This window comes from Roseomonas sp. E05 (genome assembly GCF_030063475.1).
In the GTDB taxonomy this organism is placed as follows: Bacteria; Pseudomonadota; Alphaproteobacteria; order Acetobacterales; family Acetobacteraceae; genus Pseudoroseomonas.
The window spans coordinates 1-52,353 of the sequence record NZ_JASIRT010000025.1 but is presented as its reverse complement, the minus strand read 5'-3'; the positions used below and the strand labels follow the sequence as shown (position 1 = coordinate 52,353).

The following is a 52,353-nucleotide window of genomic DNA, read 5'->3' as shown; positions in this document are numbered from 1 at the left end:
CGACCCGCAGCACGACCTGGACGAAGTCAATGATGCCGCGACCGCCATCGTGCTGGCCTGCGGCTTCCAGGACATCACCGGGCAGCGGGTGCGCAAGGTGCTGTCCACCATGCGGCAGATCGAGGCGCGGGTGACCGCGCTGGTCGATCTGATGGGCATCAAGCCGGAAGAGACACGGGCGCGGCAGGCGGCGACCGCCCCGGGCGGCGAGGCCAGCCTGCTGAACGGTCCGAGTTCCGCTGCCGAAGGCGGGCTGGGGCAGAGCGCGGTGGACGACCTGTTCGGCTGACGCACGCAGCGCGAGACATATTCGTTCCTGTGGCGGCGGCGTGCACCCGCAGGCGCAGGAGAGCGGGAGAAACCCATGACCAAACCAGTGGGCGGCGAGGCTGTCCTGCTGCAGCCAAGCGTGCTGCTCGGCACCGAGGTTCGGCGCGGCGCCGATTCCGGCGTCATGCCGGCCGAGGGCTTCGCCCTGATGCTGGCCGGCCTGCTTGCCGGCCCTCAGACAGCTGCACCGGCGCCTGCGCCGATGGCAGCGCCCGCCCCTTCGCCCACGCCCGCCAGGCAGGCAAGCGCCCTGCCCTGGGACGTGCTGGCCGCAGCCGCCGAGGAGACCAGCCGGTTGGCTGCGGCCTTCCAGATGCCGCAGGCGGCCCCGACGGCGGCCGTGGCGGACGGTTCAGAAGCGGCTGTGCCGGCCACTCCTGGCCTGGCGCTGCCCGAGGCCGCCCCGGCACTGCCGCAAGGCGCATCTGAGGCGGCTTCGCCGGCGCTTGCGGCGCCCGCCATGGCGCAGCCGCCGGTGCCTCCACCCATGCCCGTGGCCACAGCTTCCCCGCCTGCCATCCTGCCGGCGGACGCTATCCTGCCGGAAGCATCCCCAACGGGCGGCCGCCGCGAGATCCTCCCGGAAATGGCGCCCACAATGCCGGCTACCGCCCCGGCGGCCTCGCCGGCGCCTCTTCCGGGCGGGCTGGCGGAGGTCACGCCGGAGACAGGTATCGTGACACCCGCTGTGGAGCACATTCCGCCCCCCGCCCCGCCTGCCGGTCTGCCGATCCAGGCCAGGCAGCAGGCGGCGGCGCCCCTGCCGATCGCCGCGCCTCTTGCCTCGGCCCCGCTGGCGGGGGAACCTGCCGCAGCCGCACTCCAGCCAGGGACGGCGGCATCGGCTTTCCCGGCACTCCCGCAGGCGGCACAGGCCGCCGCCGCGGCCCCGCAGCCACAACTCCGCCCCGGCGTCCCGGCCGCCACCCGCCCGATCCCGGAGGAGGCGCTGCCTGGCGCGGATACCGCGGCCTCCGCGTCGCCCAGGGCCGTGCCCACCTTGCTGCCCACTGCCGTCACCGCCCCCGCGCCCCCCGGGGAGGTGGCCTTGAATCCCCCCACCCCTCCCGGCGAGGTGGCGCCCATGCGCGAGAAGGCCACGGCGGAGCCGAACAGCACCGCCGCGCTGCCAGGGCCGGCGCCGGCCCTGGCAGAGGCGCTGCCGGAGCCGCAGCCGACACTGCTGCCGCTGGGCCATGGCCAGGCATCGAGCACCGCCCCGGCCGCGCCCACCGTCCTGCCGGCGCAGACGCCGCTGCCGCAAAACCGCCTCGCTGCCGAGGCCGCACCGCAGCTCGTGCTGCGCATGGCGCAGGCCGCCAAGAAGGAGGGGGTGGAGACGATCTCGGTCGATCTGCGTCCGCCGGAGCTTGGCCGCGTCGAGCTGCAGCTGACCTTCCGCGATGGCACGGTGCAGGTGGTGATGCGGGCGGAGCAGGCCGACACCTTCGAGGCGCTGCGGCATGAGCGGCACAACCTCATGCAGCAGATGGAGCAGGCCGGATTGCAGCTCGGCGGCAGTGGGCTGGACTTGCAGCACGGTCCCCTGCCGCAGCCGAAACCGCAGCCGGAGCAGGCTTTCGCCAGCGCCCGGCCCGCGGACCCAGAGCAGGAGGACGGGGCGCAGGCCGGCGCTACCGCCACCCTGCGCCGCGCCGCCTCCGACAGCCTGATCGACATCATCACCTGAGACGCCCCGCCCGACCGGAGAATCCCGATGGCCACCACTTCCAGCATCAGCGGCATCAGCACGGCCAGCGCCCTGGCCAGCACGAACACCGCCGCCACGACGCAGCTGTCCGGTAACAGCAGCGAGGACTACGACCGCTTCCTCAAGCTGCTGACCGCCCAGATGAAGTACCAGGACCCGATGCAGCCCACGGATCCCACGCAGTTCGTGGCGCAGCTCGCGCAGTTCTCGCAGGTCGAGCAGCAGACCAAGAGCAACACTTACCTGAAGTCGATCCTGGACGCGGTGAGCGGCAGCACCAGCCTGTCGGAAAACGCTGCGCTGCTCGGCCGCACGGTGCAGACGCAGCTCTCGCAGGTCACCCTCTCCAGCGCCGGCGCGACGGTGCCGCTCACCGCACAGGTGAATGTCGGCACGCTCACCGGCACACGGCTTGAGGTGCTGGACGCCTCGGGCACTGTGGTGCGCAAGGTCAGCCTCAACAGCGGCACCACCGAGCTGACCTTCGACGGCAAGGACAGCAACGGCATGGCCCTGGCCGCCGGCACCTACAAGGTGCGGGTGGTGGGCGACGATGCCAGCGGCGCCCGGCAGAGCGCCGGCACGGTGAGCAATTCCGGCAAGATCACCGAGGTCCGGCGCGGCAGCGATGGCGCCGTTTCGCTGGTGCTGGAAAACGGCGCCGAAGTGAGTGCGACCGACGTCACGCGTCTCGGCACCGGCTGATCCGGCCGGCGGGTGCCAGTCCCGCCCCCGGCTTCCTGCCCCGCCGGCTCAGCTGTAGAGCAGGCGGGTTATGACGACGTCCTTGAGGCCTTCCTCCTGCAGCTGTGCCAGGCTGTCGAAGAGGTTGTCGCGCAGCACGCCCGGATCCGTGCGGCCGGGGCGCAGCTCCTGCCGCACCGACATCGCCATCAGCCGCTGCAGCACCGCCTGCTTCAGGCGCGGCGAAAGGTCGCGGAACTGCTGCGTCTGCGCCGACTTGGTCTCCAGCGTCACCGATACCACCACATAGGACATGCGGCGGCTGCTGGAGGGCAGGTTGACCGTGAAGTCGCCCAGGGTGACGTATTCGAACTCCTTCTTGGGCGCCTCCTCCGCCCGGGCGGGCAGGGCGGAGGACAGCACCGCCGGCACCATCATCACGGCGGCAGCGGCACCCAGCATGGCGCGGCGAAAAGAGGGAAACGTCATCGGGCGAGCCTCGAAGTTTCAGGGGGCCTTATTTCGCAACTGCGGTGGTGCGCGTCAAGCAAATCGTATAATTTTTGCGACGCACGCGCTGTCAGGCCCGCGCCCCTGTCCGCTGCCGCTTCTGCGCCCAGACGATGCCGATGATCTTGGCCACCGCCTCGAAATGCGCCGGCGGAATGACCTCGCCCACCTCCACCGAGGCGTGCAGGGCGCGGGCGAGGGGGCGGTCCTCCATCACCACCACGCCAGCCCCCCAGGCGATTTCGCGGATGCGCAGCGCCATCTTGTCCACCCCCTTGGCCACGCAGACCGGTGCCTCGTCCTGGCCGCGCTCGTAACGCAGGGCGACGGCGAAATGGGTTGGGTTGGTGATCACCACGGTGGCTGTCGGGATGTCCGCCATCATCCGCCGCTGCGACATCTGCCGGCGTTTCTTGCGCAGCGCCGCTTTCATATGCGGGTCGCCGTCCGTGCTGCGCATCTCCTCCCGCATCTCCTGCAGGGTCATGCGCTGGCGCCGGTTGTACTCGAAGCGCTGGAAGCTGATGTCGATCACCGCCACCACCGCCGCGACCAGCGTGACCGCGAAGAGGACCTTGATCAGCAGCGCATGCGCCAGGGCCGGGAAGACCACGGGGTCCAGCGCCACCAGCTGGCCACTGCTCTCGTAGAGCGGCTTGCCCACCACCCAGCAGGCCAGCGCCACGGCCAGCGCCTTCAGCAGGCCCTTGCCGAACTCGAACAGCGCCTTGAGGCCGAACACGCGCTTCAGCCCCGCCAGCGGTGAAAGATGCGAGAGCTTGGGCTCCAGCCGCTCGTTCGCCACCACCACGGTGTTCTGCAGCAGATGCGGCAGCAGGCTGCCGGCCAGCAGCAGCCCGAAGACCGGCAGCAGCGCCAGGGCCAGCGCCTCGATGAACGCGATCCCCGCCTGGCGGTAGCCCTCCTGCGTCAGCTCCAGGAAGGCGTCGGGCTGTTCCACCAGCGGCAGCAGGACTTCGCTGAAGCGCCGGGCGACCAGCCCGCCGGCCAAGCCGAGCGCCAGCAGCAGCGCGGCATAGACGCCGAAGCTCGAGCCCTCGCGCGAGATCGGCAGGTCGCCCCGCGCGCGCGCCTGCTGCAGCTTGCGCGGCGAGGCGTCGAGGGTTTTTTCCTGGCCGCTCTCCTCCGTCACGGCGCGGCCTCAGCGCGGCAGCACGAAGACGGCGCCGTAGGCGCCCAGCACCTCGTTCACCAGCCCCGGCGCCGTGGCGCCGAGCAGGGAAAGCCCGGCCATCAGCAAAGCGGGCGCGCCGATCATGAAGACCGGCAGGGCCGGCATCGCCCGGTTGATCCCGGCCAGCACCACGTTGAACAGCATGGCCAGGAACAGGAAGGGCATGGCGAGCTGCATGGCCAGGCGGAAGGCGGTGGTCGTGCCCTCGGCGGTCACCCGGGCCGCCGCGGCGGTGGGCAGCGGGCCGCCGAGCGGGATCAGCGTATAGCTGTCCACCAGGGCGCGCAGGCCGGGATGGTGGCCGTCCACGGCAAAGAGCGCCGCCAGGCAGGCGGCGTAGATGGCGGTGCCGATCACCGCCGAATTGTCCATGCCGATGCCGAAGATGAAGGCGTTGCTGATGCCCATGCTCTGGCCGATCAGCTGGCCCGCCGTCTGCACCGCGGAGAGCAGCAGCCGCGCCAGGGTGCCGAGCAGCGCCCCGGCCGCCACCTCGGTGCCGACCGCGACAGCCACCACCCAGACCGGCGGTGCCGGCAGCGCCGGCCCCGCCAGCGGGGCGATGCAGAAGGCCACCAGCAGCCCGGCCAGGATGCGGATGCGGGCTGGCACCTGGGTCTCGCCCACGCCCGGCAGCAGCAGCAGCGCCGCGGAGACCCGGCAGAACACCAGGAACAGCCGGTAGAGTTCGGCGGAAAACCAGCCCTGCAGGTCGAGCGCCGCGTGCACCGCCGCCTCAGATCTGGCCGACGGTGCGCAACTTGGCGCGCTGGTGCACCTCGGCGTGGCTGATCACCGCGATGGTCGGGTTGATGCGCTCCACCAGGTGGCGCACGAAGGGGCGCGCCACGGCCGAGGTCAGCACTGCCGGCCAGTCGCCCTTGGCAGCGGCCTCGGCAATGCGGGCGCGGGTCACGCTGACCAGCTCCTGCACCTTGGAGGGCGCCATGGCGAAGGAGCGCTGGTCGCCCTCCTCGACGATTGCGCCGCCCACCTCCTGTTCCCATTCCGGCGAGAGCAGCAGGGCGGTGATGTAGCCATCCTCCTGCGTCAAACCCCGGCAGATCTGCAGGGAGAGGCGCTGCCGCACATGCTCGGCCAGCAGGGAGACGTTGCGGGTGAAGCTTGCCGCCTCGTGCAGCGCCTCCAGGATCAGCGGCAGGTTGCGGATCGAGATGCGCTCGGCCAGCAGCGCCGCCAGCACCTTCTGCACCGTTGCCAGCGGCAGCACCGACGGGATCAGGTCGCCGATCAGGCGCTGGTGCTCCTTCTCCAGCCCGTCCAGCAGCTTCTGCGTGGCCGCATAGGTCTGCAGCTGGGCCATGTAGCCCTTCAGCACCTCGGAGAGGTGGGTGGTCAGCACCGTCTCGGTGTCCACCACCGTGAGGCCCTGCGCCATCGCCATCTCGCGCAGCGCCGGCTCGATCCAGCGCGCCTTGATGTGGAAGGAGGGCTCCTGCGTGTCGATGCCGGGCACGGTGATCTCCTGCCCGCCGGGCGCGAAGGCCAGCAGGCGGCCGAGCATCAGCGTCTCGCGCGCCACCTCCACGCCCTGCACCTGGACCGAGTACTCGCCCGAGGCCAGGTCCATGTTGTCCTTGATGCGCACCGCCGGCAGCACGAAGCCGAACTCCAGCCCGAAGGCGCGGCGCAGCTTCTTGATCTTCTCCGACAGGCCGCCCTGTCGCCCGGCGGTGAGCGAGACCAGGCCCATGCCGAGCTCCAGGCGGACGTCATCCACCCGGATCAGCTCGGCCATGGTCTCCTCGCGTGGAGCCGCCTCGGCTGGTGCGGCGGCGGCTTCCGTGGCGGCGCGCTGCGCGCTGCGGCTGGCCAGCCAACCGCCGCCGGCGGCAGCGGCACCCAACGCCATGAAGGGCAGAAAGGGCAGGCCCGGCAGTACCGCGAACAGGCCCGCCAGCCCGGCGGCCAGGTAGAGCGGCTTCGGCTGCGCGCCGAGCTGGCCGATCAGCGCCTTGTCGGTCGAGCCGCGGACATTGCCCTTGGAGACCAGCATACCGGCGCCGATCGAGACGATCAGGCCAGGGATCTGCGAGACGATACCGTCACCGACGGCCAGGGTGACGTAGTTGCCGGCGGCATTGGCCAGCGACATGTCGTGCCGCAGCGTGCCGACGACGATGCCGCCCAGCACGTTGACGATGGTGACGATGATCGAGGCGACGGCATCACCGCGGACGAATTTCGAGGCGCCGTCCATGGCGCCGAAGAAGCCGTTCTCGTCCTCCAGTTCGCGCCGGCGTCGCTTCGCCTCGGCATCGTCGATCGAACCGGCGGCGAGGTCGGCGTCGATCGCCATCTGCTTGCCCGGCATGGCATCCAGGCTGAAGCGCGCGGCGACCTCGGCGATGCGCCCGGCGCCCTTGGTGACGACGATGAAGTTGACGATGATCAGGATGGCGAAGACGATCACGCCGATGACGAAATCGCCGCCGACGACGAAGGAGGCGAAGCCGTGGATGACGCTGCCTGCGGCGTCGAGGCCGCGGTGCCCGTCGGCCAGGATCAGCCGCGTGGTGGCGAGGTTCAGCGCCAGCCGCAGCATGGTGGCGACCAGCAGCACCGTCGGGAAGGCGGAGAAGTCGAGCGGCCGCTCGATCCAGATGGCGACCATCAGGATCAGCACGGAAAGGGTGATCGAGGTGGCCAGGCCCAGATCGACCAGCCAGCGTGGCATCGGCAGCACCAGCACCGACAGCAGCACCACCAGCGCGGCGGCGAAGAGCAGGTCCTGGTGGCCCAGGGTGGTGCGCAGCTTGCGGAGGAAATCCATCGGCTACAGCCCGACGATCAGCTGCGCGATCTCCTCCATGTAGGAGCGCAGCGCGGCAAAGCCAAAGGGCAGGGAGAACATGGTGACAATCAGCGTCACCACGATCTTCGGCACGTAGGACAGGGTCACTTCCTGGATCTGCGTCAGCGTCTGCACCACCGAGACGGTGACGCCCGTCAGCAGCGCCGCCAGCAGCGGCGGCCCGGCCACCATCATGGTGGTGGTGAAGCCACTCCGCAGCACCTCAATCACGTCGCCTTCATTCATCGCGGATTCTCCGGCGCGGCGTGCGGCTCAGACGGCCATGCGCAGCACGTCCATGTAGGCACCGACGACCTTGTCGCGCAGTTGCGTCATGGTCTGCACGGTCAGCTCGGCATTGGCGGCGGCCTGCACCACCTCCTGCACGTCCGCCATGCCGGCGACGCCGCGCGCGGCGGTCACCTCGGCGTTGCGCAGCGTGGCCAGCGAGGCGCGGGCGGCATCGCCCACCATGGTGCCGAAGTCACCGACGGAGGAGGCACCGCTCGTGCCATAGGCACGGACCGCAGCGGAGAGCGGGGGAATGGCGGCGATGGGCTCGGACATGCGGTCAGGACCTCAGGATGTCGAGTGTCTTGCTGTAGAGCGTGCGGGCCTGCTGCATCACCGTGATGGAGGCCTCGTAGCTGCGGGCGGCGGTCCGCATGTCGGCCTGCTCGATCAGCGGATCGACATTCGGGAGCTTGACGTAGCCGCGCTCGTCCGACGCCGGATGGGCGGGGTCGAAGACCGTGCGGAAGTCGCGCGGGTCGCTGCGGATGTTGTCGAGCCGGACCAGTTCGGCGCCGGTGCCGCGATCGACCATCTGGCCGAAGGTGACGAGCTTGCGGCGGTAAGGATCGCCGCCCGGGACGGCGGCGGTGGACTGCGCGTTGGCGATGTTCTCCGCCGCCACGCGCATGCGCGTCGCCTGCGTGCTCATGCCGGAGGCGGCGGTGGCCATGGCCTGGGTCAGCGGACCCGAGCCGGTGACCGGCGAGATGCGCAGCATCAGCGGCCTCCCGCGGCAGTGCGCAGCAGTGCCGTGCCGCGCTTGTAGACCAGCGTGGCGAGGTCATAGGCCTTCGCCACATCCGCCTGCTTCACCATCTGCTCCTCCAGGTTGACGGTGTTGCCGTCCGGGTCCTCGCTGTAGGCGCGGGCGCGGTCGGCCGTGACATCGGCGCCGCCGGACGAAATGCCGAGATGGCCCGGGCGGGTCGCCGCCAGGCGCAGCGCCGGAAGACCGGCCTGCTGTCGCAGCAAGGTGCTGTCGAAGCTGAACGGCTTCACGTCACGGGCGCGGTAATGCGGCGTGTCCGCATTGGCGATGTTCTGGGCGAGCACATTCTGCCGCGCCGCCAACTGGTGCATGCGCGCGCCGGTGATGCGGAAGACGTCGATGCCGTCGAGCATGAGATTCCGGTGCCCCTCTGGCTGTGCTCCCGCAGCAATAGCCTCGCCGGCGCTTCATGTCGATATTTTTCGCATAGTCTTTTCAGGCAGGCTGCGGGAGAATGCCCTTTGCAGAAAGCCATCCCGGACCGCCAACTAGCCCCGCCGCTGCAAAAAAGGTAATTTTTCGCATGACCGCAACCCGCCTTTCCCACGATGCCGCGCCGCCGCGCGACCTCGCCGCACAACTGGGCCGCCTGCCGCGCTGGCGGCGCTTCGGCACCCTCTCCAGCGTGCGCGGCGCGGCGCTGTCGGTCACCGGGCTGGGCGAGGGCGTGTCGATCGGCGACCGCATGCGGGTGCAGCGTCCCGGCCAGGCGAGCCCGGCCTCCGGGGAGTTCGTCGCCTTCACCGCCGAGGCTGCGCTGGGCATGCCGGAGGGCGGCACCGAAGGGCTGAACCCGGGAGCGCGCGTCTGGCTGGAGGCGCCGCTGATGCTCTACCCGAGCGACGCCTGGATGGGGCGGGTGATCGACAGTCTGGGCCAGCCGCTGGACGGGCTGGGGCCGCTGCCGCAGGGCCAGCACGGCGTGGCGCTGCGGCAGCCGGCACCGGACGCGATGCGCCGCCGCCTGGTCGGCGCCAAGCTGGAGACCGGCCTGCGCGCGCTCGACGTCTTCACCCCGATCTGCCGCGGTCAGCGCCTTGGCATCTTCGCCGCTTCCGGCGTCGGCAAGTCCACGCTGATGGGGATGCTGGCGCGTGGCGCCGAGGCCGATGTCATCGTCGTCGGGCTGGTCGGCGAACGCGGCCGCGAGGTGCGCGAGTTCCTCGACCATACGTTGGGCGAGGCGGGGCGGCGACGCACAGTGGTGGTGGTCTCCACCTCCGACCAGCCGGCGCTGGCCCGCCGCCGCGCGGCGCAGGCGACGCTGGCGGTGGCCGAGCATTTCCGCGCGGAGGGCAAGCAGGTCTTCCTGCTGCTGGATTCCGTCACGCGCCTGGCGCACGCCCAGCGCGAGGTCGGCCTGGCCGCCGGCGAGCCGGCCACCGCACGTTCCTACACGCCCTCCGTCTTCACCGAGTTGCCTGCGCTGCTGGAGCGCGCCGGCCCGGGGCCGGAGGGAGAGGGCGACATCACCGCCATCTTCACCGTGCTGGTGGACGGCGACGACCACGACGAGCCGATCGCCGACGCGGTGCGCGGCATCCTGGACGGCCATATCGTGCTCGACCGCCGCATCGGCGAACGTGGCCGCTGGCCGGCAATCGACATCCTGCGCTCGGTCAGCCGGGCCCTGCCGCGCTGCCATTCGGCCGAGGAGAACGCGCTGCTGGCCGAGGCGCGCCGGCATCTCGCCAGCTACGCCGACATGGCGGAGATGATCCGGCTCGGCGCCTATCGCAACGGCAGCGACCCGCAGGTGGACGCGGCGATCCGGCTGCAGCCGGCGCTGGAGGCTTTCCTGGGGCAAGGGTTGGAGGAGCGCAGCGCGGCCACGGAGTCCTTCGCGCAGCTCCGGCAGATCCTGCAGAACGGCTGATGCGGGCGCTTCCCGGGCGCGCGGCTGGCCGCGCGCCCCGGGGATGGTCCTGTCAGATGCCGCTCAGGATGGAGAACAGGGCCGCACTGCTGGCGCCGGAGAAGCTGTCCTGCCCCCAGCTCACCGGCTGCACCAGCGACACGATGCCGGCGCTGCTGCTCAGCGCCTGCGCCTCCGCCACGCTGGTCTGCGCCACGTAGCGGTCGAGCAGCTTGGAGAGCTTTGCCGGATCCTTGAAGTCGGAGAGCGACATGCGGCTCTCCAGGATCTCCTTCTGCCGGTCCACGTCGAGCTGGCCGAAGCTGTCTGGCAGCCCGAGGGTGGACTGTACCACCTCGGCCAGGTTGCGGTCGGCGATGATGCTGTACCAGCTGGTGATCTGCGGCAGGCTGCGCTTGGCGTAGATCGCCTTGCGCAGCGCCTCGGAGGTGTCGCCGAGGGACTCCTCGAAGCGCGCCTGGGTGTAGCGCTGGACGATCTGCTCGACGAAGTCCGACTTGGTGACGTTGGGGCCGCCCTGGGCAGCGGTCCCCGGGGTGCCGCTGGTATTCTCGGTCACGGTCGCGGTGACCCGGCTGCCGGAGGCCGGCGTGAAGCTCAGCACCGCATTGTTGCGGTCCTTCGCATCCGTGAAGACCAGCTTCGAGCCGTCGACGGTGACACTGATGTCGCTCCGGTTGCCATCGGCGGCGCGGAAGGCCGATTGCAGCTTGCTGGCCATCGCCGCGAGGTTCGCCGCGCCGTCCAGCGCCAGATCCTGCACGGTGACGCCGGCAAAGCTGCCGCTGAAGCTGGCGAAGGCCGAGCCCGCGGCAACGGGCCCGTTGACCGTCACGGTGCTGCCGGACACCTCGGCGGTGATCTTGCTGCCCGTGACCGGTGTGAAGTTCAGCGCAGGGGACTGCGCGCGCGCCTTGGCGTCCGTGAAGACCAGCTCCGGCCCGGCGGCCACGACGCGGATGCCGCTGTTGCCGCCGTCTGCGGCGCGGAAGGCGGCCTGCAGGCGCTCGGCGAGTTGGGAATAGCTCTGCACGTCGCGCAGCGAGAGATCCTTCACGGTGACGCCGGCGAAGCTGCCGCTGAAGGTGGTGAAGCCCGAGCCGATGCGCAGCCCCTCGACCATCACCCGGGCGGTGCTCGGCACCGCCGGAATCTCGGCCACCGACAGGCCGCCATAGTTGAAGTCGCTGGCGATCTGCCGGTAGCGGCTGTCCGTCATGCGGTAGGCGACCGAGCTGGTATCGGTGGCATCGCTGTCGAGCACCTTGCCCATCAGCGCGTTCATGCCGACCTGCGCGTCCAGCCCATAGGCCTTCAGCACCATCTCCTGCAGGCGCCGGTCGCTGAGCAGGTCCTTCGAGGTCAGCTTGGACGGCAGCTTCTCGCGCAGATAGGCGATGTCGCGCTGCAGGATCGGGTCCTTGCTGAAGGCCTTGAAGTCGGCCGGGGTCTTGTTCTGCAGCAGCTTCCAGCCGGCCATGCCGGTCGGCAGCCCGACGCCGACGAGGCTGACGGTCATGCTTCGGTCGAGACGCCGGGCGCGCCCGGCGGCTCGTCCTCGCCCGGCTCGTAGCCGGCAGGCAGGCGCATCAGCACACGGTCGGTCACCGGATCGCGCAGCTCGGAATAGAGCCGCATGGTCTCGCCATCCAGGCGCACGTCAAAGGTCGGACCGGCGGGGACGACCTGCTTCTGCCGTTCTGCGGTCTGCACCTCGCCGGAGCTGGCAGGAGCCTTGGGGTCCTCCGCCTCGGGACGCGCGGCGGGCGTGGCGGGCGCCTCGGCGCTGCCATTGCGCGGCTTCAGCGCCGGAGTGGGATCGATCATCGGCGGATGTTCCTTGCCTTTCGCATAGCCGAGGGAGGAGGCTTCTGATTCGATCCGTTTCTACCGCAGATTGAAGACTCCGCGTCAGCCCGAGTGTGCCTCACTCCCGCCGGCCGGCAGACGCAGCGTACTGCTCTGCACCGGTACCCCTTCCACCGCCTCCGCGCGCTGCGCGGGGCCGCTGCGGCGGAAGCGCGGGGGCGGCTCCATGTCGAGCAGCGCGGATTCGTACAGCACCAGATCGCGCAGGGCCGAGAGGGCGCGATAGGTGTTGCCCTCGCGCATGTGCTGCTCCGCCTCGTCAAGCTGCTGCACGTGCTCGCGCTTGATGAAGACGGTGCGCAGCCGCGCCATGTGCTCGTGGAAGGCCTCCATCGAGCCGAGCGCCGGCTGCGCGTTCAGCAGCACGTTCTGCGCGGCGAAATAGGCGCGGCGCACCGGGGTGACGGCGTCCTCCGGCAGCATCACGTCCTTCTCGCGGACGATCTGCGCCCGGGTTTCCACCATCAGGTAGGCCCGGCGGTCGCCATTGGTGACCACGGCACCGTTGATGAACAGGCGCTCGCCGGGAGCGAGCTTCAGGATCAGGGACATCAGCTGGCTTCCGGCTGGACCGTGGTGCCGGGCTTCAGGCCGGCCATGACGGCGCGGTTGACGTCGATCAGTGCATGCAACGGCTTGTTCTCGCGGACCACGCGGTCGCTCTCCGCGAAGATCCAGCGCGCCAGGGAGAGCAGGCGGGCCTTCACCGCCACCTCCCAGCCATTCTCCGGTGCCGCCAGGTCGGCCACGAAGGCGGTCCAGACCATGCGGTTCTCATGGATGGCGGTGGGCAGGTCGGCAGGGCCGGCGGTGGGGAGGCTGGCGCTTTCCAGCAGGGCGGTGGCCCGGGCCAGCACGCGGTACTCGATCTCGCGCGGGTCTTCGGTGCCGCGGATGACGGAGCTGTAGGCGGCGGCGATGCCGCGCGGCCGCATGACGGGCGCGGGCGAGGGGGCTTCCTGGATGACGCTCAGCATCGGATTCTTCCTCAGTCACGCCTGGGCCGGAACAGGGCGAGGCGCGGGTGCCTTGGGCAATGCTTCGGGAAATGACCCCGGCCGCGCGGCCGGGGCCTCCCTCCTGGGGATGGGGCGCGGCACCGGCCGCGCCCCCGTCGGGATCAGCCGCGGAACAGCGACAGGATGCTCTGCGGCGCCTGGTTGGCGATCGAGAGCGCCTGGGTGCCGAGCTGCTCCTGCACCTGCAGGGCCTGCAGGCGGGCGGCCTCCTCGGACATGTCGGCATCCACCAGGGCGCCGACGCCGCTGGTCAGGGTGTCGACCAGCTTGTCCATGAAGTCCTTCTGCAGGTCGATGCGGGTCTGCGCCGCACCGAAGGCCGCGCCGGCGGAGAGCACCGCGTTCTCCGCCGTCTTCAGCGTCGCCAGCAGGTCCGAGTAGTCAGTGCTGGAGGCGGGCGTCAGCTCAGTCGGGGTAGAAACGTTCTCGGCATGGGTGCTGTAGGTCAGAGCAGACGCCGCGGTGTACTGGACGGTACCGGTGGTGGAGTCCTCGGCATCCACGAACAGGAAGGCGGTGCCGCTCTCATCGAGGACGGAGGCAATGGTGCTGCCGGCCTCCTCGTTGATCGCATTGGCCAGGGCGCCCATCACCTCGGCGCGCGTCTGACCGGCCTCCACCGTCACCTTCGCCGTCTTGGCCACGCCGGCCACGCTGAAGGCGAATTCATAGACATCGTTGGTCGCGTTGCTGATCGGGAAGCCGAACTTCTGGCGGTAAAGGTTGTCCGTGGCCGTGTTGTCAGTAGGCGCCACCGCCGAAAGCGTCAGGCCAGCGCCGCCTGCCTGGGTCAGATCGCCGAGCGCACCGCCAAGCACGACGTTGTAGCCGCCGGTCGCATCGGCCGCGTTGATGGTCAGGTTGCCTGAGCCGTCGACAGTCGCAACGATGCCCGCGGCATTGTTGCCGTCGTCCACGCCATCCGCCCGGTCGTTGATCTCGTTGGCCAGGGCCGTCATCATGGCCAGCGGCGTCTCGCCGCCGGCAGCGGCCGCGGTCGTCGCCGTCACGGAAGCGCCGTTGACGGTGAAGGCAAAGCTGAGCGTCTCGCCCGCAGCCGCGGTGCCGGCGGTCGGAACGGCATAGGTGAAGCTGCCGCTGGTGGTCGGCGTCACGGCAGTGCCGGTGGCCGTGATGCGCGACAGCGCGTAGTCACCGTCGAACTCCACCTCATTCGTCGCCACGGCTGCATCGACCACGAGCTTACCGTCGGCGTTGACGGAGGCGATCTTGTTGCCGGTGCCGGCCGCCTGGTTGATGGCGTTCTTCAGGCCGGTGATGACATCCGCTGCGCTGTCGTTGTTCTTGACCGTGTAGGTAGCCTCGACATCCTCGCCCGCCACCTTAAAGGTGAAGCTGTAAACATCGCTCGCCGTCGGGGCCGTAGCAGGCAGTGCGAAGGAGTACTTCGGCTTCGGCGGGTTTTCATCCACCGGCGTGGCAAGGGTGATGTCATTGTTGGCGTCGTAAGCGACTGCGAGGGCAGTATCGCCATCGAAGGTCACCACGTCCGTGGCAGCGCCGGCATCGACCACCAACTTGCCGTTGACGATGGAGGCAATGGAGCCGTTACCTGTGCCTGCCGTCTCGTTGATCTCGGCGGCGAGGCTGGCGAGCGCCTGCGCGCCACTCTCAGTGCCGGCGGCCGTCCACTCCGCGGTGCGCTCCGTACCATTCACGCTGAAGGTAAAGCTCAGCTTGTCGCCGTTGTCGAAGGTGCCGGTCACCGACGGCGCGCCATAGGAGTATTTGGCCACGCGGTCCTCAACCGTCAGCGAGGCGAGACCAGCAAGCAAGCCGGAATCATCCATCGTCAGGTTCTGGGCCGAAACCGAAATGTAGGCCGGAGTGAGGGCATCGCCGTCTGCATTGACGGACGCCAGGATCTGCGTGTTGCCGCTCTGGCTGTTGTTGATCAGGTTCACGCCCTTGTAGGAGGCGCTGTCGACGATGCCCCGGATCTGGCCGACATACTCGTCGATCGTGGCCTGAACCGTCGCGGCGTCCTTCACGCCGTCCTGAACAGAGGTGACCTGCTCGCGGATCTTGGAGATCAGGTCGGCGATCTGCTCGGTGCCGGTCGAGGCGGTCTTCACCACGCCGGAAGAGACCGAGAGGTTCTCGCTGACCTGCTTGAAGTTGGCGATGTCGCTGCGCATCGAGGTCGCCACGGCCCAGGTCGCCGCGTTGTCCTTCGCCGTGCCCACCTTCAGGCCGGTGGAGATGCGGTTCTGCGTGTCGAGCAGGTTCTTCTGGGTCGCCTTCAGCGACTGCAGCGCCGTCATCGCGCCGTTATTGGTGAGAATCGAGCTGACCATAATTGCGCCCTTCAAGGGTTCCGGTTCTGGGGAGCGCCTTCTGACGCGGATCTCGCTGCGCACGGCCCAGAGTCGGTCCGACTGCGGCAGGCATTTCTAGCGTCCAGGCAAAATTTTTCGCAAGCCAATCGGTGCCTCGAACGACGTCCGGGCCACCGCAGGCCGCGCGGGAAGCTCACGCCTGCTGGTCCAGGCTGGCGGCCAGGGTATGGCGCAGCGGCCGCCGCCGCGCGCCGGCGGCGGCGGGGCCGTAGAGGCCGGGATCGGCGGCTTCCGAGACATCGCGCCGCAGCCGCTCGCGCACGCCTTCCAGCGCGCCGGCCACGGCACCCAGCGCCAGCGCGTTCTCCTCCGCCGCGCGCATCATGGCGGCGATGGCCTGCCGCTCGACCTCGCTCTGCGGCACGCCAGCCGCGGCAAGGTCCGAGAGCGCCAGCCGCTTCTCGCCGATCAGCTGCACCAGCTCGGGCAGCATCGCCTGCCGCGCCGCCGCCGCTTCCTGCAGCAGCACCATTCGCAGCCGGCTGGCGGCTTCCAGCAGCGCGCTCATCGCGGCACCCCCTGGCTGCGGCCGGCGATCGCCTTCTCCAGCGCCGGCGCCAGGCCCAGCCCGCCACGGGCGGCCATGGCCGCACCCAGCGCCTCATCCATGAAGCTGTCGAAGGCATCGCCGCCCGCACCGCGCCCGGCGAGGCCACCTGCCTTCTGCTGCGGACGCGCCGCGCGCAGCAGCTCGGCCGCGAAACTCGTCTCCAGCTGCCGCGCCAACTGCCGCGTCTGCGGCGCGTGTGAAAGGGTTACAGGCTCCATCGGGTCCGGCCTCCTGCTCGGAGCAGCATGATTTTGCTGCGCGTCAGCCCCGATATTAGCGAGCCATCAGCAAATTTTCGCATAACATCCGGCATCAACCCGGCCTCGAGAAGCGACGGCTCCTTGCGCCTCCAGAAGGAGCAGAACCCAAACCGCGAGATGCGGGAATGAGGAACCGACGCCGTGGGCGAGGATGAAAGCCGGTCGATGGAATTCAGACCGAAGCGGCGGCAGCAGGTTCGTCGGCGTGCCCTGGCGGTCGAGCTGCGGGGCGAGTTCGATCGCCGCCTGCTGGCCGGAGAGGATGTGAACACCCTGGCGCGCGCCTTCGGGATCGAGCCCTGGTACGCCCAGCGCCGTGCCAAGCGCGTGCTGAGCCGCGCCAGCAAGAGCGATGAGCAGTCGCCGTTCATCGGCGGCTTCAAGGAGGCGGATGAGGACATGACGCCGCTGCAGTATGCCTGCGGACTGCTGGGCAGCCGCGTGCGGCCACTGCGCAATGGCTATTATGTGCTGGACGGCTTCCAGGCCGGGCCGAAGGAGGTGGCCCGCGCCGCCAACCGGCTGCTGCGGGAGCGCGGACTGGCGGAGATCCCCTATCCCGGGCTGACGCCGCTGTACCGCTAGGCGTCCGGCCGGGAGGGGAAAGGCCGGAGCGTCCGCGGCAATGCCGCGGACGCTTCGATCTTCGGAGAGAGCTGGCCGTCAGGCGGCCAGCGTGTCGCGCAGGATCTTCTCCGGCGTGTCGCGCAGCTCAGCTTCCAGCTCGACCAGGTCCTTGATGCCGTCCTGCGCCAGTTCGGTTACCGCGCCCGCAGCAGCCTGGGTGGCCTGCGCCAGCTCCTGCAGGGCCGCCTCGGCCTCCGCCACCAGAGCCGCCGTGCTGGCAGCTGCGGCTGACAGAAGCGCCGGGTCCGGCATATCCGCCCCGGTCTCCTCCGGCTCGGCCGGCGTCAGTGCAGCCTCGGCAGCCGGCGCCGGCTCGGCCGGCGGCTCGGGGTCACGCTGGCGGTGCAGGCCGCGCACCCGTGCACCGCGCTCGATGCTGATCTCGTCATAGACCAGCTCGGCATCCAGCGCAGCGGTGCGGGTCACTTCCACTTCCCGGGCGATCACAGTGCCGCGCAGCGTGCCGCAGAGGCGCGCGCGCTCGACATGCACCGTGCCTTCGACCAGCCCGCCCGGCTCCAGCAGCAGCAGGGGGGCATGCAGGGTGCCGCGCAGCACGCCCTCGACGCGCACCGCGCCGCGGCTGCGCAGCCGGCCTTCCACCTCACTGTCGGCGGCCACCAGCATCATGCCGGCCTCGGCCCGGGCTTCATGGCTGTTTTTCGCTCGCTCGATGCGCGGCTCCAGGCGCTCCGCCGGGCTCCGCGCTGCAGCGGTGACGGGCAGCGGCTCCGCCAGATCTCCGAGCGGCTCGGCTCCGAGGTCGATGCGTTCGTAGGTGATACGCGGCTCTCCACCGCTGGGCTTTCCAAAGAAGCTCATGTGCAATCCCGTTCTAGGAGGCCCGGTGCAGGTGGGCCGCACCGCCAAGCCCTTCTACTTTTTTCGCGCATCACACGCAATATTTTTCGCACAATCTATGGCGACAAACCACCCTACTGCGCCGCCTCCGTGACGCCGGCGAGGAGAAGGATCTCATCCAGATGCTGCCCCTGGTTCAGGGCGCCCACCAGGGCCGTCAGCTGCAGCGCTTCCGGACGCAATCCCGGGCGCTGCAAGCGGTTACCGATCTCCCGCATCCCCTCCTCCACCGTTCCGGCCTCCTGCAGACCGGGCAGCAGCGGCGCTTCCGGCGGATTGCCGGGGTCAGGGAACAGGTCGGGCGGCGGCGTCAGCACGAGGCCGCCCGGCAGGTGCAGGCGGCCGCTTCGGGCATCCGCGTGCCCGCAGCAGGTGGCGCACAGCGCCGGAATCGGAGCGCCCGTGGTCAGCACCAGCGCAACGAGGCGCCCCCAGGCCTCGCTCTTCTGCCCGGCCCAGCCAATGGCCTGCGCGCAGCTCGGCTCGTCCAGCACGCACAGCCCGTCGGGCGCAATCTCGGTGAAGGGGTCGTCCAGGGCCGGCAAATGGAAATCGCGGAACTGCTCCAGCGCCGCGGCCAAGGCGGCCTGCTCGGCCAGCATGGCGGCAGGGCTTTGCAGCGCGGTCAGGCGGCGGCGGCGCAGGGCCGCCAGATCATCAGGCAGCAGCACCGCCAGAGGCAGAGCGCAGTCGGGATCTTCCAGCAGCGGCGCCAGGCGCTGCAGCGGCGCAACCTGGGTGCCTCCCTCGGCGCGCGGCAGGGTGCCCTGGTCGATCGCCCAGCGGCGGAGCGCCTCGGCAGCAGTGCCGAGAAAGCGCTTGCTGCCGATGCGGATGGTACACTGGCGGGCGGCCAGACAGGCCCGCGCTGCCCAGTCCTCGGCCGCGGCGCGGTCGGGAAAGGCGTCACGGCTGAAGCCCAGGGCGCCTTGGCCCACCAGCACCTGCCAGTTTCCATCCTGTCCTGGCCGCACGCGCGTCAGCATTTTTGCCAACCTCACATTCCCGCGAGCAAAAGACCGATCCGGGCGGGCCAAGGCAAGAGGCTTATGCGATCGGCGCCGCAAAATGCGGCCGAGCCCCAGCAGGAGGCGCGCAAACCGGCAGATTTGTAGTATTTCGCAAAACCATGAACGCCATCGCACAGGATAGCCGGCGCCATGGAAGCAGGCCGGAAAAGCGCCGCGCCCCTCTGCGGGGGCGCGACCCGGCCGCGCCGTCAGGCGGCGACCAACGGCTCGCCCACCGGCTCGGCCATCGCCGCGGCAGGGGGGGCAGCGGCCGGAACAGTGGCGGTCGGTGCAGCGCGCAGCAGGGCCACGAGGTCGTCCGGCAGTCGACCCTCGATCACGATGGTGGCGCCGTCGATCTCCACCACCGAGCCGGAGAGCAGGCGGGTTTCCATCTCCACGCCGCGCGGGGCGGGCTCTACCAGGCGCAGCGCCTCGCGCGCCCGCGCCAGCGCGGCGCCGCGCAGGGCTTCAAGCACCTCGGCCCGGCTCAGCCGGATGGTGTGGTTGACGAAGAAGGGGGCGGATCCGGTCATGGGGAGGGATTCTCCTTCCTGCAGGGACGGGGGATCGGGCGTCTGGCGCATTCCGGCTGCCAGTGCCCGTGGATGGGAGTTCGCGCGACCTGCCTCGCTGCGCGAAATGCGTTTTTCACCAGAAAGCTCATGATGTTTAGCATCGCGGGATCCGCACGGCTATTCCGGGGTTTGAGAACATGGTGAACGAGATCTTGAACTATCGGCCTATCCGAACGGATTACCCTTTGATCTTCCTCGTCCTTCCCCGGCCGGAGCTTCTCTCCTGCGAAAACGGGTTGGAAAAAAATCTTCCGCTGGCGGCAATTTTTGCATCTAGCTTAAAGAGCGAAAAAATTCTAAACGAGCAGCAAGGCGCCGGCGGTTATCCACCGGCCGGCCTAGCCGGTCCCTGATCGGCGAAGCGTAGCGGGACGGAGAGAAAAACCCATGGCACGGGCGAACGGGGCGGCACGCAGGACGAAGGCCGCGGCACATATGCAGAGCGGCAGGATCGTGCAGGTCCAGGGCCAGAACCCCGATGGACCCGCCTTCTCGATCGAGCTGGTCACGCCGGAAGGCGCGACCGAGCTGCTGCAGCGCAAGCGCCCGAGCGCCGCCGAAAACCCCAACGCCATCAACGCCTATGCCGAGGCGATGCGCGAGGGTCGTTGGATTCTCAACGGCATGCCCATCATCCTCTCCCGCACCGGCGTGCTGCTGGACGGCGTGCAGCGGCTGCGCGCCTGCATCAAGGCCGGCGTGCCCTTCCTGACCGTGCTGGCGCAGAACATCCCCGACGACGTGCTGCACACCATCGACCAGCAGCGCCGCCGCTCCTTCGCCGGCGTGCTGGAGGCGCGCGGCGTGCCGCACGCGCATGCCCTGCAGTCCGCCCTGGTGAAGCTGATCCGCTACGACGACGGCAAGATGCTGCGCGGCGCCGGCACCGCTTCCTGGTCGCGCATGGACCGCGTGCTGCGCGCCAACCCCGACCTCGAGCAGGCGGTGAAGATGTCGCTGGAGAGCGAGGCGACCGCCCTCTCCGAAGCGGTGCGCACGCCGCTGCTGTTCATGGGTTTCCGGGTGGACAGAGCGGCGACGCGCCGCTTCCTCGATGCCATCGCCTGGCCGGAGCGGTACTCGCCGATGGAGCCAGGCGCCCGCATCCGCGACCTGATCGACATCACCCGCGGCGATCCGGCGACGCGGCTCAAGCCGGTGATGCTCTTCGCCCTCTGCATCAAGGCGCTGAACGCCACTTTCACCGGTGAGCACCAGCGCTCCTACACCTGGATCGACAAGACGGCCAACCCGACCAAGGGCGAGGAGTTCCCGGCCCTTCTGGGTTACTCCGGGCTGAACGATCCCGGTCATGCCGATGACACCGAAGAGACCGCACGCAAGCTGCGCGAGGCGGTGGAGCGGTTGGCGCAGGAGGAGAACGTCTATCCGCTGGTGCTCGAGAGCATCTCGCCGCAACTGGCGGAAGCCTATCTCGGCCACAACACGCGCAACCGCAAGATCGTCGCCGCGCATGTCGACGCCATCGCCCGCGACATCCGCGCCGGCAACTGGATGATGAACGCGCAGCCGATCTGCTTCAGCCGCTCCGGCCGGCTGCTGAACGGCCAGCACCGGCTCTCCGCCGTGATCCAGGCGGGCGAGGCGATCGAGGTGCCGGTGATGCGCAACCTCCCCGAGGAGGCCTACGACACCTACGACATCCACGCCAAGAAGGGGCCGCAGCTCGGTGCCGCCTTCGACAGCTTCGGTGACAAGCCGCTGATCGCCGCCGCCGCCGTGCTGCTGTGGAAGCACGAGCTGAAGCCGGCCGGCACGCGCAACGCCAAGCCCACCCCGGCCGAGGTGATGCGCATCGTCGAGCAGCATCCGCGTCTGCTGGAGCTGCGCACCTTCGGCCGCAAGATGATCGAGTTCGGCCGCGGTTCGGTGCTGACCTATGCCGCCTACTGCATCGAGCGCGAAGACCCCGAACTCGGCCGCATTTTCCTGGAGCGCTTCGAGAGCGGCGCCGACCTGCCGCGTGGCCACCTGCTCCTGGAGCTGCGCCGCCGCATGCAGGTCCTGCGGCGCGAGCGCACCAGCCAGGAAGAGCAGCTGCGCGAGCTGCTGAGCGCCTGGGCGCGCTTCAAGGAGAAGCCGGACCTGGAGCGGCTGAACACGCCGGCCTGAGCCCCGCCGAGGCCCGGGAGGCAACCCCCGGGCCCCCTTGCGGCGCTTTCCGGCCACGCCGCCCGGCCTCAGCGAATCCGCCGCAGCTCCTGATCCTCCGCAGCCTTTTCCGCCTTGCGCGTCGCTGCCTGCGCCGCGTTCCTTTGCTGCGCCTGCTGCGCCAGCTCCAGCCGCTTGAGAGCGGCGAAGTCCTCCGCCAACGCGGCGCGAATGGCCTCTTCGCGCTCCTGCCGCACGCCCAGCTCTTCCAATAGGCGCCGCCGCTGCCGGGCCGCGGCGCGCGACCAGTCCGCCCAGCCGGCCATGGCTGCGACATCGCCCGCCGCCTGCGCCCGCTCCGCAGCCATCTGCGCATCCTGCTCCGCCAGTGCCGCCTCCACCGCCAGCCGTGCCTGCTCGGCTGCCGCCAAGACCAAGCGGCGCTCATCGGCGCGTTGCCGGGCAAGGCGAATCAGAAGCGGAAGGCTACGCATGCGAAAACCCTTTTCCGGATCGCGAAGCCGCAGGCAGCGCTGGCCATGGACGAAACACCATGATAGGAAATATGCGTTTTTCGCAAAGAGGTCGAGGCCGAATGGGAGCTTGGCTGCGCTGGCTGGTGCCGGGCTTGGGGGTGACGGTCATGGCCGCCATGGCGGTCGGCCTGGCGGGGCCGGGCCGCGCAGCCCGGCCGGTGCCCCTGCTGCCCCCGGAAGCCCAGGAACGGGTCGGTGGCTCGGCCTTCCTGGTGGCGCCCGGTCTGCTGGTGACCAACGCCCATGTGGCGCTGCGCTGCCGGGCGCAGGGCCGTCCCCTGGAGGTGGGGGGCCAGCCGGGCGTCTGGCAGGTGCTGACCGAGGATCCCAGCACCGATCTCGCCCTGCTCTCCGGTCCTGGCCTGGATGAGGCGCCGCTCTCCCTCTCCGCCGCGCAGCGCCTGCCATCCGGCATGCCCGTGCTGGTCCTGGGCTACCCAGTCCGTGACTGGGGTTCCGGGGCGTTGCAGGCCATGCCCGGCCAGATCCGCCGCGCCGCCCTGACGGTGCACGACCCCGAGGCCGGCCGCGCCGTCAGCTTCGTCATGACCGACCGCAGCGGCCACGAGATCCCCGCGCGCTGGGAGGACGGGCTGCGCTACTTCGGCGCCGATAAGGCGGACCGGCTGCGCTGGCGGCTGGAGATCGACGCCCCGTCCAGCGGCGGCAGTTCCGGCGGGCCGGTGCTGGATGCGGCAGGCAATGTGATCGGCGTGGTTTACGCCGGCGCGCGCGGTTTCACCTCGGCCGTGCCCCTTGAGGATCTGCGCGAGTTCCTGGCGCGTGCCGGCGTGGCGCCGATGTTCCGCACTGCGGCGGCGGCGGCCGCACCGGATTGGCGCGCCGTCCAGGCCCGCGCCGCGCGGGCGACGCACCGGATTTCCTGTTGATGGGACCCGGCCCGGAAGGCCGCTCAGGCGGCGGCGGATTCCCGGTGGAACGCCGCCGCAGGCAGCGGCGCCGGCAGGGCGAATGTCCCGGAGCAGCCGCGCAGCGCCGCCACCTGCGCCGCCAGGCCTTCCTCACCGGCGGTGCGCAGCGCCAGGGCCACCTCCTCCAGCGCCAGGTCGAGCGACAGGCAGTCCGGCGCATCCTCCCGCGACAGGCAGGGCGCGATACCCGGCAGGCGGGCGGGCTCGGCCGTGTCGTGCAGCACCCAGAGCTGCTGGCGATAGGCGCGAATGGCGTGCGGCGCATGCGCCGCCCCGCCCGCCGCCTGGCTGGACAGAAGATAGCGGCGCCCACCCGCCGCGCGGCGCTGCTGCACCCCCGGCTGACCTTCGACATCCTGCCAGGCCGCGCTGCCGGCCAGTGCCAGCAGCGCGGCGCGGCGCCGCTCCGCCAGAGGCGCCTGCAGCACGGCCTTCGCCACGGCGACCGCACCGATGGTCCGCATCTGCCGGCCGATCTGCAGCAGGGTCTCGCGCAGGGCGGCTTCCTCGGCGGAGGCCGCGCCCTCCACCGGGCAGACCCGGCCCGGATCGAGATAATCCGGCAGCAGCACGCCGATGTCGCGCCCGAGCCGAAGCAGCCAGAGCCGGTCAAGCGCGCTGCCGGCAGCGTTCAGCAACAGGTTCAGACCAAGCGACATCAGCACCTCCATGCCTGAAGCGAAGCGGGGCGCAGGGGGGGCGAGGCGTGCCGCCATTCTGGCTTGCTCTCCGCATTCAGCGAATGGTGGAAGTATGACCAACAAGCCTTAACAAAGGCTGATCACCATTGCGGGCATCGCAAGGATGGCACAAAGCCGTGTGAAGCGCGGGAACGGCGGAAGCGCTATCGGCGTTGCCCTTCAAGACCCATGCGGCGTCGCTGCAGCCCTCTTGCCGCCGATCAACCCAGTGAGCAGTTACCGATCATGCCCCGCGGAACGCCCCCTGCCCTCCTGACCCATGGCCTCCAGGCCGCAGTGGTCGCCCTGTCGCTGGCCGGGGCAACGGGTGCATGGGCACAGGGGCCGGAGGTGCCGCACCAGCTGCCGCCCGTCGCCTCCATTCCACTCCGCCCCGACAGCTTCGACGTGCGCGCCTTCGATCCGCTGGGCATGCCGGCCTCCAGATCTCCTGCGGTCGCCGTGGCGCCGCCCGTTGCCGGGAAGGGCAGTCACCAGGAAGCCAGCCTGGTGGCCTTGCCGGATGCATCAGCCGGAGAAGCCAGCGCCGTACGCGGTCAGGGAAGCAGGCTGTTCAGCGACGGATGGAGCCGCAACGGCTTCGGCAGCCTGCGTTGAGCCGCGGCTGGCGCGAAGCGCCATCCGTTGCCTGAGAGCGTTTTCTCCAGGCGGCTTCCTAATATAATTTTTGAGACACCGTCTCTGTTTTCCATCCTCCCGGCTCCGGCCAGTATGGCTCGGCTCCGCCGGGCCGACAGGGGTCGGCCAAGCCTATCATGTGCCGGGAAAGACAGGATGCCGCAGGTCTATGGAAAGGGATTCGTGGTCGTGCATGCGGCCCTGGGGCTGTATGTCGGTCGCACACCCAGCCTGTCCTACTGGTCCAAGCTGGATGCGGGAGGACGCGATGCGGTCGCCACCTTCCCCTCGGAAGCGCTGGCCCGTTGGCATGTCGAGCTGTGGGAAGGGGGGTGGCCGGAGGATGCCGCCCAGGCGGAGTTGATCCTGCACCCCGTCACCATCGACCGCCCCGGCGGCTGGGCCAGCATCGCCGCCCTGCGCGCCGCCGGGCTGGAGGAGCATCTGGGCGAGCTGGCGCATCCGGGCTGGCAGCACCCGGCCGGCCATTGCTGACCCGCCGGGCGTCTTCGCGGCTCAGATGAACTGCAACTCCGCGTGCAGCGCCCCCGCGGCCTTCAGCGCGGTGAGCACGGAAATCAGGTCGCGCGGGGCAAGGCCGAGCGCGTTCAGCCCATCCACCACGTCCTTCAGCGTCGAGGCGCGCGGCAGGGTGGCGAGGCGCCGGCCGCGCTGATCGTCCACCTCCACCTGGGTGCGCGGCACCACGGTGGTCTCGCCGTTGGAGAAGGGCGCGGGTTGGCTGACGATCGGGCTTTCGGTGACGCGGATCACCAGATTGCCATGGGTGATGGCCACCGGGTCGATGCGCACCTGGGCGCCGACGACGATGGTGCCGGTGCGCTCGTCCACCACCACCCGGGCCGGCGTTTCGGGCCGAATGGAGAGGGATTCCATCTGCGCCACCAGGTTCGGCAGCCGGTCGCGGTAGCCGGGCGGCACCCGCATCTCCACCGTGCCGAGGTCGAGCGCCGTGGCGGCGCCGGCGCCGAAGCGGGTGTTGATCGCCTCCTCGATGCGCACCGCAGTGGTGAAGTCGGGCGCGCGCAGCGCCAGGCGGATGGTCTCGAAATCCCGCAGGTTGACCGGCACCTCGCGCTCCACCAGGCCGCCGCCGGGAACCTTGCCCTGGGTGGTGACGCCGCTGGAGATGCTCTGCGCCTGCCCCGCCGCCTGGAAGCCGCCGACCACGACGGGCCCCTGCGCCACGGCATAGACCTCGCCATCGGCGCCCATCAGCGGCGTGACGATCAGCGTGCCGCCGTTGAGGCTCTTGGAATCACCGAGCGAGGAGACCTGCACGTCGATCGGCGTGCCCTGCCGCGCGAAAGCCGGCAGCGTCGCGGTGACGATGACGGCCGCGGTGTTGCGGGTCTGCACCCGCGCATCCGCCACGTTGATGCCCATCCGCTCCAGCATCGCGGCGAGGCTCTGCTGGGTGAAGGGGGTGTTGCGCAGCTGGTCGCCGGTGCCCTGCAGGCCGATCACCAGCCCGTAGCCGATCAGCTGGTTGCCGCGCACCCCTTCGATGGTGACGACATCCTTGAGCCGGACCTGGGCCTGCGCCGCCCCCGCCGGGAGCAGAACCCCGAAGGACAGCGCCGCCGCCAGCAGCAGCGCGGCGCGAGAGGGGCGAGGCATGGCCATCCCCTTCAGGCGCTGTAACGCAGGCCGGCGGCGGCGAGCGCGGCGGTCGGCATCCGCTCGGGGTCGAGGCCGAGCAGGGCGCGCATCGCTTCCAGGGCCTGCTGCGCCTGCAGCTGCCACTGCACCCGCAGGCCCGGGGCGCCCTCGTGCGGCGTGTTCAGCAACTGCACCGCCTGCCAGAGCCGCACCGCGGTGTCGCGCGCCGTCGGCGTGGCCAGCATGAAGGCCTCGGCGCAGGCCTCGGTGCCGCACTCCAGCGCAGCGCCAATGCTCGCATAGACGGCGATGTCCTCCTCTTCGAGCGCCAGGGGGACGAAGGGCTGCGCATTGGCCTTGGCGGGGAGCATGTTCATGTCCGGCTTCTCCGTTCGCGTCGAGGAAATCAGAGATAGTTCACCAGGCTCAGCTTCGAGAGCTGGGCGGTGATCGAGTAGGTCGCCTGCAGCTGGATCTGCAGCGTGCTGATCCGGTCGGAGACGGTGTAGTAGTCGACGCCTTCCAGATCATTGATCTGCGCGGTCGCGGCGGTGACGGCGCGGTCCTGGATTTCCGCCACGTGGTCGAGCCGCTGCTGCTTGCTGCCGAGGACGCCGGCGACAACGGTGAGCTGCGAGCGGGCGCCGCGCATCAGCTCGCCCGCCTGGTCGAGCAGCGCCGCCTTCGCCTCTCCCGAGAGCTGGCTGTCCGGCGCATCCAGCGTGGACAGCAAGGAAAGCGCCTTGAAGGCATCCTTGAAGGCCGGGTTGTCGGCGCGCACGTTGTAGCTCAGCGTCTCGCCAGCGCCGATGCGGACCAGCGACGGCGCCTCGGATTCCGCGTCGCTGCTGCCGGCCATGCTGGTGCGGCTGGTGGACTGGTAGACCAGTCCGTAGAAGGAGGTTCCGCCGCTGGCATCCCGGTTGGGATTGGCGAACATGCTGTCGAAATCGCCGATCAGCGAGGCCGCCTCGGCCGCATCCAGCGCGCCGCCGGCCGCGCTCACCGCGGCGCTCAACCTGTCCTGTGCCCAGGCGGTCAGGTTCGTGGAATCCTTCAGTGGCAGGGTGGCGCTGTCATTGCCGGCGAACAGGTTCTGGCCATCCCAGCTCGTGTTCAGCAGATTGGTCATGCTGGCGAGCATCTCGCGCGCGTTGCTCGCGATGATGTCGTAGCCATTGCCCTTCAGCGCATCCACCTTGAGGATCTCGGGCGACATCTGGTCCATCAGCTCGCCCACCGAGGTGAGCGCCGCCTGCATCGCCGTCAGCCGCTGCCCGGCAAGGCTCGTCCCGTTCTTGATGGCCTCGCCCTGCTGGACGTCGTCATAGAGCTTGTAGAGCAGCGAGGCGCCAACCCCGAGCTCGCGCGCCGGATCGGCCTTGCGGCCGGAAGACATCTCGGCGGTCAGCACCGCCAGGTTGTTCTGCAGGTCGCGCAGCTGGGCCTGGCGCCCGAGCGAAACCCCCATGGGGGCGACACGATCAACCATCACCTTGCTCCTTGCCGCGCCGTCAGCGGATCTGCGTCAGCTCGTCCAGCATGCTGCTGGCGGCCTGGATGACCTGCACCGAGGCCGAATAGGTCTGCTGCACCAGCAGCAGGCGCTGCAGCTCCTCATCGATGTTCACGGCGGTCTCGTTGGTCAGATCCTGCCGCGCCTCCAGCGCCAGGCTGGCGCGGGTCTCCGCCCGATCGGTCCAGATGGCGCGCGTGCCCTGCATGAGCCCGACGCTCTGCGAGGCCGCCTCCGACAGCGTCATGGTGCCGGGCAGGCCGCTCGCGGCGGCGTAGCTGCGGTCGGCATCCATCGCGTCGAGCGCGCCCAGGATGAAGCTGTTGTCGCTGGCCAGCCCTTCGCTGCCGGCGCCCATGCCGGTGCGCAGGCGCCAGAGCGCGCCGCCCTGCTCCGGATCGGCCGCGGGATTGATGGCGATGTCGCGCGCCAGGCCGAGCACCGCGCTACTCGTGGGGTCCCAGCTCGCCTCGGTCGGGCGGGTGAACAGGCCGAAGGGCTGCGGTGTGGTGCTGCCGAGCGTCGGGTCCGCCTCCTGGAAGGCGTCCACCAGCCGGCCGGCCACCTGGTCCAGCATGTCGGAGAACTGCGGCAGGGTCTCGTCGCGCAGCTTCAGGGAGGCGGCGATGGAACCGCTCTCCGAGAGGCGCAGCTTCTGCCCCTCGACGGTGACGCCGGAGAGCTGCGCGGGATAGCGCGATTCAGCCGGGATCGAGGGCGTGTGGGTGAAGTCGAGATGATGGACCGTGGTGCTGTCGTAGATCGTGGTGCCGCCCTCGGTCATCAGCACCAGGCGGCCCGGCCCGTTGTCATAGACGCGCACCGGCAGCTTGGCACTGATCTCGGCCAGCAGCGTGTCGCGCTGGTCCTCGTACTCGGCGGTGGAAGCACCGCGGGCGCTGGCTTGGGCCATGTTGCGGTCCACCTCGGCCAGACGGTCGAGGGCGGTGTTCACCGCCTCCACATCCCTGGCGATGTCGAGGTCCGCCTGGGTCCGCGCGTCGGAGACGGCGCCGTCCATGGCGTGCAGCGTGTCCACCAGGTCCTGCGCCGCGGAGAGCGCCTGCGACTGCGCCACGGTGTTGTCGGCGGCGGAGGAGAGGGTGGTCATCGCCTCACGGAAGGCACCAAGCCGCGAGGAGAGCGAGCGTTCGTCGGAGGGCTGGCCGATGGCGCTGTTGTAGGCCTCGAGCGTGGTCTGCATGCGCAGCGCATAGGCCTCGCTGGCATCGGCGGCGCGGGAGGTGGCGGCCAGCGCGGCATCCGCAGCGCGCATGGTGGCACCGGTGCTGACGCCGGAGCCGACCCCGGCGACCAGCCGCTCGCTGCGCGGCAGCTCGCGCCGCACATAGCCCGCCGTATTGGCATTGGCGATATTGTTCGCCAGCACCGCCGACTGGCGCTGCTCGGCCGCCAGGGAGGACAGGGCGCTGGAAAGGGCGGCTTGGATGCTCATCTCGCGGATTCCGGGGGCTGGTCGCAGGCCTGTTGCTATTTTTCGCACAGCGCGGGAGCGGCCGGGCCGCCCCCGCGTCGCGCCGGGCTCAGCGCTTCAGGTTGGTGGCTTCCTCAAGCATCTGGTCGGCCGTGCGGACCACCGAGGCGTTGGAGCTGTAGGCCCGCTGCGTCTCGATGAGGTTGGTCAGCTCGGTGCCGATGTCGACGTTGGAGGATTCCAGCGCACCGCCCGAGGTGGTGCCGGCCGCGCCCTCGCCCGCCGTCAGCAGGCGCACCGCCCCGGCCTCGCGCGACATCTCGTAGGCGTCGCCGCGCACCGGGTTCAGCCCGTCCGCGTTCGGGAAGACGGCGAGCTTGAGCTGGTAGATCGCCCGCGACTGGCCGTTCGAGAAGGTGGCGATGACCTTGCCGTCATCCTGCACCGAGACGCGCTCGAGCAGGCCGAAGGCGGAACCGTCCTTCTCCACCTTCACCGGCGTGTAGCTGCCGGCGAGCTGGGTGACGCCCGAGATGCTGTCGAGCGGGCCGATGCTGATCGGCAGGTCCGTCGTGGTCCCGAGGCCGGTCGTGCCGGCGCCGACCTTGAGGGTCAGCTTGCCGGTCTTCGGGTCGTAGAGGCCCTTGGCATCCGTGGTGCCGCTCTGACCCCAGGTGGCGGGGTCGAGCACCGTGGTGCTGGCTGCGGTCGTGGAGGCGCCGGTGCCGTCGCTCGTGTAGGTGGTGGTGTCGTCGGAGACCGACTTCAGCGTGCCGGCCAGGTTGGCGCCGGCGCTGGCCGGCCAGAACTCGAGCTGCACCGAGCCGACCAGGTGGTCCGTGCCCGTCGCCTCCGTGCTGCTGCCCGTGGCGCTGTCGAAGACCTGCAGGATCCACTGGTTGGTGTTGTCGGTGCCGGTGGTGGCCGGAACGACGGGGGTGAAGCGGTAGGTCAGGGTCTGGCTGGTGCCGAGCGCGTCATAGTAGTCAACGCTGCTGACGAAGCTGTTCTCGTCCGGCGGCGGCGAGGCATAGGCCGTCTCGGCCGAAGGCAGGTTGGCCCAGAAGGTCATCTGCGTGGTCGGCGAGGAAGCGACGGAGGTGTTGCTGATGTTGACGGTCGTCAGGCTTTCCAGGTTGTTGTCGCCCATGTTGCCGACCGGCAGGCCGTCGGCGCCGAGCTGCACACCCTGCAGGTAGTAGCCGGCGGCGTTCACCAGGTTGCCGTTGGCGTCGGGGCGGAAGGAGCCGGCGCGGGTGGCCAGGTACTTGCCGCCGCTGGCGCTCTCCTCGTTCACCACCAGGAAGCCGTTGCCATTCACCGCGATGTCGGTGTCGATGCCGGTGCTCTGCACCTGGCCGACCTTGCTGATCTCGACACGGTTGTGCGCGGCGGTGCCGGCCAGGGCCGTGGCACCGCTGCTGGTGCCTTCCAGCACCAGGCTCTCGAACTGCGTGTCGACCCGCTTGTAGCCGACGGTCGAGCTGTTCGCGATGTTGTTGGAAATGCCGGCCAGCTTCTGCGCCTGGGCGTTCAGGCCGGAGGTGCTGGTGCGGAGTGCGTTGATGGCCGTCATCGGCGGTCCCTCAGCAAACGATAGGGTGCGGGAGCGGCCGGCCTGGGGCCGGCCGGGTTCGATCGGGGACCGGCGCCGGCTTCTGCCGACGGACCGGAGGCTGCGCGGGGTTTCACCGCCGCGACTCACCAGAACTGCGGCGTGCTGCCGCGCGTGCCTCGGCCACCACGTCGGACCGGAGCACGGTGATGGCGATCCGCCGGTTGCGGGGATCGTCGGGCGCCTCGGGCAGCAGCGGCTCCACCGCCGCCTTGCCCTCGACGCGGAACATCCGCTGTGCCGGCACGCCGCCCCGCTCCAGGGTGCGGCGGGCGCTGTTGGCGCGGTCGGAGGAGAGTTCCCAATTGCCGTAGTTGCCGCGCGAGAAGCCCTGGGCATCGGTATGGCCGGCCACCACCACCTCGTTCGGCACGGTGGTCAGCACGCTGCCGACCACCTCGAGGATGCGCGCCAGGCGCGGCGTCGGTTCGGCGCTGCCGGGCTGGAACATCGCTGCGCCGTCGCGGTCGAAGATCTGCAGCCGCAGCCCCTCGGGCGTCATCTCGAGCTGGATGTTCTGGGCGAATTCGCGCAGTCCTTCGGACTGCATCTGGCGCTCCATCTCGGCCTTCAGGGCGTCAAAGCGCTGGCGCTCGATCGGGTCGCGCAGCGCGGCCGCCTCGGGAGGCGCAGCCTGCGCTGCCTCGCCCTCGGCTGCCGCCTCGCCGCCCTCGCGGTCCTGGCGCAGCCCGCCATCGCTCACCGGCGTCAGCGAATCCTGGCGGGATTCGCCTGCCACCAGCACCGAGCGCCCGCCCTCCAGCACGCCGTTTCCGGAGGGCAGGTCGAGGATGCTGGAGGAGGTGAAGAACTGCGCAATACCCTCGCGCTGTGATTCCGTGGTGGAGGAGAGCAGCCACATCACCAGGAAGAACGCCATCATCGCCGTGACGAAGTCGGCGTAGGCGATCTTCCACTGGCCGCCATGGTCATCGTCATGGTCGCCGTGATGGCGCTTGATGATGATCGGGCGTTTCGGGTGGTCGTCAGCGCTCATGCGGCGGCCTGGCCTCTCTGCGGGGCGAGGCCCATCTTTACTATCACCGTTTTTCGCATTTCAAGTGCCACGATCCTGCTGTGTGTGCCGCACCGTCAGGCTGCCTTGCAGCCGCAACCGCTGCAGCAGCGCTGCGAAGGCATCCGACAGGTCGGCCACCACCGCCCGCGGCAGGGCACGTGCGGTCTCCATCACCGCGTCCAGCCGCGCATCCTCCAGCCGCGCCCGGACCTCGATGCGGCCGGTGGCCGGCAGGCTCAGGCGGGCGGCCAGCACATGCCGGTCCCGCAGCCGCTGCCGCCGCGTCTGGTCCGGCCGCCAGAACAGGTCAAGCCAAGCCAGACCGCCATCGGGCATCTGCAGCGGCACCTGCCGCCCGCTCCAGCGCGAAGGGTCGCCCAGCGCGGCGGGCGGCGAAGGCGGCGCATCGAGCAGCGCCACCACCTCCCGCTGCGGCAGTTCCAGCACTCCGGCCAGGGCCTGCAGCCGCTCGGCCCCGAGCCAGCGGCGCACATCCGGCCGCAGCATCGCCAGCGCCAGCGGCAGCACGAGGCCGGCGGGACCACCCGGCAGCAGCGCCTCCAGCCCGGCCCGCCGCAGTGCCCCTGCATCGAGCCGCGGATGCGCGGCCGGCTGCAGCGGCGCCTCCGCCTCGCCGAGCGGCGGCAGGGCGCTCAGCGCGCGGGCGGCGGCGGCGTAGCCGGCCCCGGCCTCGCGCTCCGCCGGCGCGGCGATGGGCGAGACGGGCGCGAGGGCCTTCTCCGAACTCATGGCACCGCCCTCCCTCACTCCCCGCCGATCTCATCCTCCTCAAGGATGAAGATGCGGCCTTCGTCCGAGAGGCGCTTGGCGATGGTGATGATGTCGGCCTGTGCATCCTCCACCGTCTTGCGGCGCTGGTTCGGCATGTTCTCGATCTCCTCGCGCATCAGCGTCGCCGCGCGCGCCGACATGCTGCCGAGGAACAGCTCCCGCAACTCCGGCGAGGCAGCGGTGAGGGCGATCTGCAGCTTGTCCACCGGACATTCGGCGACCAGCGTGGCGAAGGTCGAGCGGTCGACGCGGATCAGGTCATCGAAGGTGAACATGATGCGCTTGATGCGCGAGGCGGCGTGCGGCTCGCGGGACTCGATCTGCTTCATCAGCTGGTCGACCAGATCCTTGTCGGCACGGTTCATGATCTCCGCCACGATCTGCGAGCTGTCGCGCTCGTAGCTGCGGCTGAGATTGGTGATGAACTCCTTCTGCAGCGTCTGCTCGATATCCTGCAGGACGCCCTTCTGGATGCTGTCCATCCGCACCATGCGCAGGATGATCTCGTCCACCGAGGCCTTGGGCAGCAGCGCCAGCACCCGCGCCGCATGCTGCGCCGGCAGCTTGGCAAGGATGACGGCGGCGGTCTGCGCCAGTTCGGTGCGCAGATAGGTGGCCAGCACCTCGGGCGAGATATTGGCCAGCTTCTCCCACATCGTCTTGCCCTCGGGACCACGGATCTCGTCCATGATCTCGCTGACCTTCTCGTTCGGCAGCAGGCGGCGCAGCAGGCGCTCGGTGCTCTCCGCGGTGCCGATCACCGCACCGGTGCGGCCGACCTCGCTGCGGAAGCGGTTGATGACGCGCTCCACCTGCTCGATATCCACCTTGCCGAGATTGGCCATGGCACGGCTGACGATGCGGATCTCGGGCTCTTCCAACCGGTCGAACAGGTTCTGGATGCGCTCCTCGTCGAGCGCCATGAACAGCACGGCGACATCGGCCAGCGGGTCGGCCTTCTCGACAGGGCGCACCGCACGGCGCGATTCAGGAGCTTTCATCGGGCGGCACTCCGCGGGGCGGGGTCAAGACGGAACAGGGGCAACAGCAGGATGGCGAGTACCGCCGACAGTTCGGGCGGCAGGCCGCCGCCGGGCTCCAGCCGCGCCAGCATCTCGGGCAGGTCGGCCTCAGGTGGCAGCAGCACGCCCTGGCTGGTGGCGATGCCGCACAGCCGTTCCTCCAGCGCGCCGTCACCGGCGATGGCATCCTGCGCCCGCGAGACACGCAGCGCCGAGGCCAGCGCGCGGCGGCGGCGCGGACGGGGCGGCACGGCAGCCGGGCCCGCCGTGCCGCTCATGTGGTGAAGCTCCGCGTCAGGGCGCCGGCCACCAGCGACCAGCCATCCACCAGCACGAAGAAGATCAGCTTGAAGGGCATGCTCACCACCACGGGCGGCAGCATCATCATGCCCATGCCCATCAGCACCGAGCTGATGGCGATGTCGATTGCCAGGAAGGGCAGGAACAGCAGGAAGCCGATCTGGAACGCCTTGTTCAGCTCCGAGATGATGAAGGCGGCGGAGAGGATGTGCAGCGGCACCGCAGCGCGCATCCGGGCGTCCTTCGCGGCCTCCTCCGGCGCCGCCGCCGGCGCGTCCCCCGCGCTCTCGGGCGGCTGCCACTTGGCGATGTCGATGAACAGCGCCAAGTCGTGCGGGCGCACATTGGCCTCCATGAAGCCCCGGAAGGGCTGGATGGCCCGCTCCGCCGCCATTTCCTCGGTGATGGCGCCGTCGAGCAGCGGCCGCCCGGCATCATTCCAGACATGCTCCAGCACCGGCGCCATCACGAAGGCGGAGAGGAACAGCGAGAGGCTGACGATCACCGTGTTCGGCGGCGACTGCTGCAGGCCGAGCGCGGTGCGCAGCATCGAGAGCACAACGACGATGCGGGTGAAGGAGGTCGCCACCACCAGGATGCCGGGAGCGATGGCGAGCAGCGTGGTGGCGACGATCAGGCCGACCACGTTGGTGGTCAGGCTCTGCCCGCCGCTGGCCACCGCCTGCGCACCCTGAGGGCCAAGGCTCAGCGAGACACTCTGCGCCCAGGCGGGCAAGGCCAGGAGCATGAGAAAAAGGGCCAGGAGCATGGCCTTGAGGAGGGCTTTGCCCCCTTCAAACTCCCCCCACCAGGAAACTGGGTTTCCTGGACCTTCCAAACGAATGGCGGGGTCCGGGATGACACCGTCACCCTGGCGGAGGGGTCCAGGGGAGGCCGCGCCTCCCCTGGCTGCGGAAATCATTTCGAGCGGCATTCTGCGCGCCATCGGGCGGGGTGTTCTCAGCCGGCGGAGGAGACGATCTCGGTGATCGAGATCGACAGCCGCCCGTCATCGGTGATCTGGATCTCGCCGCGGGCGATCAGCCGCTCATTGGCCATCAGGTCCACCGGCTCGCCGACCTTCTTGTCGAACTCGATGACCGAGCCGCGGCTGAGGTTGAACAGCGCCGCCATCGGCAGGCGCTTGCTGCCCAGCACCACCTGCACATTCACCGGAATGTCCATGATGCGCGGCTTGCGCTCGGTCAGGAACGGGTTTTCGGGCGTGGCGCTCTCACTCACGACTGGTTCTCCTGTGCGGTCGCGGCCGCATCTGTCTGGATGGAGGCGGAGGCGCCAAGAATGGCCAGCACCTGCGCCCGCAGCGCGGCCGGATCGTAGACAAGGCCGCCATCGGTCCAGGCGGCCTCGGCCTGGCCCGGCGGCATGGTGTCATCGGGCAGCAGCCGTATGCGTTCGGCATGCGGCTCGCCCGGGAAGCCCTCCGCCTGCGCGGCGGCCAGAGTATCGGGATGGGCGCGCAGGGTGATGGTGTCGGCGGCGCGCTCGGTCAGTGCCGCGGCCAGCAGCGCAACCACCTCGCCGCCGGCGGCGCGCGCCAACAGGACGGGGAAGAGCGCCTCCAGCACTGCCACCACTGCGGCGCGCTGGTCGGTATCAAGCAGCCGCCGATCCTCCGCACGGCGCGCCAGCAGCGCCTCCAGCGCAGCGGCGGCGGCAGCCGCGCCCTGCCGGCTGCGCTGCGTCATTTCCGCCTGCAGCGCCCGCTCCGCCTCGGCACGGCCTGCGGCCTGCCCTTCGGCGCGACCGCGCTCCAGGCCTTCCTCCAGGCCGCGCTGCCGCCCGGCCTCCAGCGCCGTGGCGCGGATCCGCTCCTCGGCCCGCAGGCGCGCGGCGGCACTGCCATCCTCCTCGGCGACCAGCGCCAGCAGCGAAGGTGGCTGGAAGGGGCGCAGCATCATGCCGGCGTCCCTTCCTCGATCCAGGAGCGGACCACCGCCAGCGCCTCATCCGGCCGCTGGTCAATGATCTCCTGCAGGGCGGAGAGGGAGGACAGCCGGATCTGGATGTCCTGCCCGACCGTGGCGATGGCGTCGTCCATGCTGTCCGCCTGAGCCGCGGCGGCGGCGGCGGCCGCGGCGGCGGTCGCGGCGGCGGCGGCCTCGGCCACCAGGCGGCGCTGCCGGCGCCGGAACAGCAGGGCGGCGGCGCCGGCGGTCAGCAGCAGGCCGCCGCCGATCGTCGCCAGTTGCATGCCGCTCAGCCTCATCCCGTCCGCATCGGACGAGGCCAGCGTGCCGAGCCCCTCCTCCGGCAGGAAGTGCAGCGTCTCGACCGTCACCATGTCGCCGCGCTTCTCGTTGAAGCCGACCGCGGAACGCACCAGCGCCGCCAGGCGGTCCAGCTCCTCCTTCGCGCGCGGCACCGGCTTGCCCTCGGCATCGGTGGCCCCGGCCACCACCACGGCGACGCTGACGCGCTTCACCGCGCCGGGCTCGCGCACCGTCTCCTCGACCTTCGAGGAGATCTCGAAGTTCACCGTCTCGTTGCGGCGCTGGCTGGAGGAGGTGCTGCGGGTGGCATTGTTGTTCACCTGCTGGTTCGGCAGGTTCTGCCCCACCGTCACCGGCGCCTGGCCGCGGCCGTCCTCGCTGTTCTCCTGCTCGGTCTGGGTCTGCCGACCGCGCTCGACCTGGCCCAGCGGGTCATAGGTCTCCTCGCGCGCCACGGTGCGGGCACCCTCGATATCGATCGAGGCGACGGCGCGCACCTTGCCGCGGCCGAGGATCGGCTCCAGCAGGTCGAGCACCGCCTTCTGGAGCGCCTGCTCCTGCGCAATGCGAATTTCCCCGATTCGGCCGGCGGCGGCGCCCGGGCCTCCATCGGCCGCCAGGACGATGCCGTTGGGATCGACCACCGAGACATCCTCCTGCCGCAGCCGCGGCACGGCGCCGGCCACCAGCAGCCGGATCGCCGACGCCTGGGCGGCGCCGAGCCGCTGCCCGGCCTTGGTGGTCACGGTGATCGAGGCGGTGGGCGGCGGCGCCTCGCGCGAGAAGCTCTCGCGCTCGGGCAGCACGATATGCACGCGCGCGGAGCGCACCCCCTGCATGGTGATGATGGTGCGCGCCAGTTCCCCCTCCAATGCCCGCAGCCGCTGCACGCGCTGCATGAAGGAGGTCATCTGCATCGGGCTCGCCTGGTCGAGCAGCTCGTAGCCGGCGCCGCCCTGGCGTGGCAGGCCCTCGGCGGCAAGCTGCATGCGCAGCCGCGCCACCTGGTCCGCGGGCACGAAGATGGCGCCGTCGCCACGCGCCTGGACCGGCACCTTCAGCTCCTCCAGCCGGGCGGCGATCCGCCCGGCATCGGCGGGCTCCAGCCCGGCATAGAGCAGGCCATCAGGCGCATTGGCGGAGCGTGCCACCAGCATCACGGCGATCAGCGCCGCCAGGCCCACTGCCACCAGGGCGCCGATTTTCGCAGGGCCGAGCCGCCTGAGCGTGGCGCCCAGCCCCCCCAAATCGAAACCAGGCCCCAGGGTCCGAACTTGCTGCATCGACCTTCTATCGCCTCATGCTGGCGCGTGCCCCAACCGGCCTTCCGGCGCATCCTTGGCTGATGCGCAGGAACAGCCGGGCGTGGCACCCAGACCCCCGTTCCCACTCGCCCGCCATCCTATGCGAACATCCTCGAATGGATGTTTTTAGCATGGCATGCGAAGACGCGTCGGTTTATACCTTCGCCCACTCCGCTTGTCGCGCGAAAAATCGCTATCGCCGGGAGAACCGCTGCCATGGCCTCACCCCCCGCGGAGAAGTCCGCGAAAAATCCTGAAAAGCCGGGACGCAAAGGCGGCAAACGCCGCCTGCTGCTGATCCTGCTGCTGCTGCCCCTGCTGCTCGGCGGCGGTGCGGTGGGCGTCTGGCTCCTCGTCCCTGGCGCGGCGGACGCCGTGCGCCATCTGGCCGGCCTGGATGCCGCGCCGGAGGAGAGCGCCACGGCCGTCGCCCTGCCGCCGTCAGGCAAGCCCAGCTTCGTCGAGTTCCCGGAGATGACCCTCTCCCTGCCGAATGGCGGCCGCCCGCGGCAACTGCGGCTGAAGCTCGCCGTCGAGGTCAACGGCGACCCCGCCCTGGTGCAGGCCGACCTGCTCAGCCCCCGCATCTACGACAGCCTGGTGCTGTACCTGCGCACCCTGCGCGACAGCGAGATGGAAGGCGCGCTGGCCATGGACCGGCTGCGCGGCGACCTGCACCGGCGGCTCGATCTGGTGCTCGGGCCGGGCCGCGTGCGCGACGTGCTGATCACCGGCTTCGTGGTGGCCTGAATCATGAGCGAGACGAACGAGAGCGGCGGCGAACAGGACCCGGCGGCCGACGCCATGGCCGATGCCATGGCCGATTGGGGCACCGCCGGCGTCGCCATGGGCCAGGGCGACATCGACGACCTGTTCGGCGGGCCGGAGCCTGCGGCCGACGAAGGGCCGCGGCGCGGGCTGGAGGCGCTGGTCGGCGGCGCGGTGCGCTACGAGCGGCTGCCGATGCTGGAGATCGTGGTGGACCGCCTGGCGCGGCTGATGACCACCTCCAGCCGCAAGTTCACCGCCGACAATGCCGATGTCGTCATCGACCGCATCAGGCCGGTGCGCGTCGGCGCCTTCCTCGACACCATCACCCTGCCGGCGATGATCGGCGTCATCCGCATCGAGGAATGGGATGGCTATTGCCTTGCCGCGCTCGATTCGCGGCTGATCGGCTCGATCGTTGACATCCTGCTCGGCGGCCGGCGCAACGCGCTGCAGCCCATCGAGGGCCGGCCCTATACGCCGATCGAGCGAACCTTCGTCGAGAAGTTCGTCTCGATCATCACGCAGGATCTGAGCAAGGCGTTCGAATCCGTCTCACCTGCCGAGTTCCGGCTGGAGCGCTTCGAGATCACGCCGGGCTACGCGATGATCACCAAACCGACCGCCGCCGCGCTGACCTTCCGCGCCGAGATCACCATGGAGGGCCGTGGCGGCTACGTCGATTTCCTGCTGCCCTATGCCTCGATCGAGCCGGTGCGCGACCTGCTGAGCCAGGAGGTGCTCGGCAAGAAGCAGGGCGGCGACACCATCTGGCGCAACCATCTCGCCGAGGAACTGCCACGCGCGGGCGTCGAGCTGACCGCGGTCATCGAGCGGCGCGTCCTGCCCTTCTCGGAGGTCGCCGCCTGGCAGCCCGGCTCGATCTTCGTGCTCGACCGGCGGCAGGGGGATCCGATCGAGGTGTTCTGCCAGGGGCTGATGGTCTGCCGCGCGGCGATCGCCAGCAAGGACGAGCGCGTGGTGCTGCGCGTGGAGGAGTGCGTGATCGACAGAAGCTGGCCGGGCAACGCGCCCAGCCAGGACGCCTGAGGAAAATCCCATGACGCTGACACAGATCCTCGACGCTTCCGCCCTGGCGGCCCTGGTTGCCCAGGCCGGATGGATCGGGCTGCTCTACCGCCGGATGGGCCGGCTGCGCGCGGCGCTGGAGAGCGCCGGCGACGTGGTCGGGCAACTGGACGAGGCCTCGCGCCGGCTCGACAACTCGGCCGGCGGCATCGTGCAGAAGGTGCGCGACGGCATCGGCGAGGTGGACAGCAAGCTCGGCGCCTGCCGCCGGCTGGTGCAGGAGCTCTCCACCGCCTCGCGCCAGGCCGAGGAGGTGGCCACCCGGCTGGACCAGGCGCTGCGGCAGAACCGCAAGCTGCAGAGCGCTCGCGCCGCCGCGCCGCCACGCGAGCTGGTGGAGCCGCTGGGCCTGGCCGAGCGCCTGGCCGGCCGGCCCGCACCCGCCCTGCCCGAACCCTCCCTTGCGCTCTCGCCGCCGCTGCTGACCCTTCCGGCCGAGCCGGAGGAACAGGCGCCCGTGATGGCGGAGGAGCCCTCCCTGCGCAGCATGCTGGCAGCGGAGTTGCTGTTCGCCGGCCCGGCAGCCCCGGCGCCCGGGCCGCGCACCATTCGCGTGAAGCTGGATTGAGCCTCATGACCCGCGCGCCCGCTTTCAGCCCCTCCCTCCCGCGCAGGACCCTGCGATCGCTCGCCGGGCTGCCGCTGATGGCGCTCAGCCTGGCCGCCCTGCTGCCTGGCCGCATCGCCAGCCTGACGGAGAGCGGCTTCACGCTGCCGCGCTTCGGCGCCACGCTGCTGCAGGCACGGGAAGCTCCTTCCGCCCCACCGCCCGTGGCGCTGCGCGAGGGCGTGGTCGCCCGGCCCACCATCTCGCCGGTCCTGGCCGGCGCGGTGCGCCCCAACCCGCTGGGCGAGGAACGTCCGGGTGACAGCCGGCTGCTGATGGAAGTCTCCCGCCGGCAGTCCGAGATCGATCAGCGCCAGCGCGACCTGGAGGCGCGCGAGGCCCGCCTCCAGGCGGCAGAGGAGATGGCGCGCGCGCAGATCACCGAGCTGACGCGCTTGCGCCAGGAGATCGAGCAGATGGTGGCGCGCGAGAGCACGGCCGCCGAGGGCGACATCGATGCGCTGGTCGCGCTCTACGTGAACATGCGGCCGCAGCAGGCCGCCAAGGTGCTGGAGCGGCTGGAGGCGCCGCGCGCCGCGGTGATCCTGCTGAAGATCCCCGACCGGCAGGCCGGCCCGATCCTGGCGCAGATGGAGCCGCCGGCCGCACTCGCGGTGACACAGGAGATCGCCGGACGCCGGGAAGCCTTCCGCGGCCCGACGCCCTGAAGGCTGGCCAGCCGATGATCGGGAGGAAGGAATTCCTCCCGAATTTTCCATCTTCTTTTTGTCAGCTGGGCGAGGCGCCTCGAACGACAGCACGCCTGCCAGCAGAAGAGGACAGGAAGACTTCGGGGGAACTCCGCCAGGCTTTCCCGCGGCTCAGGCCTCGCCGGAGCGGATCCGGCTTGCCTCGCCCAGCAGCGCATCCGCCGCCATGGCACAGAGGGCGCGGCTGCCGCTGGCGTCGTGCAGGGCATAGCCCCCTTCGGCCAGAGCGGTGATCCGCCCCTGCGGCGCGGGCAGCACGAATTCCAGATCACAGTCCAGCAGCCCGGCCACTTCCTGCAGGGCAGGATCGCCGCTGCGGGAGACGGTCTGTCCCACGAACAGCCGCCGCGACAGGGTGAGCACGGCATCCAGCGTGGCAGCCTGGGCCAGCCGCATGGGCGTGTCCGACGGGCTGGAACGGCGCAGGTCCAGCTGCCAGGGCAAGTCGGCAGCGTCCGTGCGGGCCAGATCCAGGCACCATTCGCCATGCCGGGCGCACCAGGCCAGCGGAGCCGTGCTGGCAAAGCGCACCACACCTTCCAGGGTCTGGGGGCCCATCGGCTGCGGCTCAACCCGCAGCCGCAGCGCGGCGAAGCGGCGCCGCATCGCGCGGTCGCGCCAGCCAAGCCAGGCAGCGGCGGCGGCACCCGCCGCCAGCGCCGCGAAGCTGTGCCAGCCCGGCGCTGGGAGCCCGGGCACGGCGTCCAGGCTGACGCCCAGTCCTGCCATTCCGAGGAGAGCGGCCGCCGGGAGCGGCCTGATGAGAGAAAGGGGCTGCGGCATGGCGACTTCTCCGCGGGAACCGGACCAGGGTGCAGGCATCGCATAAATTCGAAAATTTTTCGCAAACCTTCCCCGCAGCGGCACGGACCCTTGTTCCACTCAGGCCGATCCCATGCGATTTTTGCCGGATGAAGCCTCTTCGCTCCAGCCTGACGGTTGCAGCCCTCCCCTTGCTGTTCGACCCCGCTGCACCCGGCGCCGGCGCCTGGATAGCCGTGCCTTTGATGCTGCTGCGCCGCCTGCCGGCCCTTCGCCGGGATGGGGCGGTGGCCTTCATCGGGCTGGCAGAGCAGTTGGCGGCCGCGGCCGATCCAGCCGCACGCATGAGCCTGCGCCGGGCCTATGTTCCGGCCAGCAGCCTTGGCCGCATCGCAGGAGGACGTGCCACCTTGCCTCTGTGCGCTCGGGCCGTGCCCGCGCCAGGCTGCAGCGAGCGCCTGCGGCACCTGCCGCGGCTGGATGCGGGCGCGGTCCGCTTCGGCTTCCGTGGCGCGCAGCTCACTTTGGCGGACGGCCGCCACGGATGGGTGAGCAGCGAGCATGAGCGGACGGAGGATACACTTCGGGTGACGGTGGAGGGCGCTGTGCTGGACATCCCGCTACATCGTTTCGACCTTCTGGTGCGGGACTGGAGCGGCCCCAGGGCTGCGCCGCGCGTGGCATTACAAGGCTGTGCGAAAAATTCTTGATACATGGCTGCGAAAAAGACAGTATGTCGCTGAACCGCCGGTTCCTGCGCCGTCGCCCCACCCTCCCGGAACTCCCCCATGCCCGATAACGGATTCGCGCTCTTCTCCCCCGCCCTGGACTGGGAGGGCCTCGCCGAAGCGCTGCTGCAGCGCGCCGTAACGCTGGGCCGGCGGGATGGCCTGCAGGGGCAGCATCGCGACATCACCGGCGCGGCCAGCCTGCCGGGAATGCAGGAGATGCCGTTGCCCGATGTCCTGCTGGCGGCGATGCGCCATTGCTATGCGGCGGGGCACGTGCATGGCGCCGATGTGCGGCGCGAGGGCCGCCGGCGCCGGGCGGAGCAGCCGGCGCCTGTCATGGTCACGGCACTCCGGGCCTGACACCGGCGGGCCTGCGCGCCCGCTGGAGAAGCGGGCGCGCGGTGGACAGGATGCTTCAACCGGCGCCGTAGGCCTTGCGCGCCTCGGCCGCCGCATCGCCGCTCTGGCGCATGGCCGCCACCACATCGGCCGGCAGGGCGCGTGCGTCCTCGCCGGCGCTGCGCTGCGCGCCGGCCTTGTTCATGCGCGTGAACACTTCCATGAGGGTCGAGAGCATGGCCTGCTCGGGCGCATGCGCCACCCGTGCCGGCGCGCCGCTGCCCCACCAGAACGGCTCGTTGCTGGCCATCGCCGCGCCCGATTTCGGCGCCTGCGCCAGGGCGGAGGGGTCGATCGTCACCGGGCCGCTCGGCGCCTCCAGGCCGAGCTGCGCATAGGTCTGGTTCACCCGGTCGCGCAGCTTGTCGATCACCTGCTTCACCGAGAGCGGCGCCCCGTCGCTGCCACGGAAGATCGCCGGATTGGCGCGCGCCGCGTCGGGCAGCACCTGGCTGGCCGCCATCTGCGGGTCGGAAGCCGCCTTCTGCAGCAGTTCGCTCGCGCCGCGCAGGCCGAGGAAGTGACCGAGATACAGCTCGGTCGCGTCCGGCCGGTGGCCGATATTGGAGGACAGCGCCTCGGTCAGGTCCTTCAGATGCTCGGCACCGAGCCGGGCGGCGATCTGCGGGTCGTCGCGCAACGCCAGGATACGGGCGCGCAGCGCCGGGTCGGAGACGGTGAGCCGGCTGCCCTGGCGGGTGATCGCCGCCGCCGCCTCGGCCAAGCCATGCTGGGCGCCGTGCTCCTGCACCACGCCGAGCCAGGTCTGGTCGATGAACTGGAACAGGCCGCGGGCGGAGGAGGTGCCGGCCTGCGCATCGGCGCGGAAGCCGCTCTCCATCGCGGCCTTGGCGGCCAGCACCTCGAAATCCACCCCGGTCGCCTGTGCGGCATTGCGCAGCGCACCGGTGACGGCGCTGTCCACCTTGTAGCGGCCGAGCGTCTCGGTGCGCGGGTGGGCGGTGCTGGCGGCGTTCAGGCTGCTCTTCTCCAGGGCGGCCTGCAAAGCAACGGGCGTTGGCATGGTCGGGCCTTTCTGCGCTTTTGCGAAAAATGCTCATAGCATAGCAAGATGCGAAATGATAAGAGCAACGCATCGGTGAGCTTCAGCGCCGACCGTCGCAACCTGCGGGGCCGTCCCAATCGATGATCCAGATCGCCGGAATCTTCGGAGTTTTCCTTGCCGTCTTCGGCGGCTACCTGATTGCAGGCGGCAAGATGGGAGTCATTCTCGGCGCCGTCGGGCCAGAGCTGCTGATCATCGGCGGCAGCGGCGCCATGACGCTGCTGATCGGTGGTGACGGCGCGCTGCTCGCCAAGACGCTGAAGGCCTTCGGCAAGGTGTTCAAGGGCTCGAGCTGGCAGCGCAAGGACTTCTCCGACCTGCTCTGTCTGCTCTATCTGCTGCTGCGCACCCATCAGAAGGAGGGCGCGGCAAAGCTCGAAAAGCACATCGAGCAGCCGGAAAGCTCGGCGATCTTCAGCCGCTACCCGCGCCTGATGCAGGACCCGGCGCTGCGTGCGATGATCTGCGACACGCTGCGCACCGTCACGCTGAACAACAAGGATCCGCACCGCATCGGCGAGATGATGGAAGCCACCATCGACAAGCGCCACGCGGAGAATCTGAAACCGGCCAAGGCAATCCAGACCATGGCCGACGCCTTCCCGGCGCTCGGCATCGTCGCTGCCGTGCTCGGCGTCATCAAGGCGATGGGCGCGATCAGCGAGAGCCCGGAGATCCTCGGCCACATGATCGGCTCGGCGCTGGTCGGCACCTTCCTCGGCGTCTTTCTCTCCTACGGACTGGTCGGACCGATGGCCAGCCGGTTGAAGGCGATCTTCGAGGAGGAGCGGCGGATGCTGGATGTCACCCGCTCGGTGATCACCAGCTACCTCGAGAACCTTTCGCCGCAGATCTGTGTCGAGGTCGGCCGGCAGGTGGTGCCCACCAAGCTGCAGCCGAGCTTCGACCAGATGGAGGAGCAGCTGCGCGAGGCCGGGCGCGCCAAGGCGGACGGCGCGGGCGAGGGTGGCGGAGAATAGTGCCGATGCGCCCTGCACTGCTGCTGGCCAGCCTGGCGCTGCCGCCGCTGCTTGTCGCCCTGCCCGGCCATGCCCAGGAGACGACGCGGCCCGCCGCTGCGGCCTCCGCCGAAGCTGCGCCATCGGTGCGCATGCGCAGCGGCCAGCATGCCGATCGTGGCCGCGTGGTGCTGCATCTCGGCCGGATCCCGCCCCATGCCCTGCGGCGTGCCGGCAATGACTGGGAGCTGCGGCTGCGCGGCCTGTACCAGCTGGACGCTTCCGAGCTCCGCCAGATCAACGAACTGGCCGGCACCGAGACGCGGCAGGAGAATGGCGAGACCGTGCTGCGGCTACGCCCGGCCTGCGACTGCGTGGCCGAGACGGGCGCCTTCGACGGCATGCTCTATGTCGATCTACGCCCGGCCGCCAGCGAGCCGCCCCGCGAGGCGCAAAGCCCGGCGCAGCTCGCCGCGGCGCGGCGGCGCCTGCTGGACGACGCGGTCAAGCTCGGCCTGATGAGCCAACAGCAGGCCATTGCCCTGCTGCGCGGCACCGCGCGCGCGGCCGCGCCGGCCGCTCCGGAAGCCCCCGCGGCGGCCCCCGAATCGCGCATCCCGGCCGCGGTTCCGGCCCCGGCAGCCGCGCCCGGCATCGCGGCATCACCAGCCTCAGAACCAGCCCCAGCGCAGGCACCGGCACCGACAGCCGCCCCGGCGCCCGCCGCGACCCCCGGCCAAGCCGACGGACGGAAGGCGCCCGCCACGGGCGGCGACCTGACGGCACTCCGCGAGGAGATGATGCGCCGGCTGGCGCTGCTGAACGGCGCGCAGGCACCGGCGGCGCCGGCTTCCCCGCCCGCCCCGGCCAGCGCCGCCAGCCCTGCCCCCAATCCGCGCTTCGCGCCGCCGGCCGAGGAAGCCGCAAAGCCGGCCTGCCTCGCCCCGTCCTTTGGCCTGCAGGGCTGGGCTGGCGCGGAGGATTTCCCGGACCGGCTGGCGGCCTTGCGCGCCACGCTGGCCAAGTCCGACCAGGGTGCCGCAGAGACGGCGGCCCTCGCCGAATTCTATGCCAGCCACGAGCTGGCCGCCGAAGCGCTGGAGGTTCTCTCCGCACCACTGGACGAGCAGCCTGGCGGTGAGATGCTGGAGCGGCTGCAGCGGGTGCGCGACGTGGCGCGGCTGCTGGCGCGGCAACCGGTCGACCCGGCCTCGCCCCTGCTGGCCGAGGCGGCGGACTGCGCCCGCCCCGACCTGCCGCTGTGGCGTGGCCTGACCGCCGCGCTGCGGGGCGAGGCCACGGCGCTGGCACGGCTGGCACCGGCCATCCGCACCGCCCTGCGCGATGTGCCGCAGGATCTGCGCATTGCCTTCGTCGGCATCATGGCGGATGCGGTGGAGGAGGATGCCGAAACGCTGCGCATCCTGCTCGGCGCCATCCGCAGCGCGGGCGACCTGCGGCCGGACCAGGCGGCACTGCGCAACTGGCTGCTGGCGCGGCTGGCCCGGCTGGAGGGCAACCGCGCCGACGAAGTCCTGTACCTGCAGAAGGCCGCGCAGGCCGGGCACTGGGTGCCCGCGCTACAGGCCCGCGCCCGGCTGGCGGCGATGAACTTCGACCGCCCCGGCCTCGAAGGGCAGCGGGCGGAGCAGCAGCTGCTCGACTTCAGCCGCACCTATCGCTTCGACTCCCTCGGCGAGGAGGCCGCCATCCTCTATGCCCAGCGGCTGCTGGAGCGCGGCGACCTGGGCGGCGCCCTGGCGGTGGCCGACGGCGCCAGCCAGGCCTCGCTGCGGCCGAGCATGGAGAGCCGCGGCGCCCGGCTGGCCGCGCAGGCGCTGCGCCTGCTGCTGGTGGATGCCAAGGGCACGGCGCTGCCGCCGCCCAGCGAACGGCTGGCGCTGTACTGGCAATATGAGGGCTATGCCACGCCCGGCGAGCGTGGCGACGACATCCGCAAGGGCGCGCTGCGCCTGATGCTGAATGAAGGGCTGGCCGATGCCGCGCTGGATACCGCCCGGCAGCTGACCCCCGCCACGCAGCAGCAGCCCGACGTGATGCTGCTGGTGGCGCGGGCCGAGGCGGGCGCCTCGCAGGGCGACGTGCGGCGGGCGATGGCGCTGCTGCGTGCCCTGCCGCCCTCGGAGGAGGTCCAGCGCGCCGCCAGCGCCGCCCTCGCGCGGATGGGCAAGATGCAGGAGGCGGCCGCCGAGCTGGCGGGCCTCGCCGGCCTGGCCGACCGTCAGGCGCGCGCTGTGCTGCTGTTCCAGGCCAAGGCCTGGCCGGAGGCCGCCACGGCCTATGCCGAGCTGCTACGCGACCCGGCGCTGGAGCCGGCGGCGCGCACCGAGGCCACCACCCGGCTGGCCAGCGCCGCCGCCCTGGCGCGCCAGCGCCCCGCCGTGCCGGCCGAACTGCTGGCGCCGCAGAACGGCTCGGCGGCCATGCTGCAGCTCAGCGCAGGCAGCGCACCGGCACCGGCAAGCGGCGTGGCGGCCATGCGGGCGGCCATCGCGCGCAGCCGGCAGATCGAGAAGCTCCTGCCGGAGACACGGAAGAACTGAGATGGACAGCCCCAGCATCGTCAGCCTCTCCGGCCAGATGGCGCTGCGCCAGCAGCTCGACATCACCGCCAACAACCTGGCCAACGCGAACACCACCGGATTCCGCGGCGACCGCACGCTGTTCCAGACCCATGTCAGCCGGCTCGAGGTGCCGGGGCGCGAGGTCGCCTTCGTGCAGGATCGCGCCACCTATCTCGACACCCGTGCCGGCACGATCGCGGCCACCGGCAACCCGCTCGACGTGGCGATCGAGGGCGAGGCCTACCTGGCCGTGGAGCGTCCGGGCGGCGGCCGCGGCTATACCCGCGATGGCCGCATGCACGTCGCGCCGGACAACACGCTAGTGAACAGCAGCGGCCGCCCGGTGCTCGACGAGGGCGGCGCGCCCATCCTGATGCCCGAGCAGGTCAGCAAGGTCGAGATCCGCACCGATGGCACCATCCTGGCCACGGTGGAGGGGCGGATCGAGCAGGCCGGGCGCCTCGGCCTGTTCCGCGGCGGTGATCCGCGCGGCATCCGCAAGGGAGGCGACGGGCTGCTGGAGATCCCGCCCGCCGACGTGCAGCCGGTGCCGGCCAACGCGCCGGGGGTGCGCCTGCATCAGGGCGCGCTGGAGGCCTCCACCGTGCAGCCGGTGCAGGAACTGTCCAACCTGACCCTGATCCAGCGGGCCTATGAGAGCATGCAGCGGATCGTTGCCGACGACGACGATCGCATGCGAAAAATGATAGAAACCCTGGGGCGCTCGAACTGACCCGCCTCCCCTGACCCACGCGCGGCTTCAGAAGGACACAACACCATGCGCGCCATGAGCATCGCGGCCACCGGCATGCAGGCCCAGCAGACCAATGTCGAGGTCATCGCCAACAACATCGCCAACGTCTCCACCACCGCCTTCACCCGGCGCAAGGCGGAGTTCCAGGACCTGATCTACCAGTCCACCGAGCGCGTCGGCTCCTCCTCCTCCGAGGCGGGCACGGTGCTGCCGGTGGGCACGCAGGTCGGGCTCGGCGTGCGCAACTCGGCGGTCAACCGCATCACCCTGCAGGGCTCGCTGACCGATACCGGCAACCGCTACGACCTCGCGCTCGAGGGCCGCGGCTATTTCGGCATCACCCTGCCGGACAGCACCGTGGCCTATACGCGAGATGGCAGTTTCAAGCTTTCCCCCGAGGGTCAGCTCGTCACCACCGAAGGCTATCCGGTCAACCCGGCCATCACCGTCCCGGCCGATGCCAAGGACGTGACGGTGAACCAGGCCGGTGAGGTGCTGGTCACCGATGCCAATGGCCAGCAGCAGAATGTCGGCCGCCTCGAACTGTACATGTTCCCGAACGAGGCCGGGTTGGAAGCGGTCGGCGGCAACAAGTTCCTGGAGACCGACGCCTCCGGCCAGCCGACAACCGGCCTGCCCTCCGATCCCGGCTTTGCGAAAATACGTCAGGGATATCTGGAGGCCTCCAACGTCAACGTGGTGCAGGAGATCACCCAGCTGATCGCGGCGCAGCGGGCCTACGAGATGAATTCGAAGGTCATCGAGGCGACCGACCAGATGCTGCAGACCGCCAACAACGTGCGCTGAGGGCGGCGGCGATGCGGCTTCTTTTCCCTTTCGCCGCGGCGGCGCTGCTGCTGGCCGGGGCGGCTTCCGCACCGGTCACGGCGCGCGAGGTCTGGCATGCCGCCCGCACGCTGGAGCGCGGCGACATCCTGCGGCCGCAGGATCTGGAGGCGATGGCGCCGCGCCGCGACAACACCGCCTTCATCGAGGCGGAGCGCGACCTCGTCGGCCAGGAGATGCGGCGCCGTGTCCGCGACGGCAGGCCGCTGCGCGACCGCGATGTCGGCGAGGTGCTGGCGGTGCACTCCACCGACACGGTGCGGGTGTTCTGGAAGAGCGGCGGCGTGACGCTCGAGATGGAGGGCCGGGCCATGGAGAGCGGCGCGGTGGGCGAGGAGATCCGGGTGCACAACCCGGGCAGCAACCGCACCATCCGCGCCGTGGTGGTGGCCGAGGGCACGGCCGAGGTGCGCGGCGCGCCATGAACGGAGACAAGCCGATGCGTCCAGGCCGGATCCCGACCAGCCGCAGCCTTGCCGGCGCGGCGTTGCTGCTCGGCCTCGCCGGCTGCGACACCTGGGGCCACTTCCAGCAGCCGCCGCCGATCTCGGCGCCAGGCGCGATCAGCAGCATCCCGGCCGAGGAGATGGTGGACAGCCCGATGGACGTGGCGACACGGCCGCGGCCGGGCAATACCGGCCCGACCATGGTGGGCTCGCTGTGGCGGCCGGGCAGCCGCACCTTCTTCCGCGACCAGCGCGCCCGTGCGGTCGGCGATCTGCTGACCGTCGAGATCGAGATCGACGACAGCGCGCAGTTCGACAACAAGACCGAGCTGGAGCACAAGGCCAGCCAGGACTTCAAGGTGCCTTTCCTGTTCGGCCTGCAGGGGGTCCTGGGCAAGGCCTTCGGCGGCGAGCTGGACCCGGCGGCGGAGTTGGGCGGCGCCAGCACCGCCAACGGCACCGGCAAGATCCGCCGCACGGAGAAAATCCGCCTGCAGGTGGCCGCGACCGTGGTGCGGGTGCTGCCGAGCGGCAATCTGGAGATCGCCGGCTCGCAGGAGATCCGCGTGAACAATGAGCTGCGCGAGCTGCAGTTGCGGGGGCTGGTGCGGCCGGAGGACATCCGGCCCAACAACCGCATCGCCTCGGAGAAGATCGCCGAGGCGCGCATCGCCTATGGCGGACGCGGCGTGTCGAGCGACCTGCAGCGGCCGCGCTGGGGCCAGCAACTGATGGATCGGGTGCTGCCCTACTGACGCGGACTTCTGACGTCAGAAGTTCGGGGGAAGGAATTCCCCCGAGCCCGCTTCTTCTTTCTGTCAGTCTGGTGCCGCGCTTTCCGCCCGGGCAGGCAGCTCGAAGAAAAAAGATGGGGGTCTGGGGGAATTCCTTCCCCCAGCTTTCTCACGGCCGCAGCCGCAGGATGGCTTCACGCAGCCGTTCGGCCACAGCGGCGCCCACGCCTCCCGCGACCAGCAATGGCTCGGCACTCTCGGCGCAGTCGATCAGCAGGCGCGCCTCGGCCGCACGCTGCTGGGCCGCGACATTCGCGGCCAGCCCATAGATGCCGATGGCAGGCTGGCGCTCCGCCGCCGGCTGCTCGACGCGAAGGTCCCGCACCGCAGGCCAGGGTACATGTCGCTCCGGCAGTGTGATTCCTCCAGGCTCGACGCGAATGCGGCGCTCCCCCCGGCCACGCCGTGCTCGGCGGAAGGCGAGGGCCGCCCCAGCAAGAACCAGCAGGGCGCAGAAGGCCGCAGCCAGGGAGATGACATCATGCCGCCTGGGGTTGAGCAGCACGGCCAGCGCCGGCAGGCCGAACAGCGCGCCCAGCAGCACTGTCGCCGCCAGAAAGGCGGATGAAGCACGGGCGGGCCGCACGACGAACAGCACCACGCCGCCGCCTTTCTCCTGCTGCGCGAAGCCGCCCTGATCCTGCTGCGCCATGCGTCAAGCCAAATGGGAACGATAGTGAGGGCGGGTGTGCATCAGGCGAAGAATTCCAGCGGCTGAGAGGCGTCAGGATAGGCGCTGCCCTCGCGCCGCTCCAGGCCCGGCGCCATCAGACGATGCGGTAGGGGTGGGTGAAGACCTCGAATCCGCTGCCGCGCACCAGCGCCACCAGGGTGATGCCGCAGCCCTCGGCCACCCGGATGGCGAGGGCGGTCGGCGCGGAAACGGCAAGCAGCAGGGGCGCACCGAGCAGCGCCGTCTTCTGCACCATCTCGACGGAGACGCGGCTGGTCAGCACCACCGCGCCCTCGGCGGGCGGCACGCCCTGCCGCAGCAGGGCGCCCGCCAGCTTGTCCAGCGCATTGTGCCGGCCGACATCCTCGCGCAGCGCCAGCAGTCCCTGACCGGGGCGCCAGAAGCCGGCGGCATGCACCGCATGGGTTTCGCGATGCAGCGCCTGCCCGCCGGAAAGCGCCGTCATGGCCGCGCCCACCTCGCCGGCGGGCAGGCTGGCGGGGGCGGTGAGGGTGGGCAGTTCGCGCGTCGCCTCGCTGAGGCTCTCGATGCCGCAGAGGCCGCAGCCCAGCGGGCCCGCCAGGCGGCGGCGGCGGCGCGACAAGGCCGCCTTGCGCGGCGCGACGAGATCCATGCGGATCTCAATGCCCCCCGGGCGCGGCAGGACTTCCAGCCCTGCCAACTCGTCGGGATGGGCAATCAGTCCTTCCGTCAGGCTGAAGCCGAGACCGAGATCGGGCAGGTCAGCGGGGGTCGCCATCATCACGGCATGGGTGGCGCTGCCATAGGTCAGCGCCACGGCGGTTTCCTCCGGCACCGCCCGCAGATCGGCCGCCAGCCCCTCCGCCTGACGGGCGAGGCAAGGCAGAACCACGCTGGGTTGGGGCCAAGCCGGCGGTATCATCGTCGCGCGTCACTCCCGCTGCTGTTGCAGTGACGCCGGACGCGCCCGACGGTTTCGCAGCAGGCGCCCAACGCTGCGCGGGGCCGAGGATATGCTCCGGCGCAACCCCGCCCTGCCCGAGGCGTTGCCACGGGCATGGAGCAGCAGATCACCATCGCTCGCCCGGCCGGCGAGGTCTTCGCTTATCTGGCGGATCCCGTCCATCTGCGCGACTGGCTGCCGCAATTGCGGCGCGAGGAAACCGAACTGCCGGCCGGTGGGCTGCACAGCGATCCGGCCGCTGGCACCATCCGATGGTCCTTCAAGCCTGCCGGCGAATGGCGGGTGCAGGCGGTGGAAGGCGTGACACGGCTGATCCTGCATCTGGCACGCGATACCGCACCGGCGGCCGACCCCACCGAGCCGGAAACGCCGCAAGAGGCCGCGCGGCTCAGCGCCGAGGCGGCACTGCAAAGCCTGAAGTCGCATCTCGAACGGGCGGGTGGCGGCGATCCGGAGTTCCATGCGGCGGATGTGCCGGGCCGCATCTACGGCCACAGCGCCACCCAGGAGCCGGAAGTCTGAAGTCCGTCTCCCACGGACCTGCGCAAGCTTTTCACGCAGCATAGGCGCGGAAGCTCGCGCGGCCCGTGACCTCCCGCACCACCCCTTCCGCGACAAGCCGGTTGAGCACCAGCAGTGCGCCCTGATGGGTGAGGCCGAGCCTGGTCGCCAGTGTTCCAGCGGTCAGCACCGGGTGCCGAAGCGCCAGTTCGCAGGCCGCCCCCAGTGCGGAGGAGCGCCGGCTGCGCGACACCAGGGTGGCCCCCTTCGCCGCCACGCCCTGCAACCGGTCGATTTCGTCGAGGCTGCGCAGCGCCGCCGCATGCACCCGCTGCAGGAAGATCCGCGGCCAACCCGCCGGATCCTCGGCCGGGTGCCGCATGCCCCTGCGCCCCGCTGACCAGAAGACCAGCGGCACATGGCGCAACCGGCCGCGCCGCCTGAGCAGCACTGCAGCCAGGAAAAGAGCCTGCTGGAGCTGGGGCGCGGCCGTGTCCCCTTCCCCGGCCTGGCGCATCCAGCTTGCCGCGCCCTCGGCGGCGGCGAGCAGGGCCGGCTCCAGGCGCCCCGCCCTCAGCCAGCCCCGGCGCCAGAGGCTGAAATCCGGCCGCGCCGCGCAACTGCGCGGCGCGGCCGGCCAG

61 protein-coding genes (1 of these 61 only partly in view) are annotated in these 52,353 nt (G+C 70.5%); 23 read left to right on the top strand and 38 right to left on the bottom strand.

All coding sequences use genetic code 11. The features are described 5' to 3' along the window. The 3 genes from QMO56_RS19960 to QMO56_RS19950 all read left to right on the top strand — a co-directional run. Nucleotides 1-289: the 3' end of a protein phosphatase CheZ gene (locus QMO56_RS19960; protein ID WP_283528671.1), read on the top strand. It extends 341 nt beyond the left edge of the window; only the last 289 of its 630 coding nucleotides appear in the window; the start codon falls outside the window, past its left edge; its stop codon occupies nt 287-289. 75 nt (nt 290-364) lie between these two features. Further along, complete coding sequence (locus tag QMO56_RS19955; RefSeq protein ID WP_283528670.1) at nt 365-2,020, top strand: flagellar hook-length control protein FliK; 1,656 nt, start codon at nt 365-367, stop codon at nt 2,018-2,020. A 27-nt stretch (nt 2,021-2,047) separates the two neighbouring features. Next, on the top strand, nt 2,048-2,746 hold the full coding sequence (locus QMO56_RS19950; RefSeq protein WP_283528669.1) for a flagellar hook assembly protein FlgD: 699 nt from the start codon (nt 2,048-2,050) through the stop codon (nt 2,744-2,746). 48 nt (nt 2,747-2,794) lie between these two features. Here the strand turns inward: QMO56_RS19950 and fliL (QMO56_RS19945) are convergent, their stop codons facing one another. The 8 genes from fliL (QMO56_RS19945) to QMO56_RS19910 form a co-directional block, all read right to left on the bottom strand. Further along, on the bottom strand, nt 2,795-3,214 hold the full coding sequence (fliL, locus tag QMO56_RS19945; RefSeq protein ID WP_283528668.1) for a flagellar basal body-associated protein FliL: 420 nt from the start codon (nt 3,212-3,214) through the stop codon (nt 2,795-2,797). Between the two features lie 91 nt (nt 3,215-3,305). Further along, complete coding sequence (locus QMO56_RS19940) at nt 3,306-4,388, bottom strand: flagellar biosynthesis protein FlhB (protein ID WP_283528667.1); 1,083 nt, start codon at nt 4,386-4,388, stop codon at nt 3,306-3,308. A gap of 9 nt (nt 4,389-4,397) precedes the next feature. Further along, complete coding sequence (locus QMO56_RS19935) at nt 4,398-5,159, bottom strand: flagellar biosynthetic protein FliR (protein WP_283528666.1); 762 nt, start codon at nt 5,157-5,159, stop codon at nt 4,398-4,400. A gap of 7 nt (nt 5,160-5,166) precedes the next feature. Next, nucleotides 5,167-7,224, bottom strand: coding sequence for a flagellar biosynthesis protein FlhA (gene flhA / locus QMO56_RS19930; protein WP_283528665.1), 2,058 nt, complete (start codon nt 7,222-7,224; stop codon nt 5,167-5,169). A gap of 3 nt (nt 7,225-7,227) precedes the next feature. Further along, nucleotides 7,228-7,491 (bottom strand): flagellar biosynthetic protein FliQ, encoded by a 264-nt coding sequence (locus QMO56_RS19925; RefSeq protein ID WP_283528664.1) that lies wholly within the window; start codon nt 7,489-7,491, stop codon nt 7,228-7,230. Between the two features lie 27 nt (nt 7,492-7,518). Continuing rightward, nucleotides 7,519-7,812 (bottom strand): flagellar hook-basal body complex protein FliE, encoded by a 294-nt coding sequence (locus tag QMO56_RS19920; protein WP_283528663.1) that lies wholly within the window; start codon nt 7,810-7,812, stop codon nt 7,519-7,521. 4 nt (nt 7,813-7,816) lie between these two features. Further along, complete coding sequence (gene flgC / locus QMO56_RS19915) at nt 7,817-8,257, bottom strand: flagellar basal body rod protein FlgC (RefSeq protein ID WP_283528662.1); 441 nt, start codon at nt 8,255-8,257, stop codon at nt 7,817-7,819. Next, a complete protein-coding gene (locus tag QMO56_RS19910) occupies nt 8,257-8,661 on the bottom strand; it encodes a flagellar basal body protein (protein ID WP_283528661.1) in 405 nt (134 codons plus the stop codon). The genes flgC and QMO56_RS19910 overlap by 1 nt, the downstream gene beginning before the upstream one ends. Before the next feature lie 170 nt (nt 8,662-8,831). On the opposite strand from QMO56_RS19910, the gene QMO56_RS19905 reads away from it, so the two are divergent. Next, a complete protein-coding gene (locus QMO56_RS19905) occupies nt 8,832-10,184 on the top strand; it encodes a FliI/YscN family ATPase (protein WP_283528660.1) in 1,353 nt (450 codons plus the stop codon). A gap of 52 nt (nt 10,185-10,236) precedes the next feature. Here the strand turns inward: QMO56_RS19905 and QMO56_RS19900 are convergent, their stop codons facing one another. From QMO56_RS19900 to QMO56_RS19870, 7 genes are all read right to left on the bottom strand, one after another. Next, a complete protein-coding gene (locus tag QMO56_RS19900) occupies nt 10,237-11,703 on the bottom strand; it encodes a DUF1217 domain-containing protein (RefSeq protein WP_283528659.1) in 1,467 nt (488 codons plus the stop codon). Then, nucleotides 11,700-12,011 (bottom strand): hypothetical protein, encoded by a 312-nt coding sequence (locus QMO56_RS19895; RefSeq protein ID WP_283528657.1) that lies wholly within the window; start codon nt 12,009-12,011, stop codon nt 11,700-11,702. Before QMO56_RS19895 ends, QMO56_RS19900 begins: the two co-directional genes overlap by 4 nt. Before the next feature lie 84 nt (nt 12,012-12,095). After that, a complete protein-coding gene (locus QMO56_RS19890) occupies nt 12,096-12,605 on the bottom strand; it encodes a flagellar biosynthesis repressor FlbT (RefSeq protein ID WP_283528655.1) in 510 nt (169 codons plus the stop codon). Next, entirely contained in the window at nt 12,605-13,030 is a 426-nt protein-coding gene (flaF, locus tag QMO56_RS19885; protein ID WP_283528653.1) for a flagellar biosynthesis regulator FlaF, read from the bottom strand. Before flaF ends, QMO56_RS19890 begins: the two co-directional genes overlap by 1 nt. Before the next feature lie 143 nt (nt 13,031-13,173). Further along, nucleotides 13,174-15,390 (bottom strand): flagellin, encoded by a 2,217-nt coding sequence (locus QMO56_RS19880; RefSeq protein WP_283528651.1) that lies wholly within the window; start codon nt 15,388-15,390, stop codon nt 13,174-13,176. Nucleotides 15,391-15,565: 175 nt separating this feature from the next. Then, on the bottom strand, nt 15,566-15,940 hold the full coding sequence (locus QMO56_RS19875; protein WP_283528649.1) for a hypothetical protein: 375 nt from the start codon (nt 15,938-15,940) through the stop codon (nt 15,566-15,568). After that, nucleotides 15,937-16,200, bottom strand: a complete 264-nt coding sequence (locus QMO56_RS19870; RefSeq protein WP_283528647.1) for a rod-binding protein — start codon at nt 16,198-16,200, stop codon at nt 15,937-15,939. Before QMO56_RS19870 ends, QMO56_RS19875 begins: the two co-directional genes overlap by 4 nt. Nucleotides 16,201-16,407: 207 nt before the next feature. On the opposite strand from QMO56_RS19870, the gene QMO56_RS19865 reads away from it, so the two are divergent. Continuing rightward, nucleotides 16,408-16,827: a hypothetical protein gene (locus QMO56_RS19865; RefSeq protein ID WP_283528645.1), complete on the top strand. Its 420-nt coding sequence runs from the start codon at nt 16,408-16,410 to the stop codon at nt 16,825-16,827. Between the two features lie 78 nt (nt 16,828-16,905). Here the strand turns inward: QMO56_RS19865 and QMO56_RS19860 are convergent, their stop codons facing one another. The 3 genes from QMO56_RS19860 to QMO56_RS19850 form a co-directional block, all read right to left on the bottom strand. Then, nucleotides 16,906-17,691, bottom strand: coding sequence for a polymer-forming cytoskeletal protein (locus QMO56_RS19860; RefSeq protein WP_283528643.1), 786 nt, complete (start codon nt 17,689-17,691; stop codon nt 16,906-16,908). A 113-nt stretch (nt 17,692-17,804) separates the two neighbouring features. Next, complete coding sequence (locus QMO56_RS19855) at nt 17,805-18,674, bottom strand: hypothetical protein (protein WP_283528641.1); 870 nt, start codon at nt 18,672-18,674, stop codon at nt 17,805-17,807. A gap of 275 nt (nt 18,675-18,949) precedes the next feature. Then, nucleotides 18,950-19,276: a methionyl-tRNA synthetase gene (locus QMO56_RS19850; RefSeq protein ID WP_283528639.1), complete on the bottom strand. Its 327-nt coding sequence runs from the start codon at nt 19,274-19,276 to the stop codon at nt 18,950-18,952. 179 nt (nt 19,277-19,455) lie between these two features. Here QMO56_RS19850 and QMO56_RS19845 point away from each other — a divergent pair, with 179 nt between their 5' ends. Then, entirely contained in the window at nt 19,456-19,671 is a 216-nt protein-coding gene (locus QMO56_RS19845) for a hypothetical protein (RefSeq protein ID WP_283528638.1), read from the top strand. A gap of 34 nt (nt 19,672-19,705) precedes the next feature. Next, nucleotides 19,706-21,451: a hypothetical protein gene (locus QMO56_RS19840; RefSeq protein WP_283528635.1), complete on the top strand. Its 1,746-nt coding sequence runs from the start codon at nt 19,706-19,708 to the stop codon at nt 21,449-21,451. 68 nt (nt 21,452-21,519) lie between these two features. Here QMO56_RS19840 and QMO56_RS19835 read toward each other — a convergent pair whose 3' ends face one another. Further along, entirely contained in the window at nt 21,520-21,924 is a 405-nt protein-coding gene (locus QMO56_RS19835) for a hypothetical protein (protein ID WP_283528634.1), read from the bottom strand. A 101-nt stretch (nt 21,925-22,025) separates the two neighbouring features. On the opposite strand from QMO56_RS19835, the gene QMO56_RS19830 reads away from it, so the two are divergent. Further along, nucleotides 22,026-22,856: a serine protease gene (locus tag QMO56_RS19830; RefSeq protein ID WP_283528632.1), complete on the top strand. Its 831-nt coding sequence runs from the start codon at nt 22,026-22,028 to the stop codon at nt 22,854-22,856. A 23-nt stretch (nt 22,857-22,879) separates the two neighbouring features. Here QMO56_RS19830 and QMO56_RS19825 read toward each other — a convergent pair whose 3' ends face one another. Further along, entirely contained in the window at nt 22,880-23,557 is a 678-nt protein-coding gene (locus QMO56_RS19825; RefSeq protein ID WP_283528630.1) for a hypothetical protein, read from the bottom strand. Nucleotides 23,558-23,824: 267 nt separating this feature from the next. On the opposite strand from QMO56_RS19825, the gene QMO56_RS19820 reads away from it, so the two are divergent. Both QMO56_RS19820 and QMO56_RS19815 read left to right on the top strand, forming a co-directional pair. Next, nucleotides 23,825-24,196, top strand: a complete 372-nt coding sequence (locus tag QMO56_RS19820) for a hypothetical protein (protein WP_283528628.1) — start codon at nt 23,825-23,827, stop codon at nt 24,194-24,196. A 177-nt stretch (nt 24,197-24,373) separates the two neighbouring features. After that, complete coding sequence (locus tag QMO56_RS19815) at nt 24,374-24,712, top strand: hypothetical protein (protein WP_283528627.1); 339 nt, start codon at nt 24,374-24,376, stop codon at nt 24,710-24,712. A 21-nt stretch (nt 24,713-24,733) separates the two neighbouring features. On the opposite strand, the gene QMO56_RS19810 is transcribed toward QMO56_RS19815, so the two are convergent. The 13 genes from QMO56_RS19810 to fliF form a co-directional block, all read right to left on the bottom strand. After that, nucleotides 24,734-25,858: a flagellar basal body P-ring protein FlgI gene (locus QMO56_RS19810; RefSeq protein WP_283528625.1), complete on the bottom strand. Its 1,125-nt coding sequence runs from the start codon at nt 25,856-25,858 to the stop codon at nt 24,734-24,736. An 11-nt stretch (nt 25,859-25,869) separates the two neighbouring features. Further along, nucleotides 25,870-26,217 (bottom strand): polysaccharide deacetylase, encoded by a 348-nt coding sequence (locus QMO56_RS19805; protein WP_283528623.1) that lies wholly within the window; start codon nt 26,215-26,217, stop codon nt 25,870-25,872. A 29-nt stretch (nt 26,218-26,246) separates the two neighbouring features. Beyond that, nucleotides 26,247-27,332, bottom strand: a complete 1,086-nt coding sequence (locus tag QMO56_RS19800; RefSeq protein WP_283528621.1) for a flagellin — start codon at nt 27,330-27,332, stop codon at nt 26,247-26,249. A 22-nt stretch (nt 27,333-27,354) separates the two neighbouring features. Further along, nucleotides 27,355-28,812: a flagellar hook-associated protein FlgK gene (flgK, locus tag QMO56_RS19795; RefSeq protein WP_283528619.1), complete on the bottom strand. Its 1,458-nt coding sequence runs from the start codon at nt 28,810-28,812 to the stop codon at nt 27,355-27,357. An 88-nt stretch (nt 28,813-28,900) separates the two neighbouring features. After that, nucleotides 28,901-30,367: a flagellar hook protein FlgE gene (locus QMO56_RS19790; RefSeq protein WP_283528617.1), complete on the bottom strand. Its 1,467-nt coding sequence runs from the start codon at nt 30,365-30,367 to the stop codon at nt 28,901-28,903. A gap of 112 nt (nt 30,368-30,479) precedes the next feature. Then, entirely contained in the window at nt 30,480-31,403 is a 924-nt protein-coding gene (locus tag QMO56_RS19785) for a flagellar motor protein MotB (protein ID WP_283528615.1), read from the bottom strand. A 60-nt stretch (nt 31,404-31,463) separates the two neighbouring features. Next, nucleotides 31,464-32,174 carry a hypothetical protein gene (locus QMO56_RS19780; RefSeq protein ID WP_283528613.1) on the bottom strand — a complete coding sequence of 237 codons (711 nt, stop codon included), beginning with the start codon at nt 32,172-32,174 and terminating at the stop codon, nt 31,464-31,466. A gap of 14 nt (nt 32,175-32,188) precedes the next feature. Beyond that, on the bottom strand, nt 32,189-33,217 hold the full coding sequence (locus tag QMO56_RS19775; RefSeq protein ID WP_283528611.1) for a flagellar motor switch protein FliG: 1,029 nt from the start codon (nt 33,215-33,217) through the stop codon (nt 32,189-32,191). Further along, nucleotides 33,214-33,516 carry a hypothetical protein gene (locus QMO56_RS19770; RefSeq protein WP_283528610.1) on the bottom strand — a complete coding sequence of 101 codons (303 nt, stop codon included), beginning with the start codon at nt 33,514-33,516 and terminating at the stop codon, nt 33,214-33,216. Before QMO56_RS19770 ends, QMO56_RS19775 begins: the two co-directional genes overlap by 4 nt. After that, entirely contained in the window at nt 33,513-34,286 is a 774-nt protein-coding gene (gene fliP, locus QMO56_RS19765) for a flagellar type III secretion system pore protein FliP (protein ID WP_283528608.1), read from the bottom strand. The genes QMO56_RS19770 and fliP overlap by 4 nt, the downstream gene beginning before the upstream one ends. 212 nt (nt 34,287-34,498) lie before the next feature. Next, nucleotides 34,499-34,780 carry a flagellar motor switch protein FliN gene (gene fliN, locus QMO56_RS19760; protein ID WP_160938996.1) on the bottom strand — a complete coding sequence of 94 codons (282 nt, stop codon included), beginning with the start codon at nt 34,778-34,780 and terminating at the stop codon, nt 34,499-34,501. Continuing rightward, complete coding sequence (locus QMO56_RS19755) at nt 34,777-35,460, bottom strand: hypothetical protein (RefSeq protein ID WP_283528605.1); 684 nt, start codon at nt 35,458-35,460, stop codon at nt 34,777-34,779. Before QMO56_RS19755 ends, fliN begins: the two co-directional genes overlap by 4 nt. Next, complete coding sequence (gene fliF / locus QMO56_RS19750) at nt 35,457-37,055, bottom strand: flagellar basal-body MS-ring/collar protein FliF (protein ID WP_283528603.1); 1,599 nt, start codon at nt 37,053-37,055, stop codon at nt 35,457-35,459. Before fliF ends, QMO56_RS19755 begins: the two co-directional genes overlap by 4 nt. Nucleotides 37,056-37,292: 237 nt before the next feature. Here fliF and fliL (QMO56_RS19745) point away from each other — a divergent pair, with 237 nt between their 5' ends. The 4 genes from fliL (QMO56_RS19745) to QMO56_RS19730 are packed head-to-tail and all read left to right on the top strand — an operon-like array spanning nt 37,293 to nt 40,208. Further along, nucleotides 37,293-37,826 carry a flagellar basal body-associated protein FliL gene (fliL, locus tag QMO56_RS19745; RefSeq protein WP_283528602.1) on the top strand — a complete coding sequence of 178 codons (534 nt, stop codon included), beginning with the start codon at nt 37,293-37,295 and terminating at the stop codon, nt 37,824-37,826. Nucleotides 37,827-37,829: 3 nt separating this feature from the next. Beyond that, complete coding sequence (locus QMO56_RS19740; protein ID WP_283528600.1) at nt 37,830-38,894, top strand: FliM/FliN family flagellar motor switch protein; 1,065 nt, start codon at nt 37,830-37,832, stop codon at nt 38,892-38,894. 10 nt (nt 38,895-38,904) lie between these two features. Beyond that, complete coding sequence (locus QMO56_RS19735) at nt 38,905-39,501, top strand: hypothetical protein (RefSeq protein WP_283528599.1); 597 nt, start codon at nt 38,905-38,907, stop codon at nt 39,499-39,501. 5 nt (nt 39,502-39,506) lie between these two features. Further along, on the top strand, nt 39,507-40,208 hold the full coding sequence (locus QMO56_RS19730; RefSeq protein WP_283528597.1) for a MotE family protein: 702 nt from the start codon (nt 39,507-39,509) through the stop codon (nt 40,206-40,208). A gap of 153 nt (nt 40,209-40,361) precedes the next feature. Here QMO56_RS19730 and QMO56_RS19725 read toward each other — a convergent pair whose 3' ends face one another. Beyond that, the gene (locus tag QMO56_RS19725; protein WP_283528595.1) at nt 40,362-40,979 is read right to left on the bottom strand and encodes a hypothetical protein; all 618 of its coding nucleotides are present in this window, start codon (nt 40,977-40,979) and stop codon (nt 40,362-40,364) included. 224 nt (nt 40,980-41,203) lie between these two features. Here QMO56_RS19725 and QMO56_RS19720 point away from each other — a divergent pair, with 224 nt between their 5' ends. Together QMO56_RS19720 and QMO56_RS19715 are read left to right on the top strand one after the other, a co-directional pair. Then, nucleotides 41,204-41,722 carry a hypothetical protein gene (locus QMO56_RS19720; protein ID WP_283528593.1) on the top strand — a complete coding sequence of 173 codons (519 nt, stop codon included), beginning with the start codon at nt 41,204-41,206 and terminating at the stop codon, nt 41,720-41,722. A gap of 78 nt (nt 41,723-41,800) precedes the next feature. Further along, nucleotides 41,801-42,103, top strand: coding sequence for a hypothetical protein (locus QMO56_RS19715; RefSeq protein WP_283528591.1), 303 nt, complete (start codon nt 41,801-41,803; stop codon nt 42,101-42,103). Between the two features lie 55 nt (nt 42,104-42,158). Here QMO56_RS19715 and QMO56_RS19710 read toward each other — a convergent pair whose 3' ends face one another. Beyond that, nucleotides 42,159-43,166: a hypothetical protein gene (locus QMO56_RS19710; RefSeq protein WP_283528589.1), complete on the bottom strand. Its 1,008-nt coding sequence runs from the start codon at nt 43,164-43,166 to the stop codon at nt 42,159-42,161. Between the two features lie 122 nt (nt 43,167-43,288). Between QMO56_RS19710 and motA the strand changes: the two genes are divergently transcribed. The 6 genes from motA to QMO56_RS19680 are packed head-to-tail and all read left to right on the top strand — an operon-like array spanning nt 43,289 to nt 49,553. Further along, on the top strand, nt 43,289-44,188 hold the full coding sequence (motA, locus tag QMO56_RS19705; protein WP_283528587.1) for a flagellar motor stator protein MotA: 900 nt from the start codon (nt 43,289-43,291) through the stop codon (nt 44,186-44,188). A 5-nt stretch (nt 44,189-44,193) separates the two neighbouring features. After that, nucleotides 44,194-46,731 carry a hypothetical protein gene (locus QMO56_RS19700; protein ID WP_283528586.1) on the top strand — a complete coding sequence of 846 codons (2,538 nt, stop codon included), beginning with the start codon at nt 44,194-44,196 and terminating at the stop codon, nt 46,729-46,731. A 1-nt stretch (nt 46,732) separates the two neighbouring features. Then, complete coding sequence (gene flgF / locus QMO56_RS19695) at nt 46,733-47,485, top strand: flagellar basal-body rod protein FlgF (protein ID WP_283528584.1); 753 nt, start codon at nt 46,733-46,735, stop codon at nt 47,483-47,485. Nucleotides 47,486-47,530: 45 nt separating this feature from the next. Beyond that, nucleotides 47,531-48,313 carry a flagellar basal-body rod protein FlgG gene (gene flgG, locus QMO56_RS19690; RefSeq protein ID WP_283528582.1) on the top strand — a complete coding sequence of 261 codons (783 nt, stop codon included), beginning with the start codon at nt 47,531-47,533 and terminating at the stop codon, nt 48,311-48,313. A gap of 11 nt (nt 48,314-48,324) precedes the next feature. Then, nucleotides 48,325-48,777 carry a flagellar basal body P-ring formation chaperone FlgA gene (gene flgA / locus QMO56_RS19685; protein WP_283528580.1) on the top strand — a complete coding sequence of 151 codons (453 nt, stop codon included), beginning with the start codon at nt 48,325-48,327 and terminating at the stop codon, nt 48,775-48,777. Nucleotides 48,778-48,791: 14 nt separating this feature from the next. After that, nucleotides 48,792-49,553 carry a flagellar basal body L-ring protein FlgH gene (locus QMO56_RS19680; RefSeq protein WP_283528578.1) on the top strand — a complete coding sequence of 254 codons (762 nt, stop codon included), beginning with the start codon at nt 48,792-48,794 and terminating at the stop codon, nt 49,551-49,553. Between the two features lie 148 nt (nt 49,554-49,701). On the opposite strand, the gene QMO56_RS19675 is transcribed toward QMO56_RS19680, so the two are convergent. Together QMO56_RS19675 and fdhD are read right to left on the bottom strand one after the other, a co-directional pair. Further along, nucleotides 49,702-50,244 carry a hypothetical protein gene (locus QMO56_RS19675; protein ID WP_283528576.1) on the bottom strand — a complete coding sequence of 181 codons (543 nt, stop codon included), beginning with the start codon at nt 50,242-50,244 and terminating at the stop codon, nt 49,702-49,704. Nucleotides 50,245-50,359: 115 nt separating this feature from the next. After that, complete coding sequence (gene fdhD / locus QMO56_RS19670) at nt 50,360-51,139, bottom strand: formate dehydrogenase accessory sulfurtransferase FdhD (protein ID WP_283528574.1); 780 nt, start codon at nt 51,137-51,139, stop codon at nt 50,360-50,362. A gap of 165 nt (nt 51,140-51,304) precedes the next feature. Between fdhD and QMO56_RS19665 the strand changes: the two genes are divergently transcribed. Next, nucleotides 51,305-51,733, top strand: coding sequence for an SRPBCC family protein (locus QMO56_RS19665; protein ID WP_283528572.1), 429 nt, complete (start codon nt 51,305-51,307; stop codon nt 51,731-51,733). 31 nt (nt 51,734-51,764) lie between these two features. Here the strand turns inward: QMO56_RS19665 and QMO56_RS19660 are convergent. After that, the coding region (locus tag QMO56_RS19660) for a helix-turn-helix domain-containing protein (protein ID WP_283528570.1) at nt 51,765-52,353 on the bottom strand (589 nt) is incomplete at its 5' end.

Excerpts from the sequence above, each read along its gene's own strand:
- QMO56_RS19955 (WP_283528670.1), top strand. The coding sequence starts at position 365 with ATGACCAAACCAGTGGGCGGCGAGGCTGTCCTGCTGCAGCCAAGCGTG.
- QMO56_RS19950 (WP_283528669.1), top strand. The coding sequence starts at position 2,048 with ATGGCCACCACTTCCAGCATCAGCGGCATCAGCACGGCCAGCGCCCTG.
- fliL (WP_283528668.1), bottom strand. The coding sequence starts at position 3,214 with ATGACGTTTCCCTCTTTTCGCCGCGCCATGCTGGGTGCCGCTGCCGCC.
- flhA (WP_283528665.1), bottom strand. The coding sequence starts at position 7,224 with ATGGATTTCCTCCGCAAGCTGCGCACCACCCTGGGCCACCAGGACCTG.
- QMO56_RS19925 (WP_283528664.1), bottom strand. The coding sequence starts at position 7,491 with ATGAATGAAGGCGACGTGATTGAGGTGCTGCGGAGTGGCTTCACCACC.
- QMO56_RS19920 (WP_283528663.1), bottom strand. The coding sequence starts at position 7,812 with ATGTCCGAGCCCATCGCCGCCATTCCCCCGCTCTCCGCTGCGGTCCGT.
- flgC (WP_283528662.1), bottom strand. The coding sequence starts at position 8,257 with ATGCTGCGCATCTCGCCGGTCACCGGCTCGGGTCCGCTGACCCAGGCC.
- QMO56_RS19910 (WP_283528661.1), bottom strand. The coding sequence starts at position 8,661 with ATGCTCGACGGCATCGACGTCTTCCGCATCACCGGCGCGCGCATGCAC.
- QMO56_RS19905 (WP_283528660.1), top strand. The coding sequence starts at position 8,832 with ATGACCGCAACCCGCCTTTCCCACGATGCCGCGCCGCCGCGCGACCTC.
- QMO56_RS19900 (WP_283528659.1), bottom strand. The coding sequence starts at position 11,703 with ATGACCGTCAGCCTCGTCGGCGTCGGGCTGCCGACCGGCATGGCCGGC.
- QMO56_RS19895 (WP_283528657.1), bottom strand. The coding sequence starts at position 12,011 with ATGATCGATCCCACTCCGGCGCTGAAGCCGCGCAATGGCAGCGCCGAG.
- QMO56_RS19890 (WP_283528655.1), bottom strand. The coding sequence starts at position 12,605 with ATGTCCCTGATCCTGAAGCTCGCTCCCGGCGAGCGCCTGTTCATCAAC.
- flaF (WP_283528653.1), bottom strand. The coding sequence starts at position 13,030 with ATGCTGAGCGTCATCCAGGAAGCCCCCTCGCCCGCGCCCGTCATGCGG.
- QMO56_RS19880 (WP_283528651.1), bottom strand. The coding sequence starts at position 15,390 with ATGGTCAGCTCGATTCTCACCAATAACGGCGCGATGACGGCGCTGCAG.
- QMO56_RS19875 (WP_283528649.1), bottom strand. The coding sequence starts at position 15,940 with ATGAGCGCGCTGCTGGAAGCCGCCAGCCGGCTGCGAATGGTGCTGCTG.
- QMO56_RS19870 (WP_283528647.1), bottom strand. The coding sequence starts at position 16,200 with ATGGAGCCTGTAACCCTTTCACACGCGCCGCAGACGCGGCAGTTGGCG.
- QMO56_RS19865 (WP_283528645.1), top strand. The coding sequence starts at position 16,408 with ATGGAATTCAGACCGAAGCGGCGGCAGCAGGTTCGTCGGCGTGCCCTG.
- QMO56_RS19860 (WP_283528643.1), bottom strand. The coding sequence starts at position 17,691 with ATGAGCTTCTTTGGAAAGCCCAGCGGTGGAGAGCCGCGTATCACCTAC.
- QMO56_RS19850 (WP_283528639.1), bottom strand. The coding sequence starts at position 19,276 with ATGACCGGATCCGCCCCCTTCTTCGTCAACCACACCATCCGGCTGAGC.
- QMO56_RS19845 (WP_283528638.1), top strand. The coding sequence starts at position 19,456 with ATGGTGAACGAGATCTTGAACTATCGGCCTATCCGAACGGATTACCCT.
- QMO56_RS19840 (WP_283528635.1), top strand. The coding sequence starts at position 19,706 with ATGGCACGGGCGAACGGGGCGGCACGCAGGACGAAGGCCGCGGCACAT.
- QMO56_RS19835 (WP_283528634.1), bottom strand. The coding sequence starts at position 21,924 with ATGCGTAGCCTTCCGCTTCTGATTCGCCTTGCCCGGCAACGCGCCGAT.
- QMO56_RS19830 (WP_283528632.1), top strand. The coding sequence starts at position 22,026 with ATGGGAGCTTGGCTGCGCTGGCTGGTGCCGGGCTTGGGGGTGACGGTC.
- QMO56_RS19825 (WP_283528630.1), bottom strand. The coding sequence starts at position 23,557 with ATGTCGCTTGGTCTGAACCTGTTGCTGAACGCTGCCGGCAGCGCGCTT.
- QMO56_RS19820 (WP_283528628.1), top strand. The coding sequence starts at position 23,825 with ATGCCCCGCGGAACGCCCCCTGCCCTCCTGACCCATGGCCTCCAGGCC.
- QMO56_RS19815 (WP_283528627.1), top strand. The coding sequence starts at position 24,374 with ATGCCGCAGGTCTATGGAAAGGGATTCGTGGTCGTGCATGCGGCCCTG.
- QMO56_RS19810 (WP_283528625.1), bottom strand. The coding sequence starts at position 25,858 with ATGCCTCGCCCCTCTCGCGCCGCGCTGCTGCTGGCGGCGGCGCTGTCC.
- QMO56_RS19805 (WP_283528623.1), bottom strand. The coding sequence starts at position 26,217 with ATGAACATGCTCCCCGCCAAGGCCAATGCGCAGCCCTTCGTCCCCCTG.
- QMO56_RS19800 (WP_283528621.1), bottom strand. The coding sequence starts at position 27,332 with ATGGTTGATCGTGTCGCCCCCATGGGGGTTTCGCTCGGGCGCCAGGCC.
- flgK (WP_283528619.1), bottom strand. The coding sequence starts at position 28,812 with ATGAGCATCCAAGCCGCCCTTTCCAGCGCCCTGTCCTCCCTGGCGGCC.
- QMO56_RS19790 (WP_283528617.1), bottom strand. The coding sequence starts at position 30,367 with ATGACGGCCATCAACGCACTCCGCACCAGCACCTCCGGCCTGAACGCC.
- QMO56_RS19785 (WP_283528615.1), bottom strand. The coding sequence starts at position 31,403 with ATGAGCGCTGACGACCACCCGAAACGCCCGATCATCATCAAGCGCCAT.
- QMO56_RS19780 (WP_283528613.1), bottom strand. The coding sequence starts at position 32,174 with ATGAGTTCGGAGAAGGCCCTCGCGCCCGTCTCGCCCATCGCCGCGCCG.
- QMO56_RS19775 (WP_283528611.1), bottom strand. The coding sequence starts at position 33,217 with ATGAAAGCTCCTGAATCGCGCCGTGCGGTGCGCCCTGTCGAGAAGGCC.
- QMO56_RS19770 (WP_283528610.1), bottom strand. The coding sequence starts at position 33,516 with ATGAGCGGCACGGCGGGCCCGGCTGCCGTGCCGCCCCGTCCGCGCCGC.
- fliP (WP_283528608.1), bottom strand. The coding sequence starts at position 34,286 with ATGCTCCTGGCCTTGCCCGCCTGGGCGCAGAGTGTCTCGCTGAGCCTT.
- QMO56_RS19755 (WP_283528605.1), bottom strand. The coding sequence starts at position 35,460 with ATGATGCTGCGCCCCTTCCAGCCACCTTCGCTGCTGGCGCTGGTCGCC.
- fliF (WP_283528603.1), bottom strand. The coding sequence starts at position 37,055 with ATGCAGCAAGTTCGGACCCTGGGGCCTGGTTTCGATTTGGGGGGGCTG.
- fliL (WP_283528602.1), top strand. The coding sequence starts at position 37,293 with ATGGCCTCACCCCCCGCGGAGAAGTCCGCGAAAAATCCTGAAAAGCCG.
- QMO56_RS19740 (WP_283528600.1), top strand. The coding sequence starts at position 37,830 with ATGAGCGAGACGAACGAGAGCGGCGGCGAACAGGACCCGGCGGCCGAC.
- QMO56_RS19735 (WP_283528599.1), top strand. The coding sequence starts at position 38,905 with ATGACGCTGACACAGATCCTCGACGCTTCCGCCCTGGCGGCCCTGGTT.
- QMO56_RS19730 (WP_283528597.1), top strand. The coding sequence starts at position 39,507 with ATGACCCGCGCGCCCGCTTTCAGCCCCTCCCTCCCGCGCAGGACCCTG.
- QMO56_RS19725 (WP_283528595.1), bottom strand. The coding sequence starts at position 40,979 with ATGGCAGGACTGGGCGTCAGCCTGGACGCCGTGCCCGGGCTCCCAGCG.
- QMO56_RS19715 (WP_283528591.1), top strand. The coding sequence starts at position 41,801 with ATGCCCGATAACGGATTCGCGCTCTTCTCCCCCGCCCTGGACTGGGAG.
- QMO56_RS19710 (WP_283528589.1), bottom strand. The coding sequence starts at position 43,166 with ATGCCAACGCCCGTTGCTTTGCAGGCCGCCCTGGAGAAGAGCAGCCTG.
- motA (WP_283528587.1), top strand. The coding sequence starts at position 43,289 with ATGATCCAGATCGCCGGAATCTTCGGAGTTTTCCTTGCCGTCTTCGGC.
- QMO56_RS19700 (WP_283528586.1), top strand. The coding sequence starts at position 44,194 with ATGCGCCCTGCACTGCTGCTGGCCAGCCTGGCGCTGCCGCCGCTGCTT.
- flgF (WP_283528584.1), top strand. The coding sequence starts at position 46,733 with ATGGACAGCCCCAGCATCGTCAGCCTCTCCGGCCAGATGGCGCTGCGC.
- flgG (WP_283528582.1), top strand. The coding sequence starts at position 47,531 with ATGCGCGCCATGAGCATCGCGGCCACCGGCATGCAGGCCCAGCAGACC.
- flgA (WP_283528580.1), top strand. The coding sequence starts at position 48,325 with ATGCGGCTTCTTTTCCCTTTCGCCGCGGCGGCGCTGCTGCTGGCCGGG.
- QMO56_RS19680 (WP_283528578.1), top strand. The coding sequence starts at position 48,792 with ATGCGTCCAGGCCGGATCCCGACCAGCCGCAGCCTTGCCGGCGCGGCG.
- QMO56_RS19675 (WP_283528576.1), bottom strand. The coding sequence starts at position 50,244 with ATGGCGCAGCAGGATCAGGGCGGCTTCGCGCAGCAGGAGAAAGGCGGC.
- QMO56_RS19665 (WP_283528572.1), top strand. The coding sequence starts at position 51,305 with ATGGAGCAGCAGATCACCATCGCTCGCCCGGCCGGCGAGGTCTTCGCT.